The 57,671-nt window shown below is 61.3% G+C and carries 48 protein-coding genes, 3 tRNA genes, 1 other RNA gene and 3 pseudogenes (1 of these 55 running past the window's edge); 47 read left to right on the top strand and 8 right to left on the bottom strand.

From position 1 onward, the window contains the following. From nusA to pnp, 6 genes are all read left to right on the top strand, one after another. Positions 1–1,484, top strand: the 3' portion of a protein-coding gene (gene nusA / locus WJW29_RS09070; protein ID WP_011259737.1) for a transcription termination factor NusA. 28 nt of this gene lie to the left of the window's left edge; 1,484 of the gene's 1,512 nt are visible here — the last part of the coding sequence; its start codon lies beyond the left edge, outside the window; it ends in the stop codon at positions 1,482–1,484. Positions 1,485–1,579: 95 nt separating this feature from the next. Further along, positions 1,580–4,300, top strand: a complete 2,721-nt coding sequence (gene infB, locus WJW29_RS09065; protein ID WP_011409053.1) for a translation initiation factor IF-2 — start codon at positions 1,580–1,582, stop codon at positions 4,298–4,300. A gap of 143 nt (positions 4,301–4,443) precedes the next feature. After that, positions 4,444–4,836, top strand: coding sequence for a 30S ribosome-binding factor RbfA (rbfA, locus tag WJW29_RS09060; protein ID WP_011259735.1), 393 nt, complete (start codon positions 4,444–4,446; stop codon positions 4,834–4,836). Positions 4,837–4,915: 79 nt separating this feature from the next. Then, positions 4,916–5,842 carry a tRNA pseudouridine(55) synthase TruB gene (truB, locus tag WJW29_RS09055; protein WP_011259734.1) on the top strand — a complete coding sequence of 309 codons (927 nt, stop codon included), beginning with the start codon at positions 4,916–4,918 and terminating at the stop codon, positions 5,840–5,842. A 156-nt stretch (positions 5,843–5,998) separates the two neighbouring features. Further along, on the top strand, positions 5,999–6,259 hold the full coding sequence (rpsO, locus tag WJW29_RS09050; protein WP_003485583.1) for a 30S ribosomal protein S15: 261 nt from the start codon (positions 5,999–6,001) through the stop codon (positions 6,257–6,259). A 165-nt stretch (positions 6,260–6,424) separates the two neighbouring features. Next, positions 6,425–8,539: a polyribonucleotide nucleotidyltransferase gene (pnp, locus tag WJW29_RS09045; RefSeq protein WP_011259733.1), complete on the top strand. Its 2,115-nt coding sequence runs from the start codon at positions 6,425–6,427 to the stop codon at positions 8,537–8,539. A 374-nt stretch (positions 8,540–8,913) separates the two neighbouring features. Here pnp and WJW29_RS09040 read toward each other — a convergent pair whose 3' ends face one another. The 3 genes from WJW29_RS09040 to WJW29_RS09030 all read right to left on the bottom strand — a co-directional run bounded on the left by WJW29_RS09040 (position 8,914) and on the right by WJW29_RS09030 (position 11,171). Further along, entirely contained in the window at positions 8,914–9,954 is a 1,041-nt protein-coding gene (locus tag WJW29_RS09040; protein WP_011409052.1) for a DUF2272 domain-containing protein, read from the bottom strand. A gap of 63 nt (positions 9,955–10,017) precedes the next feature. After that, positions 10,018–10,905, bottom strand: a complete 888-nt coding sequence (gene nadC, locus WJW29_RS09035; RefSeq protein ID WP_011259731.1) for a carboxylating nicotinate-nucleotide diphosphorylase — start codon at positions 10,903–10,905, stop codon at positions 10,018–10,020. After that, entirely contained in the window at positions 10,902–11,171 is a 270-nt protein-coding gene (locus WJW29_RS09030) for a Trm112 family protein (RefSeq protein ID WP_011259730.1), read from the bottom strand. Before WJW29_RS09030 ends, nadC begins: the two co-directional genes overlap by 4 nt. Before the next feature lie 58 nt (positions 11,172–11,229). Between WJW29_RS09030 and purE the strand changes: the two genes are divergently transcribed. Both purE and WJW29_RS09020 read left to right on the top strand, forming a co-directional pair. Beyond that, the gene (gene purE / locus WJW29_RS09025) at positions 11,230–11,733 is read left to right on the top strand and encodes a 5-(carboxyamino)imidazole ribonucleotide mutase (RefSeq protein WP_011259729.1); all 504 of its coding nucleotides are present in this window, start codon (positions 11,230–11,232) and stop codon (positions 11,731–11,733) included. Next, the gene (locus tag WJW29_RS09020) at positions 11,730–12,875 is read left to right on the top strand and encodes a 5-(carboxyamino)imidazole ribonucleotide synthase (RefSeq protein ID WP_011259728.1); all 1,146 of its coding nucleotides are present in this window, start codon (positions 11,730–11,732) and stop codon (positions 12,873–12,875) included. Before purE ends, WJW29_RS09020 begins: the two co-directional genes overlap by 4 nt. A gap of 141 nt (positions 12,876–13,016) precedes the next feature. Here the strand turns inward: WJW29_RS09020 and WJW29_RS09015 are convergent, their stop codons facing one another. Next, entirely contained in the window at positions 13,017–13,595 is a 579-nt protein-coding gene (locus tag WJW29_RS09015) for a Fe-Mn family superoxide dismutase (protein WP_011259727.1), read from the bottom strand. A 121-nt stretch (positions 13,596–13,716) separates the two neighbouring features. Here WJW29_RS09015 and grxD point away from each other — a divergent pair, with 121 nt between their 5' ends. The 13 genes from grxD to WJW29_RS08950 all read left to right on the top strand — a co-directional run bounded on the left by grxD (position 13,717) and on the right by WJW29_RS08950 (position 28,179). Beyond that, positions 13,717–14,037 (top strand): Grx4 family monothiol glutaredoxin, encoded by a 321-nt coding sequence (gene grxD, locus WJW29_RS09010; protein WP_011259726.1) that lies wholly within the window; start codon positions 13,717–13,719, stop codon positions 14,035–14,037. Then, positions 14,034–14,777, top strand: coding sequence for an SDR family NAD(P)-dependent oxidoreductase (locus WJW29_RS09005; RefSeq protein ID WP_011259725.1), 744 nt, complete (start codon positions 14,034–14,036; stop codon positions 14,775–14,777). Before grxD ends, WJW29_RS09005 begins: the two co-directional genes overlap by 4 nt. Beyond that, positions 14,774–15,373: a YhgN family NAAT transporter gene (locus tag WJW29_RS09000; RefSeq protein WP_011409048.1), complete on the top strand. Its 600-nt coding sequence runs from the start codon at positions 14,774–14,776 to the stop codon at positions 15,371–15,373. Before WJW29_RS09005 ends, WJW29_RS09000 begins: the two co-directional genes overlap by 4 nt. 68 nt (positions 15,374–15,441) lie before the next feature. Then, positions 15,442–15,518: non-coding RNA, sX9 sRNA (locus tag WJW29_RS08995), on the top strand. 612 nt (positions 15,519–16,130) lie between these two features. Continuing rightward, complete coding sequence (locus WJW29_RS08990) at positions 16,131–19,325, top strand: TonB-dependent receptor (protein WP_011259723.1); 3,195 nt, start codon at positions 16,131–16,133, stop codon at positions 19,323–19,325. Between the two features lie 106 nt (positions 19,326–19,431). Further along, on the top strand, positions 19,432–20,817 hold the full coding sequence (gene ppnN, locus WJW29_RS08985; RefSeq protein WP_011259722.1) for a nucleotide 5'-monophosphate nucleosidase PpnN: 1,386 nt from the start codon (positions 19,432–19,434) through the stop codon (positions 20,815–20,817). 169 nt (positions 20,818–20,986) lie between these two features. Continuing rightward, positions 20,987–21,502, top strand: a complete 516-nt coding sequence (locus tag WJW29_RS08980; RefSeq protein ID WP_011259721.1) for a Tfp pilus assembly protein FimT/FimU — start codon at positions 20,987–20,989, stop codon at positions 21,500–21,502. Beyond that, on the top strand, positions 21,499–21,972 hold the full coding sequence (gene pilV, locus WJW29_RS08975) for a type IV pilus modification protein PilV (RefSeq protein WP_011259720.1): 474 nt from the start codon (positions 21,499–21,501) through the stop codon (positions 21,970–21,972). Before WJW29_RS08980 ends, pilV begins: the two co-directional genes overlap by 4 nt. Continuing rightward, positions 21,969–23,135: a PilW family protein gene (locus WJW29_RS08970; RefSeq protein ID WP_011259719.1), complete on the top strand. Its 1,167-nt coding sequence runs from the start codon at positions 21,969–21,971 to the stop codon at positions 23,133–23,135. The genes pilV and WJW29_RS08970 overlap by 4 nt, the downstream gene beginning before the upstream one ends. Before the next feature lie 3 nt (positions 23,136–23,138). Next, positions 23,139–23,648, top strand: a complete 510-nt coding sequence (locus tag WJW29_RS08965) for a PilX N-terminal domain-containing pilus assembly protein (protein WP_011259718.1) — start codon at positions 23,139–23,141, stop codon at positions 23,646–23,648. A 10-nt stretch (positions 23,649–23,658) separates the two neighbouring features. Continuing rightward, the gene (locus tag WJW29_RS08960; RefSeq protein WP_233282846.1) at positions 23,659–27,588 is read left to right on the top strand and encodes a PilC/PilY family type IV pilus protein; all 3,930 of its coding nucleotides are present in this window, start codon (positions 23,659–23,661) and stop codon (positions 27,586–27,588) included. 12 nt (positions 27,589–27,600) lie between these two features. Next, the gene (locus WJW29_RS08955) at positions 27,601–28,050 is read left to right on the top strand and encodes a type IV pilin protein (RefSeq protein WP_042465105.1); all 450 of its coding nucleotides are present in this window, start codon (positions 27,601–27,603) and stop codon (positions 28,048–28,050) included. A 52-nt stretch (positions 28,051–28,102) separates the two neighbouring features. Further along, positions 28,103–28,179 (top strand) — tRNA-Asn (locus tag WJW29_RS08950). Positions 28,180–28,228: 49 nt separating this feature from the next. Here the strand turns inward: WJW29_RS08950 and WJW29_RS08945 are convergent. Then, the gene (locus WJW29_RS08945) at positions 28,229–28,771 is read right to left on the bottom strand and encodes a GspH/FimT family pseudopilin (protein ID WP_011259713.1); all 543 of its coding nucleotides are present in this window, start codon (positions 28,769–28,771) and stop codon (positions 28,229–28,231) included. A gap of 138 nt (positions 28,772–28,909) precedes the next feature. Here WJW29_RS08945 and uvrB point away from each other — a divergent pair, with 138 nt between their 5' ends. After that, positions 28,910–30,931: an excinuclease ABC subunit UvrB gene (gene uvrB, locus WJW29_RS08940; protein WP_011259712.1), complete on the top strand. Its 2,022-nt coding sequence runs from the start codon at positions 28,910–28,912 to the stop codon at positions 30,929–30,931. A 95-nt stretch (positions 30,932–31,026) separates the two neighbouring features. After that, a tRNA-Val gene (locus WJW29_RS08935) sits at positions 31,027–31,101 on the top strand. Positions 31,102–31,539: 438 nt separating this feature from the next. On the opposite strand, the pseudogene WJW29_RS08930 reads toward WJW29_RS08935, so the two are convergent. Further along, positions 31,540–32,421 (bottom strand): annotated as a pseudogene (locus WJW29_RS08930) (integrase core domain-containing protein). Positions 32,422–32,462: 41 nt separating this feature from the next. Between WJW29_RS08930 and WJW29_RS08925 the strand changes: the two are divergent. Beyond that, entirely contained in the window at positions 32,463–32,693 is a 231-nt protein-coding gene (locus WJW29_RS08925; protein ID WP_258527716.1) for an integrase core domain-containing protein, read from the top strand. Positions 32,694–32,719: 26 nt separating this feature from the next. Here WJW29_RS08925 and WJW29_RS08920 read toward each other — a convergent pair. After that, positions 32,720–32,901, bottom strand: a pseudogene (locus WJW29_RS08920) (LacI family DNA-binding transcriptional regulator); the annotation flags it as partial. A 324-nt stretch (positions 32,902–33,225) separates the two neighbouring features. Between WJW29_RS08920 and thrS the strand changes: the two are divergent. The 23 genes and pseudogenes from thrS to WJW29_RS08805 all read left to right on the top strand — a co-directional run bounded on the left by thrS (position 33,226) and on the right by WJW29_RS08805 (position 57,167). Beyond that, entirely contained in the window at positions 33,226–35,130 is a 1,905-nt protein-coding gene (gene thrS, locus WJW29_RS08915; RefSeq protein WP_011409044.1) for a threonine--tRNA ligase, read from the top strand. Positions 35,131–35,193: 63 nt separating this feature from the next. Beyond that, positions 35,194–35,721 (top strand): translation initiation factor IF-3, encoded by a 528-nt coding sequence (gene infC, locus WJW29_RS08910; protein WP_075239419.1) that lies wholly within the window; start codon positions 35,194–35,196, stop codon positions 35,719–35,721. Between the two features lie 248 nt (positions 35,722–35,969). Beyond that, positions 35,970–36,167: a 50S ribosomal protein L35 gene (gene rpmI / locus WJW29_RS08905; protein WP_002811096.1), complete on the top strand. Its 198-nt coding sequence runs from the start codon at positions 35,970–35,972 to the stop codon at positions 36,165–36,167. A 10-nt stretch (positions 36,168–36,177) separates the two neighbouring features. Then, positions 36,178–36,537, top strand: a complete 360-nt coding sequence (rplT, locus tag WJW29_RS08900; protein WP_003484828.1) for a 50S ribosomal protein L20 — start codon at positions 36,178–36,180, stop codon at positions 36,535–36,537. 254 nt (positions 36,538–36,791) lie between these two features. Next, positions 36,792–37,787 (top strand): phenylalanine--tRNA ligase subunit alpha, encoded by a 996-nt coding sequence (locus tag WJW29_RS08895; protein WP_011259704.1) that lies wholly within the window; start codon positions 36,792–36,794, stop codon positions 37,785–37,787. Between the two features lie 108 nt (positions 37,788–37,895). Next, on the top strand, positions 37,896–40,274 hold the full coding sequence (gene pheT, locus WJW29_RS08890) for a phenylalanine--tRNA ligase subunit beta (protein WP_011259703.1): 2,379 nt from the start codon (positions 37,896–37,898) through the stop codon (positions 40,272–40,274). 21 nt (positions 40,275–40,295) lie between these two features. Further along, positions 40,296–40,595 (top strand): integration host factor subunit alpha, encoded by a 300-nt coding sequence (locus WJW29_RS08885; RefSeq protein ID WP_002811076.1) that lies wholly within the window; start codon positions 40,296–40,298, stop codon positions 40,593–40,595. Continuing rightward, positions 40,576–40,932, top strand: coding sequence for a MerR family transcriptional regulator (locus tag WJW29_RS08880; RefSeq protein WP_005995911.1), 357 nt, complete (start codon positions 40,576–40,578; stop codon positions 40,930–40,932). Before WJW29_RS08885 ends, WJW29_RS08880 begins: the two co-directional genes overlap by 20 nt. A gap of 60 nt (positions 40,933–40,992) precedes the next feature. Continuing rightward, positions 40,993–41,069: transfer RNA gene (locus WJW29_RS08875), tRNA-Pro, on the top strand. Positions 41,070–41,540: 471 nt separating this feature from the next. Then, positions 41,541–42,239: a polysaccharide biosynthesis/export family protein gene (locus tag WJW29_RS08870; RefSeq protein WP_011259702.1), complete on the top strand. Its 699-nt coding sequence runs from the start codon at positions 41,541–41,543 to the stop codon at positions 42,237–42,239. After that, on the top strand, positions 42,221–43,660 hold the full coding sequence (locus WJW29_RS08865; RefSeq protein WP_027704192.1) for a GumC family protein: 1,440 nt from the start codon (positions 42,221–42,223) through the stop codon (positions 43,658–43,660). Before WJW29_RS08870 ends, WJW29_RS08865 begins: the two co-directional genes overlap by 19 nt. Positions 43,661–43,903: 243 nt before the next feature. Then, positions 43,904–45,358, top strand: coding sequence for an undecaprenyl-phosphate glucose phosphotransferase (locus WJW29_RS08860; RefSeq protein ID WP_011409041.1), 1,455 nt, complete (start codon positions 43,904–43,906; stop codon positions 45,356–45,358). Between the two features lie 94 nt (positions 45,359–45,452). Continuing rightward, on the top strand, positions 45,453–46,742 hold the full coding sequence (locus tag WJW29_RS08855) for a hypothetical protein (RefSeq protein WP_049756340.1): 1,290 nt from the start codon (positions 45,453–45,455) through the stop codon (positions 46,740–46,742). Next, on the top strand, positions 46,739–47,830 hold the full coding sequence (locus WJW29_RS08850) for an acyltransferase family protein (protein ID WP_011259698.1): 1,092 nt from the start codon (positions 46,739–46,741) through the stop codon (positions 47,828–47,830). The genes WJW29_RS08855 and WJW29_RS08850 overlap by 4 nt, the downstream gene beginning before the upstream one ends. A 16-nt stretch (positions 47,831–47,846) precedes the next feature. Beyond that, on the top strand, positions 47,847–48,923 hold the full coding sequence (locus tag WJW29_RS08845; RefSeq protein WP_011259697.1) for an acyltransferase family protein: 1,077 nt from the start codon (positions 47,847–47,849) through the stop codon (positions 48,921–48,923). 67 nt (positions 48,924–48,990) lie between these two features. After that, positions 48,991–50,133 carry a GDP-mannose:cellobiosyl-diphosphopolyprenol alpha-mannosyltransferase gene (gumH, locus tag WJW29_RS08840; RefSeq protein WP_011259696.1) on the top strand — a complete coding sequence of 381 codons (1,143 nt, stop codon included), beginning with the start codon at positions 48,991–48,993 and terminating at the stop codon, positions 50,131–50,133. Continuing rightward, positions 50,130–51,179 carry a glycosyltransferase gene (locus WJW29_RS08835; RefSeq protein WP_011259695.1) on the top strand — a complete coding sequence of 350 codons (1,050 nt, stop codon included), beginning with the start codon at positions 50,130–50,132 and terminating at the stop codon, positions 51,177–51,179. Before gumH ends, WJW29_RS08835 begins: the two co-directional genes overlap by 4 nt. A 17-nt stretch (positions 51,180–51,196) precedes the next feature. Then, on the top strand, positions 51,197–52,690 hold the full coding sequence (locus tag WJW29_RS08830; protein ID WP_011409038.1) for a lipopolysaccharide biosynthesis protein: 1,494 nt from the start codon (positions 51,197–51,199) through the stop codon (positions 52,688–52,690). A 64-nt stretch (positions 52,691–52,754) separates the two neighbouring features. After that, entirely contained in the window at positions 52,755–53,951 is a 1,197-nt protein-coding gene (locus WJW29_RS08825; protein WP_011259693.1) for a glycosyltransferase, read from the top strand. Between the two features lie 36 nt (positions 53,952–53,987). Then, positions 53,988–54,782, top strand: a complete 795-nt coding sequence (locus WJW29_RS08820) for a polysaccharide pyruvyl transferase family protein (RefSeq protein ID WP_011259692.1) — start codon at positions 53,988–53,990, stop codon at positions 54,780–54,782. 4 nt (positions 54,783–54,786) lie between these two features. Further along, positions 54,787–55,581 carry a WecB/TagA/CpsF family glycosyltransferase gene (locus WJW29_RS08815; protein ID WP_011259691.1) on the top strand — a complete coding sequence of 265 codons (795 nt, stop codon included), beginning with the start codon at positions 54,787–54,789 and terminating at the stop codon, positions 55,579–55,581. Between the two features lie 34 nt (positions 55,582–55,615). Continuing rightward, positions 55,616–56,077, top strand: coding sequence for a cupin domain-containing protein (locus tag WJW29_RS08810; RefSeq protein WP_011259690.1), 462 nt, complete (start codon positions 55,616–55,618; stop codon positions 56,075–56,077). 89 nt (positions 56,078–56,166) lie between these two features. Further along, positions 56,167–57,167, top strand: a pseudogene (locus WJW29_RS08805) (TraB/GumN family protein). A 117-nt stretch (positions 57,168–57,284) separates the two neighbouring features. On the opposite strand, the gene WJW29_RS08800 reads toward WJW29_RS08805, so the two are convergent. Then, the coding region (locus WJW29_RS08800) for a transposase (RefSeq protein ID WP_181712163.1) at positions 57,285–57,671 on the bottom strand (387 nt) is incomplete at its 5' end.

The raw sequence follows: 57,671 nt of genomic DNA, 5'->3' as shown, positions 1-57,671 counted from the left end.
ATGCGGTCGCCAATGAAAAAGGCGTGCCGCGCGAAGTGATCTTCGATGCGATCGAGGCCGCGCTGGCTTCCGCAGCGAAGAAGCGCTACCCCGACCAGGACGTGCTGGCCCGCGTCACCATCGATCACAAGGACGGTACCTACGAAACCTACCGTCGTTGGGAAGTGGTTGCCGATGACGTGGTGATGGAATCCCCGGACCGCCAGGTGCGTCTGATGGATGCCATCGACGAAGCCGACGGCGTGGATGTGGGCGACTACATCGAAGAACAGATCGAAAACCCAGACTTCGGTCGTATCGCCGCGCAGGCTGCCAAGCAGGTGATCGTGCAGCGTGTGCGCGAAGCCGAGCGTCAGCAGGTGGTCGATGCGTGGAAGGATCGCGTCGGTGAGTTGATCACCGGTGTGGTCAAGCGCGCCGAGCGCGGCAATATCTTTGTCGATCTGGGCGGCAATGCCGAAGCCTTCATTCCGAAGGACAAGGGCATTCCGCGCGACGTGTTGCGTCCCGGCGACCGCGTCCGCGGTTATCTGGCCGAAGTGCGTTCCGAGCCGCGTGGCCCGCAGCTGTTCATCAGCCGCGCCGCGCCGGAATTCATGATCGAACTGTTCAAGCTTGAAGTGCCGGAAGTGGGCCAGGGCCTGGTCGAGATCAATGCCTGCGCACGCGATCCGGGCGACCGCGCCAAGATCGCCGTGATCGCGCACGACGCCCGCACCGATCCGATCGGCGCGTGCATCGGTATGCGTGGTTCGCGCGTCCAGGCGGTCTCCAACGAGCTCAATGGCGAGCGCGTGGACATCGTGTTGTGGAACGAGAATCCGGCCAACTTCGTCATCAACGCGATGGCGCCGGCCGAAGTGCAGTCGATCATCGTCGATGAAGACAAGCACTCGATGGACCTGGCCGTGGCAGAAGACCGCCTGGCGCAGGCGATCGGCAAGGGCGGCCAGAACGTGCGTCTGGCCAGCCGCCTGACCGGCTGGCAGCTCAACGTGATGACCGCTGATCAGGTGGCCGCCAAGTCCGAGGCCGAGCAGGCAGCGGCACGCAAGCTGTTCATGGATCGCCTGGAAGTGGACGAAGAAATCTCCGCGATCCTGGTGTCCGAAGGCTTCAACACGGTCGAAGAAATCGCCTACGTGCCGGTTGGCGAGTTGCTGGCGGTCGAAGGCTTCGACGAAGACATCGTCGAAGAATTGCGCGCCCGTGCCCGCGATGCGCTGCTCAACGCCGCGCTGGCAGAAGAAGAAGGCCTGGAAGGAACTCAGCCCACCGAGGACCTGCTGGCGCTGGAGGGGATGGACGAGGAGACGGCAGTTGCGCTGGCCGAGCACGGCGTGCGCACCAGCGAGGACTTGTCCGACCTGGCTGCGGACGAGATCGTCGACTTCGGCATCGAGGGTTTGACCCAGGAGCGCGCCGCGGCGCTGATCCTGGCGGCCCGCGCCGAGGAGATCGCCCGTTTGGAGCGCGGCGAATGAGCCGGCAATGAACCGCGCCCTGACCCCATCAGGGCTTAGAATCAGCGTTTCCCTTGCTGTGGGCGAGGGGGCGCCAACCAGATCATAGGATCCGAATGTCGCAGCAAACCACCATCCGCAAGCTTGCCGAACTGGTCAATACGCCGGTCGATAAACTGCTGGTTCAACTGGCCGAGGCCGGAATGAAGTTCAGCGGTCCCGACCAGGTCGTGACCAGCACCGAGAAGATGAAACTGCTTGGCTTCCTGCGTCGCACGCATGGCAAGGCCGAAACGCCCGCCGAAGCGGCGAGCGAAGCAGCCAAGAAGATCACGCTCAATCGGCGCAAGCTGCAGGAGGTCACTGTCAGCGCCGGCCGCACCAAGACCACGGTCAACGTGGAAGTGCGGCAGAAGCGTACCTACGTAAAGTCCGAGAACGAAGGCAGTGGCCGTGCCACGCCGATGACGCCGGACGAAGAGCGCGCAGACATCCTGGCCAAGCTCGCCGCTTCGCGTCAGCGCAACCTCGATGAGCAGCAGCGCCTCGCCGAAAGCGACCGCGTGCGCGACGAGGAAATCCAACGCAAGCGCGACGAAGAGCAGGCCGCCAAGGACCGCGCAGAAGCCGAGCGCAAGGCTGCCGAGGAAGCCGCTGCGGCTGCCAGTGCGCCGGCGCCGGCGCCGGTGGCTGCTGCGCCGACACCGTCTGCCGCAGCGCCTGCTGCACGCGCACCGTCGTCGCCGTCTTCCGCACCGCGTCCTTCGCGTCCGGGTGGCGCATCGCCGGCCTCGCGTCCGTCAACGCCGGCACGTCCGGACGACCGCAACAACGCCGCCAAGCACAAGACGCGCGGTTCGCACGTCATGGTGGCCGGTGTCGAAGACGACGATGCGACCAAGCGCTTCGCCGGGCAGTTGCATCTGTCCGCGGCCGATCGTGCGCGTCGTTCCAACGTGCGTGGCAAGCCGACCGGTCGTCCGGGTTCGTCGTCCTCGCGCCGTGGCAACGACAACGGTCGTGGCAGCAACCAGGCCAACAGCGGCCCGCACGGGTTCGAGCGTCCCACCGCGCCGGTGGTGCGTGAAGTGGCGATCGGTGAGACCATCACCGTTGCAGACCTGGCGCAGAAGCTCGCGCTCAAGGGCGGCGACGTGGTCAAGGCGCTGTTCAAGATGGGCGTCATGGCGACCATCACCCAAAGCATCGATCACGACACCGCCGCGCTGGTGACCGAAGAACTCGGCCACAAGGCCGTGCGTGCCGACAATGCCGATTTCGAGGACGCGCTGCTGGCGCACGCCGAAGACGCGCAGGGCGACACCACGACGCGTCCGCCGGTGGTCACCATCATGGGTCACGTCGATCATGGCAAGACCTCGCTGCTGGATTACATCCGTCGCACCAAGATCGCCTCGGGCGAAGCCGGCGGCATCACCCAGCACATCGGTGCGTACCACGTCGAAACCGATCGTGGCGTCATCAGCTTCCTGGATACGCCCGGCCATGCCGCGTTTACCTCGATGCGTGCCCGTGGTGCCAAGATCACCGACATCGTGGTGCTGGTGGTTGCGGCCGACGATGGCGTGATGCCGCAGACCAAGGAAGCGGTCGCGCATGCCAAGGCGGCAGGCGTTCCTTTGATCGTGGCGGTCAACAAGATCGACAAGGCCGGCGCGGATCCGCTGCGGGTCAAGAACGAGCTGTTGGCCGAAAACGTGGTAGCCGAAGACTTCGGTGGCGATACCCAGTTCATCGAAGTGTCGGCCAAGGTCGGTACCGGCGTGGACACGCTGCTGGACGCGATTTCGCTGCAGGCCGAAGTGCTGGAACTCAAGGCGGTGGCCGAAGGCCGCGCCAGCGGTACGGTCATCGAATCCTCGCTGGACAAGGGCCGCGGCCCGGTGGCGACGGTGCTGGTGCAGCAGGGCGCGCTGAAGCGTGGCGACTACCTGGTGTGCGGCATTCAGTACGGCCGCGTGCGTGCGCTGTTCGACGAAACCGGCCATCAGCCGGGCTCGGCGGGCCCATCGATTCCGGTGCAGGTGCTCGGCTTGTCCGGCGTGCCGGAAGCCGGCGATGACTTCGTGGTTGTCGACGACGAGCGTTTGGCCAAGGACGTGGCGCAGCAGCGCGAAACCAAGCGCCGCGAATCGCGTCTGGTGGCCTCGGCCACCAACCGCATGGAAGACATCCTGGCCCAGATGGGCAAGGGTGAAGGTCAGCAGGTGTTGAATCTGGTGATCAAGGCCGACGTGCAGGGTTCGGTGGAAGCACTCAAGCAGTCGCTGGTGGCGTTGTCCAACGAGGACATCCGCATCAACGTGATCCACTCCGGCGTGGGCGGCATCACCGAGTCGGATGCGAATTCGGCCGCGGCTTCCAAGGCCACGATCATCGGCTTCAACGTGCGTGCGGATGCGTCTGCGCGCAAGATCGTCGAGTCCAACGGTGTCGATCTGCGTTACTTCTCGATCATCTATGACGTGATCGACCAGGTGAAGCAGGTGGCATCCGGTCTGCTCGGCGTGGAAATCCGCGAAGAGATCATGGGTATTGCGCAGGTGCGCGACGTGTTCCGCAGCTCGAAGTTCGGCGCGGTTGCAGGCTGCATGATCATCGAAGGCGTGGTGAAGCGCAGCAAGCCGATCCGCGTGCTCCGCGACAGCGTCGTGGTGTTCGAAGGCGAGCTGGAATCGCTGCGTCGTTTCAAGGAAAACGTCGACGAAGTGCGCAACGGTAACGAGTGCGGTATCGGCGTGAAGGCGTACAACGACGTCAAGGCCGGCGACCAGATCGAGTGCTTCGAGCGTATCGAAGTGGCGCGTACGCTGTAATGGCGGACGGGGCCTGTGGGCCCCGGACTCCGCTCTGCGGAGTTGTCCAATGCAGGTTCTGCAAGGCGAGGGCGGCATGACCGCCCGCATTCGTTTTTGGCTTCGGTGCCGACTGGCCCTCCGAATCAACAAGGTCCACGACCATGGCAACCAAATCATTCCATCGCACCGACCGCGTGTCTGCGCAGGTGCGTCGCGACCTCGGCACGATCGTGCACGCGGCCGTGCGCGACCACGGCCTGCCGTCGGTCAGCGTCTCCGACGTCGAAATCAGCCGCGACCTGGCGCACGCCAAGGTCTTCGTGACTGCGTTGCAGCAGGAGCGTTCGGCCGAAGCGGTCAAGGGGCTCAAGGACATCGCCGGGCAGCTGCGCACGCAGTTGGCGCGCGCAATGAAGTTGCGCCATGTGCCCGAGCTGCACTTCCATTACGACGATTCGGTCGATCGCGGCGAACGCATCGACAATCTGTTGCGTGACCTGGACGACGTTGGCCCTGGGGCGACGTCCAGTGACGAAGACGCCGAACAGCGCTGAGCGCTGTTACGGCCTGCCGCCTCTGCTGCGGCCCTGATTTCCGCGGGCGCGCACAGCACCCGATTCGAGCATCGATCTTTTGAAACCCCGCATCGCTTACCGCCCGTTGCACGGCATCCTGTTGCTGGACAAGCCGGCCGGGCTCAGTTCCAACAATGCATTGCAGGCCGCGCGCCGCTTATTGCGTGCAGAGAAAGGTGGCCATACCGGTAGCCTGGACCCGCTGGCCACCGGCCTGCTACCGCTCTGCTTTGGCGAAGCCACCAAGATCGCCGGACTGCTGCTCGGGTCGGCCAAGGCGTACGACGCCGAGATCGTGCTGGGCGTCACCACCGATACCGATGATGCCGACGGCGAGCCGCTGCGCGAACGTGCGGTACCCGACGTGAGCGAGGCCGATCTGCAGGTGGCGCTGGCGGCTTTCATCGGCCGCATCCAGCAGCAGGCGCCGATCTATTCCGCACTCAAGCAAGGCGGTGAGCCGCTGTATGCCAAGGCGCGGCGTGGCGAGGTCATTGACGCGCCGGTACGTGAGGTCGAGGTGCAGGCGATCGAAGTGCTGGGCTACAGCGCGCCGCGTTTGACGCTGCGCGTGACCTGCGGTTCGGGGACGTATATCCGCAGCCTGGCGCGCGATCTCGGCGAGGTGCTGGGCTGCGGCGCGCATATCGCGTCGTTGCGTCGACTCTGGGTGGAGCCGTTTCGTGCTCCGCAAATGATCACGCTGGAGGGGTTGGCGACAGCGCTGGAAGCCGGCGCCGAGGCGCAGACGGTGTTGCTGCCGATCGAGGCCGGCCTGGCCGATTTTGCGCGGATCGTGCTCGATGCGGCTCTCGCGGCGCGTTTCCGCATGGGGCAGCGCTTGCGCGATGCCGCATTCCCGACTGGCCAGGTGGCCGTGTTCGGGCCCGACGGAAGCCCCTCGGGGCTGGGCTTGGTGGATGCGGATGGACGCTTGTCGCCACAGCGATTGTTCAATGGACTGAATGAGATTTCAGTATGTTAAGATTTTGTCAACTTGTTCCCTGGGCCGCCCAACGGTACAATTTCGCGGCTCCGATCGGGGCACCTCAGCGCAAAGCGCGCTCATCCCAAGCAAACGGCGAGTCCGGCGGTGCGTCACGCACGTTCCTGTCGACCACGCATCTATCGAGAACACATCATGTCTGTCGACACCCAGAAAGTTATTGAAGACAACAAGCGCAGCGCTCAGGACACCGGTTCGCCGGAAGTGCAGGTCGCTCTGCTGACCGCGCGTATCGAACTGCTGACCGGTCACTTCAAGACCCATAAGAAGGATCACCACAGCCGTCGTGGTCTGCTGCAGATGGTCAACCGTCGCCGCAGCCTGCTCGACTACCTGAAGAAGAAGGACAACGAGCGTTACAAGTCCTTGATCGAGAAGCTCGGCCTGCGCCGCTAATCGAGTCCTACCGCCGCGGCGCATCGATGCGCCGCGGTTTTGTTTTGGTCAATCGCACTCCGTTTTCGCAACACGCAACCTTGGGCCGGAGCCTCCCGGCCGCCCGTTTTCGGCATGGGTCGACGACGGTCCAACGCAGACAGTGACACCTAAGGAAAAACCTCCGTGGCAAAAATCACCAAAACCTTCCAGTACGGCAAGCACACCGTCACCCTTGAGACGGGCGAAATCGCTCGCCAGGCAGGCGGTGCCGTCATCGTCAAGTTCGACGACACCGTACTGCTGGTCACCGCCGTCGCCGCCAAGAGCGCGCGCGAAGGGCAGGACTTCTTTCCCCTGACGGTCGATTATCAGGAGAAGTTCTACGCCGGCGGCCGCATCCCGGGCGGCTTCTTCAAGCGCGAAGGACGTGCGACCGAGAAGGAAACGTTGATCTCGCGCCTGATCGATCGTCCGATCCGTCCGCTGTTCCCGGAGGACTACAAGAACGAAGTGCAGATCATCGCCACGGTGATGTCGATGAACCCTGACATCGACGGCGATATCGCCGCGCTGATCGGCGCATCGGCCGCGCTGTCGCTGGCCGGCACTCCGTTCAACGGCCCGATCGCTGCGGCGAAGGTCGGTTACAAGAATGGCGAATACATCCTCAACCCGACCGTGACCGATCTGAAGGATTCGCAGCTGGAGTTGGTCGTGGCCGGTACCGCCAATGCGGTGCTGATGGTCGAGTCCGAAGCCGAGTTGCTGTCGGAAGAAGTGATGCTGGGCGCGGTGACGTTCGGCCATCGCGAAATGCAGAAAGTCATCAACATCATCAACGAGCTGGCCGTCGAAGCCGGCACCAAGCCGTCCGATTGGGTGGCTCCGGCGAAGAACGACGGCATGATCGCCGCGCTGAAGGAAGCAGTGGGCGACCAGCTCGCTTCGGCTTTCCAGGTGCGCGACAAGCTGCAGCGCCGCGATGCGATTTCGGCGATCAAGAAGGACGTGCTGGGTGCGCTGGCGCCGCGCGCCACGATCGAAGGCTGGGCTGCCGGTGATCTGGCCAAGGAATTCGGCGAGCTGGAATACCAGACCATGCGTGGCTCGGTGCTCAGCACCAAGGTGCGTATCGACGGCCGTGCACTGGATACCGTGCGTCCGATCAGCGCCAAGGCCGGCGTGCTGCCGCGGACCCATGGCTCGGCGCTGTTCACCCGCGGCGAGACGCAGGCGATCGTGATCACCACGCTCGGCACCGCACGCGACGGTCAGGTCATCGACGCAGTCTCGGGCGAGTACAAGGAAAACTTCCTGTTCCATTACAACTTCCCTCCGTACTCGGTAGGCGAGTGCGGTCGTTTCGGTGCACCGAAGCGTCGCGAAATCGGTCACGGCCGTCTGGCCAAGCGCGGCGTGCTTGCCGTGATGCCGAGCCTGGAAGAATTCCCGTACACCATCCGCGTGGTTTCGGAAATTACCGAGTCCAACGGTTCGTCCTCGATGGCATCGGTGTGCGGTAGCTCGCTGGCGCTGATGGACGCCGGTGTGCCGATCAAGGCGCCGGTTGCCGGTATCGCGATGGGCCTGGTCAAGGAAGGCAACGACTTCGTCGTGCTTTCCGACATCCTGGGCGACGAAGATCACCTGGGCGACATGGACTTCAAGGTGGCCGGTACTGCCGAAGGCGTGTCCGCGCTGCAGATGGACATCAAGATCGAAGGCATCACCGAAGAGATCATGAAGCAGGCATTGCAGCAGGCCAAGGCTGGTCGTCTGCACATTCTGGGCGAGATGGCGCATGCACTGACCACACCGCGTCAGGAACTGAGCGACTACGCGCCGCGCCTGCTGACCATCAAGATTCACCCGGACAAGATCCGTGAAGTGATCGGCAAGGGCGGCTCGACCATCCAGGCGATCACCAAGGAAACCGGTACGCAGATCGACATCCAGGACGACGGCACGATCATCATTGCCTCGGTCAACGCGATTGCCGCGCAGGCTGCGAAGTCACGCATCGAGCAGATCACCTCGGACGTGGAGCCGGGCCGCATCTATGAAGGCAAGGTCGCCAAGATCATGGACTTCGGCGCGTTCGTCACCATCCTGCCGGGCAAGGACGGTCTGGTGCACGTCTCGCAGATTTCCAGCGAGCGCGTGGAGAAGGTCGGCGACAAGTTGAAGGAAGGCGATCTGGTCCGCGTCAAAGTGCTGGAAGTGGACAAGCAGGGCCGCATCCGTCTGTCGATCAAGGCAGTGGAAGAAGGCGAAGGCGTTCCGGCTTCGGCCGAGTAATCGCTGCTGTCTCATGCATCGCGTGTGATGCACGACGGAAAAGCGGGCTTCGGCCTGCTTTTTTGTTGTGTGCTTGACCCCTTCTCCTTCCGGGAGAAGGGGCACCAAAGGGGCGGATGAGGGTACGTGCAAAGCCTCGTGATATTCGGAATGTAAGTGGCTTCGCCCGCACCCTTACCCCAACCCCTCTCCTGCAGGTGAGGGGCTTGGATTGCTTCTCAGCTCGGGAGAAGGTGGCGCGCAGCGCCGGACGGGGGGGGGGCGTGCAAAGCCGCATTGGGTGAGGGCGAACAAGGGCTTCGCACCGTACCTTACCCCAATCCCTCTCCCGCAGGAGAGAGGCTTTGAATCCGTCTTTACTCAGGTTGCTGTTGTTACGTCTGCGCAGGCTGCGTCTCCGGACGCGGCGGCACAACGCGCGGGAAGCCTGGCGGCATTGCCTGATCTGTGGGCACGATGCCGGGTGTCGGCAATGGCGCACTCGGCGGCGGTGCGCTCATTGTCGCGTCAGGCCGCAGTTTCAGCAGTGCGGCCCAGTCGCGGCGATTGAAGTCGCACAGTTCTTCGTGCGCGGGCGTGCACTCGCTGGCGATGCCCACGCTGTCTTCATTCTGCTCCTGACTGCTGTCCGATTGCGGCGTTGGCAACACCACGCGACCGGCGCGATCCAGCGGCATCTTGCGCATCATCACCGTGTTGAACACATTGCCGCCGATCAGGTACAGCGTGCGGTCACCGCCGACATTGGCGGCCACCACCACGTCGCAATGCGACTGCCACGGCATCGGTGCGCTGCCGCCGAGGGCAGCCTTCAGGCCGGCATAGCCCAGTGCGGTGCTGCGCCCGCGCAGCAGGCACAGCAGATCGCCGGGCGCAGGCTTTTCGACCGCCGGATCGGTGAACCGGTACGGTCCGGTGGCGCCGTCGTCATAGGCGCTGCGGATGTAATCCAGATGGCGTACGGAGCGATGAAAACCGCTCAGCCCCGACTGTGTCATTACCCAGGAAATGAAAGCGGCCGACCACGGGTTGTCGATCAAAAACGCGCGGCAGTCGCTGGCGGTGTAGCGCGTACCATCCAGTGCCGCGCAGCTGGAAGCGCCGGGGCGGCCGCCCATCGATGCAAGTGTGCCGCTGTCGCGCCAATAGCCTGCAACGCGTTGCCAGGCGACCAGACCATGGTCGGCGAGATAACCCGACTCGGCTTCGGTGACGCCCAGACTGACCACGCGACCCTTGGCATCGATAAACGGGCGTTGCCAGAGACGATGCTCATTGCAGGCGCTGCGCACGATGGCGATCGCAGCGGGGCTGGTGCCGAACCGTGGCGGGATATCGCACACCTCCGCAGCCGCAGCGCTGCTTCCAACACCTGCCAGCAACAAGCAGAGCCACTGGCAAGGTTTTACGCTCATTGCAGATCCTGCACGAAAACAATCGCGGCAGGCTGCCAGAGCCGGCTGCGCGCACGCGTGAAATCAGCGCGTCGGTGGCGGGCCGAGTTTGAGCGACAGATCCACTGCCTGCACGTGCTTGGTGAGCCCGCCAATCGAAATGCAGTCCACCCCGTCTTCGGCAACGGCGCGAATGCCGGCAAGATCCACGCTGCCGGAGACTTCCAGCGGAATGCGTCGTTCGAGCGGCAATGCGGCAACGATACGCACCGCTTCGCGGCGCATGGCCTGGTCGAAGTCGTCGATCAAGATACGCGTGCAACCAACCTGCAGTGCCTCATGCAGTTGCTCCAGCGTTTCCACTTCGACCACCAGCGGCAGCTGCGGTTGCTGCGCGCGTGCGGCATGCACGGCAGCGCTCAACGACCCGGCGGCACGGATGTGGTTTTCCTTGAGCATCACCGTGTCGAACAGGCCGATGCGGTGATTGCCGCCACCGCCGCAGCGCACGGCGTATTTCTGCGCAGCGCGCAGGCCCGGCAGTGTCTTGCGTGTGTCCAGGATGCGCGCGCGCGTCCCGGCCACCGCAGCCACATACGCCGCGGTGGTGGTGGCCGTGGCCGACAGCGTCTGCATGAAATTGAGCGAGGTGCGTTCGGCACTGAGCAGGCTGCGGCTGCGCCCTTGTAGCAGTGCGAGCACCGTGCCGGCAGCCACGTGCTGGCCTTCGTGCACCAGCCAGTCGATGCGCACCTGCGGGTCGAGCGCGCGGTGGGTGGCATCGAACCAGGGGCGGCCGGTGATGACCGCATCCTGCTTGCACAGCAGATAGGCGCTGTCGGCCCGATCGGGCAACAGCGCAGCGGTCACATCGCCGCTGCCGATGTCTTCGGCCAGGGCGCGTGCCACATCGGCGTCGATCGATTCGGCGGGGGGCGTGACCGGCACGTCGGTGTGCACGGGTAGGCTCACTTTTCGGGGAAGTCGGCGATTTGCGTGGTGGCGATGGCCTCTTCGGCCAGCAGCACCGGGATGCCGTCATCGACGCGGAAGATCTGCTTGCGGTCGCGGGTGATCAGTGCCTCACGCAGCGGCTGGGTCTGGGCGGTGCCGTCGGCGCGTTGCAGGGTTCCGCCGGCAATGGTGGCGTTCAGTACTTCCAGGCCCTTGACGTCGAGCAGCGAAAGCGGCTGGCGGGTGTCGGGCGAGCACAGCAGGTCGAGCAATTTGCGATCCATCGAAGTCTTGTCTTGCGTGGAGATTGGCTAGAATACGTCTTTACCGCAGGGCAGGGCCATGACCTCCAACCACTCCGCGCCGCTGGTCGGCATCGTGATGGGCTCCCGTTCGGATTGGGAGACCATGCAACACGCAGCTTACAAGCTTGACGCGCTGGGCGTGCCGTACGAAGTCAAGGTGGTCTCGGCGCACCGTACCCCCGACGTATTGTTCACCTACGCCGAACAGGCTGGCGAACGCGGCCTGCGCGCGATCATTGCCGGTGCCGGCGGCGCGGCGCATCTGCCGGGCATGCTGGCTGCCAAGACCGCGGTGCCGGTACTTGGTGTGCCGGTGCAGTCCAAGGCGCTCAATGGCATGGATTCGCTGCTATCGATCGTGCAGATGCCAGCCGGCATTCCGGTGGCCACCTTTGCCATCGGCAATGCGGGTGCGGCCAATGCGGCGTTGTTTGCGGCGGCCATGCTGGCGCCCGAGCAGGCGCAGATCGGTCAAGCACTGGGGCAGTTCCGCGCCAAGCAGACCGACGATGTCATGGCCTGCGACGACCCGCGTCAATGACCACGGTCGGTATTCTCGGTGGCGGCCAGCTGGCGCGCATGTTGGTGCTGGCCGGTGCGCCGCTCGGCATACGCTTTGCGGTATTCGATCCGTCGGCCAATGCCTGCGCAGGGCAGGTTGCGCCGCTGCAGGTTGGCGCCTTCGATGACGTGGCGACCCTTGCCGCCTTCGCCGAACAGGTGGATGTGATCACCTTCGACTTCGAGAACGTGCCGGCCACCAGCGCGCAGCAACTTGCCGTCCAGGTGCCGGTGTTTCCGAGTCCGGCTGCGCTGGCGGTTGCGCAGGATCGGCTCAGCGAAAAAACCTTGTTCCGCGAGCTCGGCATTCCGGTGCCGGAGTTTGCCGCGATCGACGACCGCGCCGGCCTGGATGCAGCGCTTGCGCAGATCGGTACGCCGTGCGTGCTGAAGACGCGCCGCTTCGGCTATGACGGCAAGGGCCAGTTCCGCATCAAGACGCTCGCCGATGCCGATGCCGCGTGGGACGCACTGGGCGCACAGGCGGCACACGTTGGGTTGATCGTGGAAGCGTTCGTGCCGTTCCAGCGCGAGGTCAGCGTGGTGGCAGTGCGTGGGCGCGATGGCGCATTCCGTGCCTGGCCCCTGACTGAGAACTGGCACGTAGATGGCGTGTTGTCGGCCAGTATCGCGCCGGCGCGCGTGGATGCGGCGCTGCAGGCATCGGCCGAATCGCACGCGCGTGCCGTGTCGGAAAGGCTCGACTATGTTGGCGTGTTTGCGCTGGAACTGTTCGTGCGCGACGGTGAGTTGCTTGCCAACGAAATGGCGCCACGCGTGCACAACTCCGGGCATTGGACCATCGAAGGCGCCGAAACCTCGCAATTCGAAAATCATGTGCGTGCCGTCCTTGGCTTGCCGCTGGGCAGCACGGCGATGCGCGGCCATGCCTGCATGCTGAACTGGCTGGGTGCGATGCCGGATGCCACCGCGTTTCTGGCGGTGCCGGGTGGGCATTGGCACGATTACGGCAAACAAGCCCGCAATGGCCGCAAGGTAGGGCACGCAACACTGCGCGCGGAGACAACGCAGGCGCTTGCACTGGCAGTGCGCGATGCAGGCGCGGCGTTGCTGCGCGATGCGCAAGTTGGGCCGGTGGTTGCGCGCTTGAACGAAGGCTGATGCGCGTAGCGCATCAGCGGTGATCCAGCGCTGTGCAAATCGTTTTCCGCGACGACGCAGTGGTGCGGGTTCGAAAACGCTCGGTAACTTCGTCAGCAGATGAACCAGTGCCCATCTGCTGACGCAAGCTGAGCGGTCAGGTCAGCCCAGCCGGCTTGCGACAAAATCCCAGTTGACCAGCTTCCAGAACGCATCCAGGTAGCGCGCGCGATCCTGTTGGTAGTCCAGGTAGTACGCATGTTCCCAGATATCGCAAGCGAGGAGCGGAATGTCCGGCCCGGTGAGCGGGGTGGAGGCATTGGGTGTGGCGACCACTGCCAGCGCGCCGTCCGGGCGTTGCACCAGCCACACCCAACCCGAGCCGAAGCTGGTCAAGGCCATGCGATTGAACTCTAGTTTGAAATGCACGAAGTCGCCGAAGGATTTGGCGATGCGCTCGCCGAGCTGTCCAAGCGGCTCGCCGCCAGCACGCGGACGCAGGCACTGCCAATAGAAGTTGTGGTTCCACACCTGCGCGGCGAGATGAAACAGCGTGCCCTGCGCCTGCGCGATGATCTGTTCCAGCGTCAGCTCGGCAAACTCGCTGCCTTCGATGCGCGCGTTGAGCTGCTCCACCTCGCTGCGGTGACAGACGCCGTGGTGCGCCCCCAGTGTTGCAGAGGAAAGATGCGGCTCCAGGGCCGCGCGGGAGTAGGGCAGTGCAACGTGTTCGATCGGCATGATGTCAGTGGCAGCGAAGGGAGTGCGGCGATAGGTCGCGCTGAAGGCTTACAATGCGTGCCTTTGCGGAAGTCTATCCGACCCGGCGGTCGGGCCTGCCGCTCCCAGTCAGGAGAGTCCAATGCTGGTGATGGAACGGATCCAGGCCGAAGTCGAACAACACCCGATCGTGCTGTTCATGAAAGGTACCCCGCAATTCCCGATGTGCGAGTTTTCCAGCCGCGCCGTGCAGGCCCTGGTGGCCGCCGGTGCCGACCAGCTGCGCACCATCAACGTGCTGGAAGAACCCGAGGTGCGTGCGAATCTACCGCGCTATTCCAACTGGCCGACCTTTCCGCAATTGTTCATTCATGGCGAGCTGATTGGCGGCTGCGACATCACCCTGGAGTTGTTTGAAGTCGGCGAGCTCAAGCGCATCGTCAGCGAGGCCTATCAGCCGTGAGTTCGGTGCAGGCCCAGCCTCAAACCGCCGCCTTGGCGGGTCGCGTCGTGCTGATCACCGGCGCTGCCGGTGGCCTTGGCGCCGCCGCGGCACAGGCATGCGCGGCCGCAGGCGCCACGGTGGTCTTGCTTGGCCGCAAGCTGCGCCCGCTGGAACGCCTGTACGACGCAGTTGCAGCGCTGGGTAGCGAGCCGCTGCTGTATCCGCTGGATCTGGCCGGCGCAACACCAGACGACTACGCCACGCTCGCGCAACGGTTGCAGACTGAGCTCGGCGGCCTGCATGGCTTGCTGCAGTGCGCTGCCGACTTTGCCGGCCTGACGCCGGCCGAACTTGCCGCTCCCGCCGATTTCGCGCGCACCTTGCATGTCAACCTGACCGCGCGCGCGTGGCTGACCCAGGCATGCCTGCCTTTATTGCGTCAGCAGCACGACGCAGCCGTGGTGTTTGTGGTGGACGACCCCGCACGCGTCGGCCAGGCCTATTGGGGCGCATATGGCGCCGCTCAGCATGCGCAGCGCGGCCTCATCGCGAGCCTGCATCATGAAACCGCCGCTGGCCCGGTCCGCGTCAGCGGCCTGCAACCCGGCCCGATGCGCACCGCATTGCGCGCACGCGCTTTCACCCATCACGAAGACAGCGACGCGGTCGATGCCGTACGTTACGCGCCTGCATGCGTCAGCGTGTTGTCCGCCGCTGGGGCGACGCATCGCGGTGCGATCTGGAGTCCGTCGGTATGACCATTCTTTCAGCGGCGCTGCTGCTGTTCCTGATTCTCGACCCGCTGGGCAACATCCCGGTATTTCTCAGCGTGCTCAAGCCGCTGCCGCCCATGCGCCAGCGCTTCGTGCTTGCGCGCGAACTGCTGATCGCCCTGTGCGTGTTGATGGCGTTCCTGTGGTGCGGCAAATACGCGCTGGAGCTGATGCATCTGCGCCAGGAATCGGTGGCCATCGCCGGCGGCATCGTGCTGTTCCTGATCGGTATCCGCATGATCTTTCCGCGGCCCGAAGGCCTGATGGGCGAAATCCCCGACGGCGAGCCCTTCATCGTGCCGCTGGCCATCCCGCTGGTAGCCGGCCCATCCGGCATGGCCGCGGTCATGCTCATGGGCAGCAACGAGCCTACGCGGCTTTGGGACTGGAGCCTAGCGCTGATGATCGCCTGGATCGGCGCCTCGTCGATCCTCGCCTCCGCACCGCTGCTGTACAAACTGCTCGGACACCGCGCGCTCACGGCCATCGAGCGCCTGATGGGCATGCTGCTGGTTGCCATCTCCGTACAGATGTTCCTGGACGGCCTGGGGACGTACTTCAAGCTGCCGGCATCGATCTAGCGCGTTAGAGCCGCTAACAAAACGACTGCGTAGCCGCCAGGCGGGCGCGGCCGGCGCTCGGAATCGGCAGGCACCACCCTTGCACTGTGGTTCTGAGCGCGCCGTCCGCGCCCAGCTGACAGCTGCTCGCTCCGTGTTGTTAGCCGCTCTTAGTGGGGAAGAAATCCCTCGGGTCCCATCGCGTGTGTGCAGGAGCATGAGCAGGGGGGGCGCTCCAACCCATTTTCGCCTTGGTTCGTGTGCTCGCTGCCCATGAGCGCAGGCGGCTGACCAGCACGACATATCGCCAGAAAGGTAGCTGAGGCGTCTGTTACCGGATGTTGGTCGCCGCCCGTCACCTTTTGAAGTGCATATGCGCATTTTTGGTGATATCGCAGTTGGGTGTCATATTTCGAAGTGCAGTCGGCATATGACGTCGACATGCGCCGCGCGCAGACGATAGGCGACGGCAGCCATTTGATCGCTCAGATCTCTTCTGGTGCTTCAACGGCTGAAGAGATGAGACGCCCATCTCCATGCCGCTGCGACTTTGCGCAATCTGGCGCTTGCACCTTCACCTACGCAGTGCGTGTTGCAGAACGTGAACTTTGTCACGTCGCCGTCACAGGTAGGTCTTAGCTTGTTAATCTGTTGTTAAAAGTTGCAGAAGTAACCAGCCGCACGGCAAGGGACCCCAGATCATCGGCAGCCCACCCCCGGGAACGGTTGGGCTGACTGCGCCTTTCTGTCACTGCCAACCTGCATCGAGGCTACTGAAATGACCCACCCCCGTTGTCTCCGCATGTCCAAGCTGACGCTTGGCCTTGTCGCCGCGCTCGCCGCCGCTCCCGTGTTTGCGCAAAGTACCTCGGCTGGCGTTGCCGGCTTGGTGACCAGTAGTGGCGGCCAGCCCGTCCCGAATGCCGAAGTCACCATCACGCACGTGGAGTCCGGAACGGTCAGCCGCGCCACCACTGATGCCAGTGGACGCTATAACGCGCGCGGCTTGCGTGTGGGCGGCCCTTACACCATCACCATCACCGCCTCCGGTGCTGGCAACACCACCCGCGAAGGCGTGTATTTGAACCTGGACAAGGTCAATCAGGTCGATGCCGCCCTGGGTAGCGATCTGGCCACGCTGGGCACCGTGCAGGCGATCGCCGGCAACTACGGCTCGGACATTTTCAGCGCCAACAAGATGGGTACCGGCACCAACGTGACCCGCGAAGAAATCGAGTCGCTGCCGTCGATCAACCGTAACCTGCAGGACTATGTGCGCCTGGATCCGCGCGTTGCGCAAACCGACAAGGCCCGCAACGAAATCTCCATCGCCGGCCAAAATCCGCGCTACAACGCGATCCGCGTCGACGGCATCAGCACCAACGACGCCTTCGGTCTGGAATCCAACAGCCTGCCGACACCGCGCCAGCCGTTTTCGATGGACGTCATCGATGAAATCTCGGTAGACGTGGCGAACTACGACGTCACCATTAACGGTGGCACCGGCGGCGTGATTAATGCGGTCACCAAGTCCGGCACCAACGAGTTTCACGGGTCGGTCTATGGCACCTATCGTGACAACGATTGGTCAGGCAAGAATCAGAACGGTATTCGCCCGCAGCTGTTCGACAACGAAGCGACGTATGGTTTGACCCTGGGCGGCCCGATCGTCAAAGACAAATTGTTCTTCTTCGCGAATTACGAGAAGTACAAGGGCAAGGGCGTGTTCAACGGTAACAGCGGCTTTGGTCCAACTGGTTCTGGAGCTAGCAATACCGTGAACATCTCGCAGGCGCAGGTTGACGAGATCGTTGATATTTCGCGCAATGTGTATGGGTTCGACCCAGGGACGCTCGCGCTTCCTGCACTGGATTCTGACTCTGAGGAAAAGGGCTTCAAGCTGGATTGGAACATCAGCGATAAGCACCGTGGCTCGTTCCGCTATGGCAAGTCCGAGCAAAGCACTGCGAACCTCAATGGATTCAGCACCAGCTCGTTGGCATTGAATTCGTACCACTACGTGCGCGATTTCGAATTGGAGACCTACACCGCGCAATTGTTCAGCGATTGGACCGAGGACTTCTCTACTGAGGCCAAGGTGTCTTATCGCGACTATTCGGCGATACGTACCGCTGCCTCGCAGCTGCCGGCCATCAATGTCCGTGTCGGCGCTAACTCGGTCAACCTGGGTACCGAGGCGAATACCCAAGCCAATGAGTTGCGTACCAAAACTTGGAACGCCTTCTTCGCAGGCAACCTGTTTCTCAACGATCACACGGTGAAATTCGGGTTCGACTACGAAGATAACGATATTTTCAACCTGTATGGTCCGCGCGTGTTCGGCTCCTACAGCTTCGAATCGATCGCCGCTTACCGCGCCAACAGGCCTGTGTCTTACCGCTATTCGTCCTCGAATACCAGGAACATCGATGACATCGCAGCGAATTGGGGCTTGCGTAATCTTGGACTGTTTGTGCAGGACACTTGGGCGGTCAACAGTAATCTGACGTTGACCTTCGGTCTGCGTTATGAAAAACAGCTGGTTCCGAACAGCCCGCAGTTCAATCAGACCGCATTCGACGCATTCGGCGTGCGTAATGACGCTACGATCGATGGTAACGATCTGTGGCAGCCACGCTTCGGCTTCAACTACACATTCGATGCGGACCGTCCGACCCAGTTGCGTGGTGGCGTTGGTCTGTTCCAGGGTGCTGCTGCTTCTGTGTGGTTGTCCAATCCATTCTCCAATACCGGCTTGGCTTACACGGATTACAATTTCCGTAACGCATCCCAAATCACCCGTGGCAATATCCGTTTCACCCCGGATGTCAATAATCAGCCGACTGGGACCGGCGGCGCGACCCAGTCAGTCGACTTTGTCGACAAGGATCTCGGGCAGCCATCGGTTTGGAAAGCCAATTTGGCGTTTGATGCAGAGCTTCCGTGGCACGGCATCATTGGCTCTCTGGAAGGTGTGGTTACCAGGGTCAACGAGGCGATCTATTACCAGCAGCTCAATCTGGGTGCGCCGACTGCGGTTGGTCAGGATGGTCGCCAGATCTACTGGAACGCAGTTGGTCGCAACCGCGCTAACTGGGACAACCAGGGGCGTGTGTCCGGCAATGCGCTGGCGCGTGCAAATAGCGATCAGCGCTTCAATGACGCCATCATTGCGCGTCCGACCAGTGAGGGTGCGACGCAAAGCTTCACTGTTGGTTTGAACAAGCCCTTCAATGATAGCGACTGGTCATGGAGCTTGGCCTACACCTACTCAAACGCGAAGGAAGTCAGCGGTCTGACTAGCTCCACGTCGGGTTCGCAGCTGCTCAACACCGCAGCGTTCCAGGCGAATGAAGAAGTCAACGCGACTTCTGCGTATGAGATCAAGGATAGTTTCCTCGGCACCTTGCAGTGGAAGCACAACTTCTTTGGTGACTATGCCACCAAGTTAGGCCTGGTCTATCAGGGGCGAAGCGGCCGTCCGTACAGCTACACGTTCGACAACGATGCAAATGGCGATGGTCGAGCCAACGATCTGCTCTACATTCCAAAGGGGCGCGGCGATGTTCTGTTCGGAAGTGCGGCTGAAGAGAATGCATTCTGGAATTACGTGAACAACGACCAGTATCTCTCCACTCATCAGGGACAACTTGCCGGTCGTAACGCGGTGCGTAATTCGTGGGTGAATCAGTTCGACCTGCACATCGAGCAGGAACTTCCAGGTTTTTTCGATGGCAACAAAGCGCAGATCTGGCTTGACGTCATGAACGTGGGCAACTTTCTCAACAAGAACTGGGGCCGCGTGGACGAATATGCTTTCCCAGGCTTCAAGCGCGTTGTTGAATACGGCGGTATTGATGCTGCAACCGGCAAGTATGTGTACCGTTTCAACGAGCCGGCTCAGTCCACTGTCTACGACGACAAGGGCATCTCGCGCTGGGCGCTGCAGCTGGGCTTCCGCTACCAGTTCTAAAGCTGGCTAGCGTGTCGAAGTTTGCACAAACGGCCGGGGTCTCCCGGCCGTTTTCTTTTGTGCGGGTGAGTACGCTAAAGTTCTGTGTCGACGACAGGAGCATGCTATGGAACTCAGCAGTACAGCAGCGCGGGCGCTGCCGGTGGTGGATGCGCGGGTCTACCCGCGTGGTGGCCTGGATGTGTTGTCCAAGGCCGAAGTGGCCAGGCTGCGTGATGCATCCAGCGGTGGCATGCATGAGCTGCTGCGCCGTTGCGCGCTGGCCGTGCTGACCAGCGGCAGCGCATCGGACGACCCGCACGCCGCGCGCGATCTCTACCCGGATTTCGACATCCAGGTGAACCAGCAGGATCGCGGCATCCGCATCGATCTGAGCAACGCGCCGGCGATGGCGTTCGTCGATGGCGACATCATCCGCGGTGTGGCCGAGCTGCTGTTCGCCGTGGTGCGCGATCTTGCCTACATGGCCATCGAACTCGAAGCGCAACGCGCCGATCTCGATACCAGCGAAGGCATCACCAATGCCGTGTTCGGTCAGTTGCGCAATGCGCGCATCCTGCAGCCGTTGGACCCGAATCTGGTCGTGTGCTGGGGAGGGCATTCCATTTCGCGCGACGAATACCTGTACACCAAGCAGGTCGGCTATGAACTCGGCCTGCGCGGGCTGGATATCTGCACCGGCTGTGGCCCGGGCGCGATGAAGGGCCCCATGAAAGGTGCCACCATCGCGCATGCCAAGCAGCGCAAACACAGCACCCGCTACATCGGCGTTACCGAGCCAGGCATCATCGCCGCCGAATCGCCGAACCCGATCGTCAACCATCTGGTGATCATGCCGGACATCGAGAAGCGCCTCGAAGCCTTCGTTCGCATCGGTCATGGCATTCTGGTGTTCCCGGGCGGCGTCGGCACTGCAGAAGAAATTCTCTACCTGCTCGGCATCCTGTTGCGCGAAGAAAATGCGGACCTGCCATTCCCGCTGATCCTTACAGGCCCGACCATCGCCGCGCAGTACTTCGAGCAGATCGACCGCTTCATCCGCCTGACCCTTGGCGATGCAGCTGCCTCGCGCTACGAGATCGTCGTTGGCGACCCGGTCGCCGTGGCGCGCCGCATGGCCGAAGGGGTCCACGAGGTGCGCGCGCACCGCAAGGACCAAAAGGACTCGTACTACTTCAACTGGTCGGTGCACATTCCGCTGGAGTACCAGAAGCCGTTCGAGCCCAGCCACGCGGCGATGGCCGCGCTGGACCTGCATCACGGTCGCCCGGCAGCAGCCCTGGCCGCCGACCTGCGTCGCGCCTTCTCCGGCATTGTCGCCGGCAACGTGAAGGAAGACGGCATGCGCCGCATCGAGCAATTCGGCCCCTTCGAACTCCACGGCGATCCCGAGATCATGCAGGCCCTGGACGACCTTCTGCGTGGCTTCGTCGAGCAACGGCGGATGAAGATCTCGGGGGACTACCGGCCTTGTTATCGGGTGGCGACCTAGGGCTTGAGAATCTCCAAGCTATGGCCGAAAAGTGGTAGGGGAACGTAATTCGCCGGAAAGATCGTCTGCCGCATGCGTCGGTGACCCTGAAACAACCGTTCGTCCCCCTTGTGCTTGTTGCTAGGGGGCGGGCGTAGCATCTTGCACACGTCACGCTGGGGAGCGTTCAATGTCTTTTCGCCGATCTGCCGGCTTTACACTCGTGGAACTCATGATCACGATCGTCGTCCTGGCGATCTTGCTCACCATCGCTTTTCCCAGCTTCCGCGGAACGCTTCGCTCCAATCGAGTCGCGAGCAGCGCCAACGAGACCCTCGGTCTGCTGTCGGTGGCGCGCAGTGAGGCCATTCGCAATCGCCGTGGTGGCGGTGTCTGCGGCAGCGCATCCGGGACCGAATGCGACAACAATTGGGGGGCAGGAATGCTGGCCTGGGCCGATACGGATGGCGATGGGGCATTCAAAACTGGCGATACGGTCCTGCGCTTCGTCGCGATCGACACCTCACTGTCCAGCACCGGTCCTTCTGGCGCCGTGATTGCCTTCGATGGGCGTGGGCGCAGGGTCGCGTCCACCAACCAACAGATCACGCTGCAGCCGGTGACCTGCGATGGGCAGGCGCTGCGTCGCACCCTGTTCGTTAATGCCGCCGGCCAGATCACGTCTCAGAAGAGCTCCTGCCAATGATGCTCCGTCCCTTCGTTTCGCCCTCTCTCACCAGGGGATTCAGTCTGCTTGAGGTGTTGATAGCTATCGTCGTTCTCGCATTTGGCCTGCTCGGCTTTGCGCTGTTGCAGACGGCGAATGTGCGGTTCGTGCAGAGTTCCAACTACCGCACCCAGGCGACCAACCTGGCGTATGACTTGATGGACCAGATGCGAAGCAACCGCTTCCAGTCTGCCTGGTATACCGATGCCACCTTTTCCGCAAACACTGTGACTGCAGCCAGCTGCAGTCGGCCTCTCGGGAGCGTGGCCATCGCTGACAATATCTCGCGTTGGAAATGCCAGGTCGTGCGCGCATTGGGCGAAGGCGCCAGTGCAACCGTTCTCAATAATAACGGCCAGGTCACCGTTGGCATCAGTTGGGGGGATCAGCGTTGGGATGCCAATAATCCCAACGCCCAGACTACCTTCACCCTGGTATCGCAGCTATGACGCGGCGTTTTTCTAACCAACGCACTGCTGCCGGCATCAGCTTGGTGGAGATGATGATCGCGATGGTCATCGGCCTGGTGCTGATGCTGGGAGTCATCCAGGTCTTTTCTGCGTCGCGTACCGCGTCGATGTTGGCCGAAGGTAGTGCGCGTGCGCAGGAAAACGGACGTTTCGCGATGGATTTCCTCCAGCGCGACATTCGCATGGCCGGGCATTTCGGGTGCGTCAACGACCAGGCTCATTTTGTGCGCGGGGAAGGGGATCCGGCCATCAATACCGGTGCGGTCAGTGGTTCAGGTCATCCGCTGGATTTCAGCATTAGCGTGCAAGGCTACGAGGCGCCTAACACCAAGCCGCCCGGCACGCTGACCCTCGGAGATACCTGGGCAGTGCCGGTGAATCTGCCCGCTGCGATTACCAAACTCAATCCTCGCGGTGGCAGCGATATCTTGGTGTTGCGTTACCTGGCCCCGGAAGGCGTGCCGATCAAGGCGTTGACCACAGGCAGCGATAGCGTCGTGGGCTTTGATGCCACCGCCGGACTGCGTTTGACAGAAGGGGGGCAAGCGGCACCGAACGTGTTCGGAGTTGCGGACTGCGATCATGCCACGGTGTTCAAAGGCACCTATGTCAGCGGCAAGGTCACTGCCACCGGGACCAATTTGTCCAATTACTCCACACGCCCAAGCGGACAGACCATGCTCTACCGCGCCGAGTCGCTGGTGTATTACGTCGGCACATCTGCGACTTCAGGCGAGCCTGCACTGATGCGCGCACGGTCCAATGGCGTTGACGATTACGGCACGCCGGAAGAGCTGGTCGAAGGGATCGAGAACATGCAGTTGTTGTTCGGGCTCGATCAGACTGCAAACATATCCAATACCTCGCCACCGTTGGGAAACATCAGCACCCAGGCGATCGCGAGCGACGTCTCTATTAACACCGATTCCACCGCGGCGGGGCAGTGGAGACGGGTCGGGCAAGTTCAGGTTGGCATCCTGGCACGCAGTCCCGCACGTTCTACCGCCGAAGGCCCGGCAACTGCGTTGAGTTATCCCAGTGCGTTGGGCGTCTCGTTTGCGCCGCCCACCCAGACGGATGGCCGTTACCGAATGACGTACGAATCCACGATCGCCTTACGCAATCGCCTGTTCGGGAATTGACCAATGAATGCAGTCGCTCGCCGCCGCCCAATGCCCTCCCGCCCCCGTGGGGCAGTGCTCTATGTTGCCTTGATCATGTTGATCCTATTGGCGTTGATCGGGATCGCCGGCATGCAGGTGGCAGGGATGCAGGAGAAAATGGCGTCCAATTATCTGGTGACCAACATCGCCTTCCAGAATGCCGAGGGCGTGACGCGTAGGAGCGAGCGGGCGATTGAAGCCATCGCCAATCGCAAGAGCGCTCCCAGCGACGCAACGGTTGCGGATACTGATATCCAGCAAAACTGTGATACCGCATTCGATCCGGTGGCCTGGGCACGTAATAAGGCTGTGTCGGTGCATGAGGCGGTCAATGTGCGGCGCATCGAATCATGCATCATCGGGGGAGGCTCGCTCGCGATGGGCAATACGGTAGATCCGGTAACTCCCGTATATCAAATCACCACCTTCGCCAACGATGCGACGACGGATGCATCTTCGTCGGCGTCGATTGACTCCATCTTCAAGCTCTGAGGCCGTCTGCATGTCTCGTCGCATTCTCAAAACGGCTATTGCCTCCGTCGTCGTCCTGATTACGATGGGCGGTTACTTTGTCTACAACTTGATCGCGGCGCAGGGCCAAGAAAAGTTGGTGCAGGCCCCACTTAATAATGGCACTCCGGTCCCGCCGGCATTCATCGTGGTGGTGGATGATTCGAACTCGATGACTTTCGAGCGTATTTTCAAGGGCGGCGATGGGCGGCTTCAATGGAATACTAGTAACTCAAGTTTTTTTAAGGCTGACGGAAGTTTCTTTAATAGTGAGGATAACTGTCTTCGTGATTCTCAGGATTGTTATGTTTACTTATTTCCTTTTCCGGATTATAACTCGGCTTTTCCTATTGGCGTTGCTCTCCCTCCGCTGGATCAATTTGGTTTCGCAAGATCGCCCACATATAATGCAAATTATTTTGATCCTGCGATCCAGTACGATCCGTGGACCAAGGCTGATCGGACCTTGTGGAAGCAGGCTGATTTTACTGCCGCACGGGCGGATTCGCGCGATCCCGCTGTTTATGGCGACGCTAATGGCCAAATAAGAATGAGTAAGTATGGCACGATCGTCGGGCTTGGTCAGCCGAGGGAGGTGACTAGCGATAATTCATTCCGGTTCGTGATTGGTATGACGATTCCCTCTGGGACGCGATATCGGACGACAGAACCTTCCACTGCCAGGATTTGTAATTCCAATGGTTTCGATGGAGTGCGGGGTACTGGTGGGGCGTGGTCAACGATTACCTCCAATGCCCATGTTGGTGCCAATTGTTCTGTGCAAATCTCCTATATTCCTGCGACATTTTACTTGCCTGTTGCTGCTCCGGCACCGACAGGATACAATTCAAATGATGTTAATAGGCCGATTATTGCAAATGCTTGCGGGCCTGGTTGCAATATGCGGCGATATCAGATTTTGAAGTCAAATTACTTGACCACTACGGATTTTAATAACGCATCAAATAACTTTGCCAATTGGTTCCAATATCATCGTAATCGTATTCTTTCCATTATTGGTTCCGAGTCACGGACATTGGCCAATGTCGATAATATGCGGGTTGGTTACTTTACGATCAATAATCGTAAGCAGCCGATCATGTATGACATCGGCGACGATACTTCGCGTAAAACGTTGTTCGAGCAGATCTATCACCTCATACCACTTGGCGGTACGCCCAATCGTGTGGCTATCGAGTATTTGGGCCAGCAGTTCAGGCGAACCGATTTCGGAGCGCCGGTGTTGCGTGCATGTCAAAAAAACGGCGGCATGCTATTTACCGATGGTTATACGAATCCCAATGCCCAAGCCTCTCCCAATGTTCCTAGTGCGACGTATGGAAATGCCGACTCGACAGGGACTGTGAATTTTCCTGCGTTGCCATTTGCCGACGGCTATAGCGAAACGATCGCTGACATCGCTGCCAGCTATTATTCTGGTGTAAACACGCCTTTGGTGACTGGGCAGGGTTTCACCGGCGGCTTGGTGCCTGTTGACGAAAAGTGCGCAACCCTCGACAAGACATCCGCCGACTGGAAGCGTTTGGATTGTCAGAAAGATCTGCATATGAACTTCTATGCGATCACCTTGGGCGCACAGGGAAGTATTTACGAAGTCAATCAGGCGGCCACCAGGGACCCTTATGCCAATGCTCCCAACTGGAACGCTGATGGCGATCCACTGGTGAATGATGATGGCCGCGTGATCGATGAGCTCTGGCATGCCACCATCAATAGCCGTGGTCAGTTCATCAATGCCAAGAGCCCTAATGAAGTGACCGCTGCGATGCGTCGAGTGCTGTCGGCCGCCAGTGCTGCCAACTCGCCGTCTGGCACGCTGGCGTTGACGGGTGCGCGCATCGGTGCAGGCTCGTTGACCGTGACTCCTGAGTACCAGATCAGCAACAACGGCACGGATTGGTCCAGCAAGCTGAAGGCCAATCAGGTCTCGGTTGATCCGGATACGCGCGAAGCGCGCTTTACTCCGCTCTGGGAGGCATCTGCACAGATGCCTGCAGCCAGTGCACGCAATGTTTACTTCAACGATGGCAGTAATGTGCGAAAATTCGATGGCACGAGCATCAGCTTAAGCGGTCTATGTGGTTTGTCCGCGACGTTGTATCCCAGTCAATCGCTCTGCTCGCAGTCGGACCTGACCAGTCTTGGTGCAACCGCCGCGACTGCCGCCAATTATCTACTGGGTGACCGTAGTGGCGAAGTTCAGCAGGGTGGCAAGTTCCGCGACCGGAGCACCGTTCTCGGCGATATCGTCAATTCCACCCCGGTGATCAGTGCACCGGTCGACGACTATGGATATCGTGGCTTGGGCGGTACGCTGGGGACTAGCTATACCGACTATCTCAATAGCAAGCGCAATAAGGCCTATATGGTGTACGCAGGGGCCAATGACGGCATGCTGCATGCCGTCGATGGCGGCATCGACAGCACTGGTGCCGTCACCGGAGGTGGTGGCCGTGAGCGCTTTGCGTATGTGCCCGCGACGTCATATGGCCACATGGGAAATCTGTTGCTGCCCTACCAAGTCAATAAGTCATCTACGTTGCCCAATTTTGATCATCGTTACTTCGTCGATGGTCCGATTGCGGTAGGAGATACGTACTACAACAACGCCTGGCAGACGACGCTGGTCGGCACCACGGGTGCGGGTGGTCGCGGTGTCTTCGCATTGGACGTCACCAATCCGGCAAGCTTCGGCGCCAGTAGCCGTCTCTGGGAGATCAATGATCTCAGTGGCGATGCCACTGTGCGCGCGAACATCGGGCATGTGCTCGGCAAGCCCGTCATCGTTCCGGTGCGCGCGGCCAATGGAACGGTCAGCTGGAAGGCGATCTTCGGCAACGGCTATGCTAGCGCCAGCGGCAAGGCGGTGTTGTTCGTGGTCGATATCGGGACCAGTTCCACGCCGACGATTCATATGATCGAGGCAACGGAGCCGGCAGGCACAACAGCGGCAACCAAAATCAGTGGTAACAACGGACTCGGCAATCTCATTGTGTTGGACCGTATCGATAATCTGACGATCGACCCGACCACCAACAAGCCGGCTCGCACGCGCGATGGATATGCTGACACGGTCTATGCGGCCGATCTTCGTGGAGCGATTTGGAAGTTCGATCTCACATCAACCGCAACATCAGTGACCGTTCCCGCGTTCACGACAGGGACTTATTCCGAAGGTGGTTTGAACTACCGTCAGCCAATCACCGGTGGACTGCAGGCCGCTTCCGGAGAGAACGGTGGAGTTCTGGTCTTGTTCGGCACCGGTAGTTTTTCGTTTGATAAAGATAACCAGGCGAGTTCCGCGCTGCAGACGCAAAGCCTGTATGGTTTCACGGATAAGGTGGATGGGGTGATCTCCACAACCCTAACCAGGGCGAACCTGACGCCATTTTCTGTCAGCAGTGGTACTTCTGGTACTACTCGATCCCTGCAGCAAGGCAATGCCCCCTCGACGTCGCTTGGTTGGTACGTGGATCTGCCCGCCGGTGAACGATTTGTGGGTTATCCGGAACTCGTATCGGGAATCTTGTTCATGCCCACCTATGCGCCGCTCGCGATCAGCAGCGGGTGCAGTACCGATGGTGTGAACTGGTTGTTCGGGCTGAATCCGAGAACGGGCGTGGGCGCCCTATCTGGTGTGCGAATGGGCGGCATCGGAGGGTCTACGCTCGCTAACGGTTCAGCGGGCATCTCTCTCAACACCGGTGGCAATGCTCCGGTCAAGGACGTGGGCGTGTCGGTCGTGCCCAGGCTCGAGCCTAAGGTCAATCCCAAGGATGGTTCTGCGGCGCCCACTGTTCCTCCAGGTTCGGGCTGCTGGATGATCGTCAGCGTAGCCGGTGCCGCACCCATGTATGTTCCTTATCCTTGCGGCCGCCAGTCCTGGCGCCAGCTTCAGTAACGGAGATTGTCAATGCCCTTAGACCTCTCGCGCTCCCTGTCTAGGCAATTTCGCCAGCGTGCTGGCGCCGGTGGCTTTACCTTGATCGAGTTGATGATCGTCGTCGCGATCATCGGCATCCTGGCGGCTGTCGCCTACCCGTCTTACGCCGACCATGTTCGCAAGTCTCGCCGAGCGCAGGCCAAGGCCGACCTGGTCGAATACTCGCAGTTGTTGGAACGCTCGCATACGACTAACAACACCTATGCCAGTTTCAAGTTTGGAAACGGGTCGACGACCATCCAGTCGCCGCGCGAAGGTGGTACAGCGCAATACAACATCACGCTCGCGACCACGCAGTCGACCTTTACCTTGACCGCTGCCCCTCAGGGCAGCCAAGCCAACGACAAGTGCGGCACGCTGACGTTGAACCAGGCAGGGGTGAAGACGCCGAGCGCGACTGCCACTCCAGGCTGCTGGTAGCTTGTGCTAGGTGTTGCGCTGCTGCGAAGTTGCGTCTAGAATGCGCCTCCACGCCCGAATAGCTCAGCCGGTTAGAGCACTTGACTGTTAATCAGGGGGTCGTTGGTTCGAGTCCAACTTCGGGCGCCAAGATGAAACAAAAAAGCCGCGACGTGTCGCGGCTTTTTTGTTCGCCTGCTTATCGGGCCATGCAGCTCACAGAACTGGTGTAGCGGACGGTACGTGCTCTTCCCGAGTTGTTGACCACTACGTCAGCGAGTCGCCGAGCGTTGCTGCATAAGCTGATGGTGATGTTCGTGCCGCTGCTGCGGCCGTTCGGCAGGAAACGAACGATGGATCTTCCGACGGTGCTGGTGATGTCGAGGCCGCCGGTGGAGGAGGCATGCTCCACTCTGATGACGGATGCGGCGCTTTGCGGCTGTACGCCGCGCTCTGGATCCTTGAAGAGGATCCATCCGTGGCTCCAGTCGCGATCTGTTCGGCAACGAACCCCGTCCGTAGAGGGGCAAATGCTGACAGGCGCGCCTTGTGTCACGGCAAAACTTCTGGCCATCGCAAGATGTGCGGTCAGCACGTGCACGCGGGTGGTCGCTCGCTGCCACTCGATGAGGCTTTTGAAGCTAGGTATACCGATGGCTGCACCGATTCCGACGATCGCCATCACGATGAGCAACTGGACTGCGGTGTACCCTTTCGCGTTCGAATAGCTTGCTGCATCCATTGCGCCTCTCCTTGAAGTTGAGCAAGCAGTCTCAACATTGGTTGTCTGCCAAGTAACGCTGCCTCCACTTGCACGGCTGTCAGGGTTCTACCGATGTTGGCCTCCGTAAATTCGTGCAGCCTCCCCCGAGATCGTTCCATGACCGACCGTTTTCAGCTCGTATCCCCATACTCGCCAGCGGGCGACCAGCCTGCCGCCATCGACAAGTTGGTGGCCAACTTTGAGGCTGGGCTGGCCAAACAGACGCTGTTGGGGGTGACCGGTTCGGGCAAGACCTACACCATTGCTAACGTCGTCCAGCAGGTGCAGAAGCCGACCCTGGTAATGGCGCCGAACAAGACGCTGGCGGCGCAGTTGTATGGCGAGTTCAAGTCGTTCTTCCCGCACAACGCGGTGGAGTACTTCGTCAGCTACTACGACTATTACCAGCCAGAGGCTTACGTGCCGTCGTCGGACACCTTCATCGAGAAGGACAGTTCGATCAACGAACACATCGAGCAGATGCGTTTGTCGGCGACCAAGACCTTGCTGTCGCGGCGCGATTCGCTGGTGGTGGCGACGGTGTCGGCAATCTATGGCCTCGGCGCGCCGGAAGACTATTTGTCGCTGCGCCTGATCCTGTCGATTGGCGAACACATCGATCAGCGTCAGTTGATCCGTCATCTCACCGACCTGCAGTACACCCGTAACGAGTTCGAGCTCACGCGCGGCGCTTTTCGCGTGCGCGGCGAGGTGCTGGATGTGTTCCCTGCCGAGTCGGATACCGAGGCCCTGCGCATCGAGTTGTTCGATGGCGACATCGAGCAGCTGACGCTGTTCGATCCGCTCACCGGCGAGACCTTGCGCAAGCTGCAGCGCTATACCGTGTACCCGAAAACGCATTACGCCACGACGCGTGAGCGCACGTTGAGTGCGGTAGACACCATCAAAGAAGAGTTGAAAGAGCGGCTTGAGCAGCTCTACTCGCAGAACAAGTTGGTCGAGGCGCAGCGTCTGGCGCAGCGCACGCAGTTCGATCTGGAAATGATGGCCGAAGTGGGTTTCTGCAACGGTATCGAAAACTACTCGCGGCATCTCACCGGCAAGGCACCCGGCGAGCCGCCGCCGACCTTGTTCGATTACCTGCCGCCGGACGCGCTACTGGTCATCGACGAATCGCACGTGACCATTCCGCAGATCGGCGCGATGTACAAAGGCGACCGCTCGCGCAAGGAAACGCTGGTGGAGTTCGGCTTCCGCTTGCCGTCTGCGCTGGATAACCGGCCGCTGCGGTTCGAAGAGTGGGAAGCGCGTTCGCCGCGCAGCATTTACGTGTCAGCGACACCGGGTCCTTACGAGTTGCGCGAGTCGGCTGGCGAGGTTACGGAGTTGGTGGTGCGCCCGACTGGCTTGATCGACCCGGTAGTGGAGATCCGTCCGGTGGGCACGCAGGTCGATGACCTCATGTCGGAGATTCACGAACGCATCAAGCTCGGCGACCGCGTGCTGGTGACCACATTGACCAAGCGCATGGCCGAAAACCTCACCGAGTACCTGGGCGAGCATGGCATTCGGGTGCGCTATCTGCACTCGGATATCGACACCGTAGAGCGTGTGGAAATCATTCGCGACCTGCGTCTGGGCAAATTCGATGTGCTCGTCGGCATCAATCTGCTGCGCGAGGGCTTGGACATGCCGGAAGTGTCGCTGGTGGCGATCCTGGATGCCGACAAGGAAGGCTTCCTGCGGTCGACCGGTTCGCTGATCCAGACCATTGGGCGCGCCGCACGCAATTTGCGCGGCAAGGCCATTTTGTATGCCGACAAGATGACCCGTTCGATGCAGGCAGCGATCGACGAGAGCGATCGCCGCCGTGAAAAGCAGGTCGAGTACAACCTGGAACATGGCATCACGCCTGAATCTGTCGAGAGGCCGATCTCCGACATCATGGAAGGTGCGCGCGAAGATGCAGCCGAGAAGAAGTCGGGCAAGGGGCGTTCGAAGTCGCGTCAGGTCGCTGAGGAGACACCCGATTACCGCGCCATGAAACCCGCGGAAATCGCCGGCAAGCTCAAGAGCCTGGAGCAGAAGATGTATCAGCACGCAAAGGATCTTGAGTTCGAGGCCGCAGCGCAAATACGCGACCAGATCCAGAAGCTCAAAACGGCAAGCCTGGCCTAGGGCAGTGGAGTATTCGGGTGCGGGTGGGGCTTGTGGTCGATGAATCCCTGCGCTAGAATGCGCGCCCTGCACAGCGCAATGCTAGCGAGGGATTCGGGCGGTTAGCTCAGCGGTAGAGCACTACCTTGACATGGTAGGGGTCACAGGTTCGAACCCTGTACCGCCCACCACTCCAAGTCCAGATGGTACTGCGGCTTGAGTGGATTCAACATCGGCAGCGATGTCTGCCACTGACCCCAACGTGACCCAACGCAGAAGTTGCTGCAGCTTTGGCATGCGTTAGGTCAGGTTTTCTGCATGCGAATCCGAGTTGTTCTGCGCTTACGCATGCCTCGTAGCGCTGCACGTTGCGTATTGAGTCGACCCTGAAAAACCCCCAGACCACATCCATTGCAAGGCTTCATCTGCGTTTTCGGTGTACTGGAATTGCCAGTTTTCGTTACGCTACGTCCTGGTTTCTGGAAGTTTTCGCCCATGCGGACACGCCGTCCTGCCGCCGAGCAGTTGCCTGCCGATGAGCTGTTTGGTTCGCATCTGGAGAACCAGATCGACTTGCGCCATCCACTGGTCCAGCTGCGACGTTCCCCCGCCTTGAGTAGCGCCCGGGTTTAGAGTCCTGGGTTGACGATATCGGTGTTTGCCAGATATTGGGCATACGCAGCTGGTGTCATGCCGCCGATTGCGTTCTTGGGTCGGTCCTCGTTGTATTCGCGTCGCCAGCGTTCTATTTCCGTGCCTGCATGCAGTAGCGTTGGGAGCCAGTGTTCGTTGAGGCATTCGTCGCGCAGCCGGCCGTTGAACGATTCGACGTAGCCGTTCTGGTTCGGTTTGCCCGGCGGGATGAGCTTGGCTGCACACCCCGGTCATGCGCCCAGGCGACCATCGCTTTGCCGCAACACTCCTTGCCGTTGTCAGTGCGGATCATCTTCGACAGACCGCGACTGTGTGGCAACCGATCCAGCACGCGCACAATGCCGTGTCCCGAGATCGCACCCTCCACGTCGATGGCGACCGCTTCGTGGGTTGCGTCGTCCACGATCACCAGACGCCATAGCGGCGATGGCGATGCGCCAACGCACAGATGCGTTCGCGCAGTTCGCCATTGCGGTCTTCGCGCGAGCAATAGCGCAGCGCACTGGCGCTCATGCCGATCGCTGCCAACGCACGACGCTCGCTGTCACCACGCCCGATCCACTCGCGCACCAGCGTACGACGTGCCGGTGCGCTCACCACTTTTTTCGCAGCGCATCCTTGATCAGGTCGTTCTCGAACAGTTACTCGGCCAGCAACTTCTTCAGCCGCGCGTTCTCGGACTCGAGGTCCTTGAGCCGCTTGGCATCGGGCACGCTCATGCCGCCGAACTTGCTGCGCCACACATAGTACGAGGCCTCGCTGAAGCCATGCCGCCGGCACCGGTCCCTGATCGCTATGCCCGCATCGGCTTCCCGCAGGAAGCCGATGATCTGTTCTTCGGAAAAACGCTTCTTCACGTCTAATCTCCTCGGGGTAGGGAATTGGACTCCACACTGGTGTGCTACTCAAAATCGGGGGGGGGGCGTCGCTCCCACAGCAGAACGGAATGGTGGAACAGGTGATCCGGACGCTGAAGGAGCAGTGCGTGCACCGGCATCGCTTGGAGAGCCAAACTCACGCACTGCGCGTGATTGCTGACTGGATCGCCTTCTACAACCCACAGCGCCCTCATCAAGCGCTGAAGATGATGACCCCAAACGCGGCCTACGCCGCTACATTAACCGCATGACCTGTGCAGAAACCGGTGGGTCATTACAGCCGCAGCGGCGAGGGGTTCTTGTCCACCTTGTAGTTCAGCTCGTGCGCGATGCGCAGGATGCGCTTGCGGGTTTCCTCGTTGACCATTGGGGTGCCGCCAGCGCGCGCGATACCTTCGGCTGCGACACGCCGGCCAGGTAGGCGATATCCAGCGAGGTGGCTTTACCCTTGATGGCCATGGTCGGCAACGGCAGGACAAGTGGCCGGCATCATGCCATGCACCCGCCGGCGCCGTGCAGCCGTACGCAGCGGCCGGCTGATTGGTTTACCATTCACGCCCAAGACCCCTTGCGAGAAGGTGGCCCGCGCCCAGCGCCGGCCCAGCGTGCGACATGAGCACTACCACCGCCCACCGCTGATCCTTCAGTCTGCGCCAGCGCGCAGAGCGCTGCATGGCGCTGTCTCGACTCACTTCCCGCATTCCCCTCCGAGCCTGTCCAGCAATGGCCAGATCTCCCATGGCAGCCGACCGCTGCAGCCAGACCAGACCTCAATTCTTGCCCATGATCAACATCACGCTCCCCGACGGCAGCCGCCGTGAATTCGAATCCCCCGTCTCGGTGATGCAGGTCGCCCAGTCGATCGGCGCCGGTCTGGCCAAGGCCACCATCGCCGGCCGGGTCGACGGCCAGCTGGTCGATGCCAGCGACGTCATCGACCATGACGCCAGCCTGCGCATCATCACCGCCAAGGACGCCGAAGGCGTCGAAATCATTCGCCACTCCTGCGCACATCTGGTCGGGCATGCGGTCAAGCAGCTGTATCCCGAGGTCAAGATGGTGATCGGCCCGGTCATCGCCGAAGGCTTCTATTACGACATCTATAGCGAGCGCCCGTTCACGCCGGAAGACATGGCCGCGATCGAGCAGCGCATGCAGGCGCTGATCGCGCAGGACTACGACGTGATCAAGAAGGTTACTCCGCGCGCCGAGGTGATCGAAGTCTTCGCCCAGCGCGGCGAAGAGTACAAGCTGCGCCTGATCGACGACATGTCCGACGACATCACCGCGATGGGCCTGTACTACCACCAGGAATACGTGGACATGTGCCGCGGCCCGCACGTGCCCAATACGCGCTTCCTCAAGGCGTTCAAGCTGACCCGCATTTCCGGCGCCTACTGGCGCGGCGATGCCAAGAACGAGCAGTTGCAGCGCATCTATGGCACCGCCTGGGCCGACAAGAAGCAGCTGGATGCCTACATCCTGCGCATGGAAGAAGCCGACAAGCGCGACCATCGCCGCATCGGCAAGGCACAGGACCTGTTCCACCTGCAGGAAGAGGCGCCCGGCCTGGTGTTCTGGCACCCCAAGGGCTGGTCGCTGTGGCAGGTGGTCGAGCAGTACATGCGCAAGGTCTACCGCGACAGCGGCTATGGCGAAGTGCGCTGCCCGCAGATCCTGGACGTGTCGCTGTGGCAGAAATCCGGCCACTGGGACAACTACCAGGACGCGATGTTCTTCACCGAATCGGAGAAGCGCACCTACGCGGTCAAGCCGATGAATTGCCCTGGCCACGTGCAGGTATTCAACCAGGGCCTGCACAGCTATCGTGACCTGCCGATCCGCTACGGTGAATTCGGCGCCTGCCACCGCAACGAGCCGTCCGGCGCGCTGCACGGCATCCTGCGCGTGCGCGGTTTCACCCAGGACGACGGACATGTCTTCTGTCTTGAATCGCAGATCGAGTCCGAAGTCACCGCCTTCCATCAGCAGGCGCTGGCGGTCTACACCGCGTTCGGGTTCGACGACATCCAGATCAAGATCGCGCTGCGTCCGGAAAAGCGGCTGGGCGACGATGCCACCTGGGACAAGGCCGAAGCCGCGCTACGCAGCGCGCTGGGCGTGTGCGGGGTGGAATGGCAGGAACTGCCGGGCGAGGGCGCCTTCTATGGCCCGAAGATCGAATACCACCTCAAGGACGCCATCGGCCGCACCTGGCAGCTGGGCACCATGCAGGTCGACTTCATGATGCCGGGCCGCCTTGGCGCCGAGTACGTGGATGAGAACAGCCAGAAGAAGCATCCGGTCATGCTGCACCGGGCCATCGTGGGTTCGATGGAGCGTTTCATCGGCATCTTGATCGAACACCACGCAGGCGCGTTCCCGTCCTGGCTGGCGCCGGTCCAGGTCGTTGTCGCAAATATCACCGATGCGCAGGCAGACTATGTCGATGCGGTACGGAAAACCCTTGCAAATCAAGGCTTCCGTGTCAGCGCCGATTTGCGTAACGAGAAGATCGGTTATAAGATTCGCGAGCATACGCTGCAACGGGTGCCATATCTGCTCGTGGTCGGTGACCGTGAGAAGGAAAATGGCGCGGTCGCCGTGCGGACGCGTTCGGGGGAGGACCTCGGGACCATGACGGTCTCAGCCTTCATCGAACGCCTGCAGGCAGAGCAGGCAGCGTGAGCCAACCCCGGCCGGTCTGGATGATCCGGATGCGCCGGTTCGATTCCCCTGGGAGATTGCAATATCAGTACCCCTGACAACAAACAGAACCGCAAGAACCAAGAAATCCGTGTGCCGCGCGTTCGCGTGATCGGTAGCGACGGTGAGATGGTCGGCGTGTTGTCGCGCGACGAAGCGCTCGCCAAGGCCGAAGAAGAAGGCCTGGATCTGGTCGAAATCCAGCCGCAGGCCGATCCGCCGGTCTGCAAGATCATGGATTTCGGCAAGTTCAAGTTCGAGCAGCAGAAAAAGGCCAACGAGGCCAAGAAGAAGACCAAGCAGGTCGAGATCAAGGAACTCAAGTTCCGTCCGGTCACCGACGAGGGCGACTACCAGATCAAGTTGCGCAACATGCGCCGCTTCCTTGAAGAGGGCGACAAGGTCAAGGTCAACATCCGCTTCCGTGGCCGTGAAATGAGCCATCAGGAGCTGGGCCGCGAGATGGCGGCGCGGATCGAGGCCGATCTGGGCGATGAGATCGTCATAGAATCCCGTCCGCGCCTGGAAGGGCGTCAGATGGTGATGATGATCGCGCCCAAGAAGAAGATCTGAGGATTTGCTTCTGCGCTCCGACGGGCCCCGACGGGGTCCGTTGTGTTTGCAAGATCAATCAGTTGCAACAATTCCCGGCAACGGGTAGACTGCGCGGCCGGGTTTTATCGGGCGCCGTGCAAGCGGCATCAGGACCTGTCCGGATCGTGTTCGATCAAGGGCTTACAAGCAGGCAAGGGCAAGGATGGAAAGCGTAGTCGCAAGACTGCCGCCCGTGTCAGTGACAAAACACTATCAAGGACATTGCAATGCCCAAGATCAAGACCAACCGGGCGGCGGCCAAGCGTTTCCGCAAGACCGCCTCCGGCAAGTACAAGTGCGGCCACGCCAACCGTAGCCACATCCTCACGAAGAAAGCGACCAAGCGGAAGCGCAACCTGCGGCAGACGAATCACGTCCGTGCCGAGGATGCTGGCCGTCTCGATCGTATGCTTCCCTACCTCTGAGGACTGACCCATGGCACGAGTAAAGCGTGGCGTACAGGCGCGTCGCCGCCACAAGAAAATTCTGACCCTGGCGAAGGGCTACTACAACGCTCGCCGCAAGGTCTTCCGCGTTGCCAAGCAGGCAGTCATCAAGGCACAGCAGTACGCCTACATTGGCCGCAAGCAGAAGAAGCGTAATTTCCGTTCGCTGTGGATCACCCGCATCAATGCGGCTGCCCGCATCAACGGCTTGAGTTACAGCCGTTTCATGAATGGCCTGCTCAAGGCGGGTATCACCCTGGACCGTAAGGTGCTGGCCGATATCGCCGTGCACGACGCCGCCGGTTTTGCCGCGCTGGCCGAGAAGGCAAAGGGCGCGCTGGCTGCGTAAGTGCGAGTCCCTCGCAGGAGCCTGCACACCCATGTGCGGACTGCTGAAAGAAGCGAGTCATCGCGAGCGGTCGCACTGAGGTGTTACATGCTTTCGGTGAGGTGAAACGCAGAGATGCAGGGGGAAGGGCGCGAGTCCTTCCCCTTTTGCGTTTTTGCGAAGTCGCCAAGTGGGCGATGACAGAGTAATGCAGTGACAATGCGTTCCGGTGTATCCGGAAACACCGTTCGGCTAGCAGTTGAGGCGCAAGTGCAATGAGTGAGATTCAATCCCTGACCGAGCGCGCGCTGGCCGATGTTGCCGCGGCGCAGACGCCGGACCAACTGGAAGCCTTGCGTGTCGCGTTGCTGGGCAAGAGCGGCAGCATTACCGCTCAGCTGAAGCAGCTCGGTACGTTGCCGGCCGATCAACGCAAGGCTGCTGGCGAGGCGATCAATCTGTTGCGCGACGCGCTGACTGCGGCGTTGGCCGAACGCAAGAACACGCTGGAAACCGCCGCGCTGGATGCACGCCTGGCTGGCGAACGCATCGATGTCACCTTGCCCGGCCGCCGCAGCGAGCGCGGTGGTCTGCACCCGGTGACGCGCACGCTCGAGCGCATCGTCGAAATCTTCGCGCGGCTCGGCTACGAGCTGTCGGACGGCCCGGAAATCGAGGACGACTGGCACAACTTCGAAGCGCTGAATTTCCCGCCGCACCACCCGGCGCGCGCGATGCACGACACGTTCTATTTCGGCGACGGTCGCCTGTTGCGCACCCACACTTCAGGTGTGCAGGTGCGTTACATGGATGCGCACAAACCGCCGCTGCACATGATCGCGGCCGGCAAGGTGTACCGCTCCGATTCGGATCAGACCCACTCGCCGATGTTCCATCAGCTCGAAGGTCTGTTGGTGGATGAGCATTCCACTTTCGCCGATCTCAAGGGCACCTTGTCCGAGTTCGTGCGCGCGTTTTTCGAGCGCGACTTCGAAATGCGTTTCCGCCCCAGCTATTTCCCGTTCGTGGAGCCGGGTGCGGAAGTGGATATCGCCTGGCAGCAGCCCGACGGCAGCACGCGCTGGCTGGAAGTGCTGGGCTGCGGCATGGTGCACCCGAACGTGCTGCGCAACGTCGGTATCGACCCCGAGCGCTACACCGGCTTCGCCTTCGGCCTGGGCGTGGAGCGCTTTGCGATGCTGCGCTACGGCGTCAACGATCTGCGCGCGTTCTTCGAGAACGATGTGCGTTTTCTTCGGCAGTTTGCTTGACGGCGGGGATTCGGGATTGGGGATTCGCAACCGTGCCCCGGTCCGCCCCGGACTCCGTCGACGCGTTCTAGCTAATCCCCAATCCCGAATCCCGAATCCCGGCTCTCCATGAAATTCTCTGAAAATTGGCTGCGCAGCCACGTTCCGATCCAGGCCACGCGCGACGAACTGGCCGCGACGCTGACGGCTATTGGTCTGGAAGTCGAAGAAGTCATACCGTTGGGTGAGTCGCTGGGCCAGGTGGTGGTGGCACGTATCGTCGAGGCGATGCGTCATCCGGAAGCTGATCGTCTGCAGGTCTGCAGCGTCGATGCAGGGCAGGGTGAGTTGCTGCAGATCGTGTGTGGCGCGCCGAACGCGCGTCCGGGTCTGGTGGCGCCGCTGGCGCTGGTCGGTGCGAAGATCGGTGAGCTGACCATTACCGCTGCCAAGCTGCGTGGTGTGGCGTCCAATGGCATGTTGTGTTCGGCCAAGGAGCTTGGTCTGGATAGCGACGCTGCCGGCCTGTTCGAGTTGCCGGACGATGCGCCGGTGGGGCAGGCGCTTGCCGAGTATCTTGGGCTGCCCGATGCCAGCATCGAGATCAAGCTCACCCCGAACCGCGCCGATTGCTTCAGCGTGCGCGGCATCGCCTTCGACGTGGCCGCCGCGTGCGCCAGCGAAGTGGTGGCATTCGACGCCGGTGCCGTGGCGCCGGTGTCCACGCGTACGCTGGCAGTGGAACTGGATGCCGGCAAGGATGCGCCGCGGTATTGCGGCCGTGTCATCGAGGGGATCGACCCCGCTGCGAAAACGCCGGTATGGCTTGCCGAACGCCTGCGCCGCAGTGGCGTGCGCCCGGTGTCGTTGCTGGTGGATATCACCCAGTACGTGATGCTGGAACTGGGGCAGCCGATGCATGCGTTCGATCTGGATACCTTGCACGGCCCGATCGGCGTGCGCCGTTCGTGTGCCGGCGAGCAGCTGGCCTTGCTGGATGGGCGCCAGGTCACGCTGGACGACAGCTTCCTGACCATTGCCGATGCCGGGCGGCCTGTGGCGCTGGCCGGCTTGATGGGCGGGCTGGACACGCGCGTCACCGAGACCACACGCAATGTGTTTTTAGAGTCGGCATATTTCGACCCGGCCGCCATCATGGGCCGTGGCCGCAAACTCGGTCTGCATACCGATGCCGGGCATCGCTTCGAGCGGGGCGTGGATCCGGCATTGCCGCCACAAGCGATCGAAGTGGCGACACGCCTGGTGCTGGAACTGGCCGGCGGGACGCCTGGTCCGGTGGTGCATGCGCAACTGCCGCAGCATCTGCCGCAGCCGGCGCGCATTCTGTTGCGTCGCGCGCGTATTGCACGCGTGCTCGGCATCCAGATCGACGACGTCGACGTCGTGCGCATGTTGCGCGCGCTTGGCATGCAACTCGACGCCGTTGCCGAAGGCTGGGAAGTGATGGCGCCGAGCCGTCGCTTCGACATCGCCATCGAAGAAGATCTCATTGAAGATCTGGCGCGTATCCACGGTTACGACCGGGTGCCGACCACGCTGCCCGGTGGCGCCAGTCGCATCGCGATGCCGAGCGAAACCCAACTGGACGAGCTCAGCGTGCGCCGCCAGCTGGTGGCACGCGAACTGCAGGAAACCATCAACTACGCCTTCGTCGATGCTGCCTTGCTGGAGCGCTGGCAGCTCACCAATGGCCTGGTGCCGTTGGCCAATCCGCTCAGTGCCGAGCTGGCGATCATGCGTCCATGCCTGTTGCCGGGCCTGGTGGCCACATTGGGCCGCAACGCTGCCCGTCAGGCCGGGCGGGTGCGCCTGTTCGAACTGGGCAAGGTGTTCGCCGCGGCCGCCGATGCCGGCGCAGCACCGCAGGAGTCGCAGCACGTTGCCGCAGCGGTGTGCGGCGATGCGCTGGCGCTGCAATGGGGCGAGGCCGCGCGCAAGGTGGATTTCCACGATGTGAAGGGCGACCTGATGGCACTGGCTGCGGCCAGCGGCGCGCAGCTGGAGTTTCAGCCGTCGACGCAGCCGTTCGGGCATCCGGGCCGGTCGGCCGATATCTATCGCGACGGCGTCTGCATCGGCTGGATCGGGCAGGTGCATCCGCGCCTGGCCAAGGCACTGGATATCGACGTAGACGTGATCGCATTCGAGCTGCAGCTGGGGCCATTGGTGCAGCGGACGCTGCCGTGTGCCGGCGAGCTGTCGCGCTTCCCCTCGGTGCGCCGCGATCTGGCCTTCCTGGTGCCGGACGAGGTGAGCTGGGCGGCAGTGTCGGCCAGTGTGCGAACCACGGTCGGGCCGTTGTTGCGCGAGGTGCAGTTGTTCGACCGCTATGTCGGGCAGGGGGTCGCGCCAGGTTTCAAGAGTCTGGCTATGGGCTTGATTTTGCAGGATAACTCGCGCACTCTCACCGACCGGGACGTCGATGCAGTCGTCACCGATGTGGTGGCCGTGATCGAGCGTGAGCATCGCGCCCGGATCCGGAGTTGAGGCGGTAACCAGGGGATTGGTATGGCATTGACGAAAGCGGAGATGGCCGAACGTCTGTTCGATGAGGTCGGTTTGAACAAGCGTGAGGCAAAGGAATTTGTCGACGCGTTCTTCGATGTGCTGCGCGATGCGCTGGAGCAGGGGCGTCAGGTGAAGTTGTCCGGTTTCGGTAACTTCGATCTGCGGCGCAAGAACCAACGACCCGGTCGCAATCCCAAAACCGGCGAAGAAATTCCGATCTCGGCACGGACGGTGGTGACGTTCCGCCCCGGGCAGAAACTCAAGGAACGGGTGGAGGCTTATGCTGGATCCGGGCAGTAATCGCGAGCTACCGCCGATTCCGGCCAAGCGCTACTTCACCATCGGTGAGGTGAGCGAGCTATGCGACGTCAAACCGCATGTGCTGCGCTACTGGGAAACCGAATTCCCCAGCCTGGAGCCGGTCAAACGGCGCGGCAACCGGCGCTACTACCAGCGCCACGATGTGCTGATGGTGCGTCAGATCCGCGGGCTGTTGTACGAGCAGGGCTACACCATCGGCGGTGCGCGCTTGCGTCTGGAAGGCGATGGTGCCAAAAGCGAGTCGGCGCTGAGCAATCAGATCATCAAGCAAGTGCGGATGGAGCTGGAAGAAGTCCTGCAACTGCTGCGCCGCTAGGAAAAAGTTTCACAAAGCCGCTATAATCGCAGGACTCCCTACGGCGGAGCGCAGCATCTTCGGGGTATAGCGCAGCCTGGTAGCGCACTAGTCTGGGGGACTAGTGGTCGTCGGTTCGAATCCGGCTACCCCGACCAAAACATCAAGCCCATGACGGTCTGTCATGGGCTTTTTTGTTGCGGCGCAATATTGCATCTTCGTGACTACGTCTGCTGCCCGGCAGATGTAGATCGGCATATCGCGCCGCAGCATGAACGCTAGGCTGGCGCTCGGTCGTTGCGGCCCAGCTCGCTATGGACTTGGGTTGCGGAATGATGCCAAGTGTCCGAAAACGCTCCAAAACCTAAAAGCCAGACCATAACGTGGATCACGGTTCGTTAACGCGTGATAGACGAACTTGAATCAATAGGCCAACGCCGTCAAAAAAATGGCGTGTGGTGTCTTGCAGCGCAATCGTTCTGTGCCATAGTGCAGTGCAACACGCATTACCTGTCGTGATCCCAATGTCTTGAGATGAACTCTGTGTCGTGCGTTCGTGCTGGCGTGTTTGGCCCGTTGAATGCTGCGCGATCTCCTGTCCCACCCAACCGAGGCAGCCAGCCACACGCATGAAGAAACTGATCGGACGATTTTGCCAAGCGCTGAGCCTGGCCTTGATCTGCTCGATGACACTGGGCGCTTGCAGCACCGGGAAAGACATGGCGACGTCGTTGCCGCTTCCCGATCCGCTCGCAATGTCTGCGGTGCAACCCGAGTATCGACTCTCTCCAGGCGATCTGCTGCTGTTCAAGGTGTTCCAGATCGACGATCTGGAACGACAGGTACGTATCGATCAGAACGGCCATATTTCGTTGCCGCTTATCGGCGATGTCAACGCAGCTGGCATGAGCGTTGGTGAGCTGGAGAAAATGGTGGCCGACCGGTATCGCAACGGCTATTTGCAAAATCCGCAGGTGTCGGTGTTCGTGCAGGAATCCAACGGTCGCCGCGTCACCGTGACCGGCGCGGTGACAGAGCCCGGCATCTATCCGGTCGTCGGCGCCAATCTGACCCTCCAGCAGGCCGTGGCGCAGGCGAAGGGCGTCAGCACCGTGGCCAGCCGCGGCAATGTCATCGTGTTCCGCATGGTCAATGGGCAAAAGATGATTGCGCGGTTCGACCTGGCCGAGATTGAGAAGGGCACCAATCCGGATCCTGAGATTTACGGCGGCGATATCGTCGTTGTGTACCGCTCGGATGCGCGCGTTTGGTTGCGCACCATGCTGGAAATGACTCCTCTTGTGATGGTGTGGCGCGCATACCGATGAGTATGAATTCCGACAATCGTCCCTCTTCGTCTCATCGTCACTGGCATCTCGAACTTGCCGATGTGGGCTTGCTCGATTACTGGCGCGCCCTGGTGTCGCAGCGCTGGTTGATCTTCGGCATCGCGCTGGCGGGACTGTTGCTGGCGCTGGTCATCACGCTGCTGATGCCGGAGAAGTACCGCGCGACCAGCACGCTGCAGATCGAGCGCGATTCGCTCAACGTGGTGAATGTCGACAATCTGATGCCGGTGGAATCACCGCAGGATCGCGACTTCTATCAAACGCAGTATCAATTGCTGCAGAGCCGTTCGCTGGCGCGCGCGGTGATCCGCGAAGCAAAGCTCGACAAGGAGCCGGCGTTCAAGGATCAGGTCGACGAGGCGTTGGAGAAAGCCGCCGCGAAGAATCCCGAGGCCGGTAAATCGGTGGATTCGCGTCAGGCGATCATCGAGCGCAGCCTCACCGATACGTTGCTGGACGGTCTGGTGGTCGAGCCGATCCTCAATTCGCGCCTGGTCTACGTCCATTACGATTCGCAGGATCCGGTGCTGTCGGCAAAGATCGCCAACACGTACGCAAAGATGTTCATCATCAGCACGCAGGAGCGGCGCATGAAAGCGTCCTCTTTTGCGACCACGTTCCTCGCTGAGCGATTGGAGCAGTTGCGCGGCAAGGTGGAGGACTCGGAAAAGTCGCTGGTTGCGTACTCGACCGATGAGCAGATCGTTTCGGTGGGCGACGACAAACCTTCTTTGCCTGCCCAGAACTTGACCGATCTCAATGCGTTGCTGGCTTCAGCGCAAGATGTCCGAATCAAGGCCGAGGCTGCCTGGCGCCAAGCAGAAAGCGGCGATGTTATGTCGCTGCCGCAGGTGCTCAGCAGCCCGCTGATCCAGAGCCTGCGCGCCCAGCAAGTGCAGCTGACCAGCGAATACCAGCAGAAGCTGTCGACCTTCAAGCCGGACTACCCGGAGATGCAGCGCCTGAATGCGCAGATCGAAGAGTCGCGTCGGCAGATCAATGGCGAGGTCATCAATGTTCGCCAGTCGTTGAAGGCGACCTACGACGCATCGGTGCATCAGGAGCAGTTGCTCAACGAACGCATCGCCGGTTTGCGGAACAACGAGCTTGATCTGCAGGGCCGCAGCATTCGTTACAACATGCTCAAGCGCGACGTCGACACGAACCGTCAGCTCTACGATGCGCTTCTTCAACGCTATAAAGAAATCGGTGTTGCAGGCAATATCGGCGCCAACAACGTGACCATCGTCGATACCGCAGATGTGCCTACGTCGAAGACTTCGCCGAAACTGAAATTGAACCTCGCGTTGGGACTCATCTTTGGCGTATTCCTAGGTTTGGCTGTGGCTCTGGTGCGGTACTTCCTGCGCGTCAATGGGCAGGAAACGCGGTTCAACTGACATCGTGATGTTGCAAAACGATGGTTAATTAAAGTGACAACTGATTCAGCGTGGAAAAGGTGGGATCCCGTATGTTTCGGGCTCCCGAGTTTGAAAGTTTGTCTCTGTTAAAACAAAGGGCTGTCGAGTGATCTGGGGTCGGTAGGTTTTACCGCGGTGATTGCTTGACGGAGATGATTGAAAGCTCGCGTGCGATTCGTATGTTTCCCCGCATGCGTCGTATCGAGTTTGGAGGACATCCCCATGCTTTTGGCAGACTTGAGTAGCGAGACTTACACAGCTTCCTCGCCGCGATTGTTGTCCAAATATTCGGCTGCGGCCGATCTGGTTCTGCGCGTCTTCGACCTGACCATGGTTGTGGTGTGCGGTCTGGTCGCTTACCGAATCGTGTTCGGTTCCTGGGTGCCGGCAGCGCCGTATCGGCTGGCGATTGCCACCACGCTGCTGTATTCGGTGATCTGCTTTGCGCTGTTCCCGTTGTACCGCAGCTGGCGCGGCCGTTGCCTGTTGAGCGAACTGATGGTGCTGGGCGGTGCGTTCGGCGGTGTCTTCGCGCTGTTTGCGGTCCATGCGTTGATCGTGAAGGTAGGCGAGCAGGTGTCGCGCGGTTGGATCGGTCTGTGGTTCGTCGGTGGCCTGGCATCGCTGGTCGCCGCGCGCACGGCGCTGCGTGGCTTTTTGAACCATCTGCGTACTCAGGGTGTGGACGTCCAGCGTGTGGTGGTGGTGGGTCTGCGTCACCCGGTGATGAAGATCAACCACTACCTGAGCCGCAACTCGTGGGTTGGTATGAATCTGGTCGGTTATTTCCGCACCCCCTACGACATCGCCGTGACCGAACAGCGCCAGTCGCTGCCGTGCCTGGGCGAGCCGGACGCGTTGATCGACTATCTGAAGGAAAACCAGGTCGAGCAGGTGTGGATCTCGCTGCCGCTGGGTGAGCGCGACCATATCAAGCAGCTGCTGCAGCGCCTGGATCGTTACCCGATCAACGTCAAGCTGGTGCCGGACCTGTTCGATTTCGGTCTGTTGAATCAGTCTGGCGAGCAGATCGGCAACGTGCCGGTGATCAACCTGCGCCAGGGCGGCGTGGACCGCGACAATTACTTCGTGGTGGCCAAGGCGTTGCAGGACAAGATTCTGGCTGTCATCGCGCTGCTGGGCCTGTGGCCGCTGATGGCCGCCATTGCAGTCGGCGTCAAGTTGAGCTCGCCTGGCCCGGTGTTCTTCCGCCAGCGCCGTCATGGCTTGGGCGGCCGCGAGTTCTACATGTTCAAGTTCCGCTCGATGCGGGTGCATGACGACCATGGCACCACGATCCAGCAGGCGACCAAGAACGACGCACGCATCACGCGTTTCGGTGCATTCCTGCGCCGCAGCAGCCTGGACGAGTTGCCGCAGATCTTCAACGTGCTGGGCGGCAGCATGTCGATTGTTGGCCCGCGTCCGCACGCCGCGCAGCACAACACGCACTATGAAAAGCTGATCAACCACTACATGCAGCGTCACTACGTCAAGCCGGGTATCACCGGTTGGGCGCAGGTGAACGGCTTCCGTGGCGAAACTCCGGAACTGCGCACCATGAAGAAGCGTATCCAGTACGATCTCGATTACATCCGTCGTTGGTCGCTGTGGCTGGATATCCGCATCATCGTGCTGACCGCAGTGCGCGTGCTCGGACAGAAGACCGCGTACTGATGATGGTGGGGAGCGTGCGACCTGGCGCGTTCGGCGCCACGGGCGGCTGCATCGCAGCCGCCTCTTTCAAGCAGGCGGCTGCATGCTGATTCGAATGAGAGAGGAAACTCGCGTCCGCTGGCACAACCTGCTGATTGAGCTGACGTTGCTGGTAGGCGTGGGTTACAACCTGGTACTGGCGTTCGTCAACGCGAACGTGTTCACCGTGCGACCGGTGATCACCTACGCTGTCGAGGTCATGGTTTACGCGGCCTGCTTTTTGCTTGGTCTGGGCTCGCTGAGCCGTAAACGCATTGCCTTGATCGTCAGTGGACTCGGCTTCATCGTCGCGCTGATGTTCGTGCGTTTTTTGGTGAACTGGCAGATCGACCCCAAGTTTTTCCGCGACGCGCTGGTGGTTTTCGCCTTCGTCGTGCTTGGCTCGGCTTACACCGGTTCGGTGCCCAAGCTCTTCATCCGCATGACCATCATTGTCTCGCTGGTTGCCGCCTTCGAATTGGCGATGCCAGTGAAATACGGCGATCTGATCAACCCCAAGAGCTTCTTCGTCAATGCGCGTGGCATGAGCGCCGAAGGTTTCTGGAACGAAGACAGCAACCTGTTCGTCAGCGCCACGCGGCCGGGCGAGCGCAACTTCCTGCCGGGTTCCAATCTGCCGCGTGCCTCCTCGATGTTCATCGAGCCTGTGACGATGGGCAACTACATCTGCTTCTTTACCGCAATCGTGCTGGTGTTCTGGCGTTGGATGCGGCCGGCGGCGCTGATTCTGTCTGTGGGGTTGATCGGCTTCATGATCGTGGCCTCCGACGGACGATTGGCGGCGGGCACCTGTGTCTTGATGGTGTTGCTGTCGCCGCTGTTGAAACGGCTGGATCAACGACTGGCCTTTTTGGTGTTCCTGTTGGTGATCATGAGCGCGTGGTTGCTGGTCTGGGTCACGGGCATCACTGCCTACCAGGACACCACGATGGGGCGGGTATTCTTCACCGTGTATTCGATGAATAACCTGTCGTTCGAGTCCTGGATGGGCCTGGATTTTGACCAGGCGTACCGTTACTTCGATAGCGGAATCTCGTATTTCATTGCGTCGCAGTCGATCGTCGGCGTGCTGGCGTTCCTGCTGTCGTATTCCTTCCTGCTGTTGATGCCCAGTAAGGAAGGGCAGCTGTTCAAGAATCTGGCGATCTTCGCGTTCGCCTTGAGCCTGTTGGTCTCCAACGGCTACTTCTCGATCAAGACCTCGGCGTTGTGGTGGTTTGTCTGCGGTTGCATGTGGCATATGTTGCCGCCCTGGTCTGCGTCCGGCACGCAGACTGCCTTGATCAAGGATGATCCAACGGCAGATGGCGCGCAGTTGCTATTGCCTGCGGGAGCGGCACGATGAGTGTGTCGGCAACGCCGGCATCCCCGTCGTCTTTGCCGGCCGCCGGGTCGCAGGTTGCATCCACTGGTCGCGCCCGCGATCCGCGCATCGATGCCACCAAGGCCATTGCGATCCTGTTGGTGGTGTTCTGCCATGCCAAGGGCGTCCCACATGGCATGACTTTGTTTGCCTATAGCTTCCACGTGCCGCTGTTTTTCCTGGTGTCGGGTTGGTTGGCAGCGGGCTATGCCTCGCGCGATACCGGCCTGACGCAGACGATCGCCAAGCAGGCACGTAGCTTGCTGCTGCCATACGTCACCTTTTATCTCCTGGGCTACGCATACTGGTTGCTGACCCGTAATGTCGGTGAGAAGGCTGCGCGCTGGGGAAGTCACCCCTGGTGGGAGCCGATGGTGGCGATGTTTACCGGTATTGGTCCGGACCTGTATGTGCAGCCACCGCTGTGGTTTTTGCCCGTCATGTTGGTGACCTTGGTGAGCTACATGGTCTTGCGCCGCCGGATGTCGCCGATATTGATCGCAGTGCTGGCATTGATCGTGGCGTGGTTGTGGATGAACTGGTTCCCAGTCCAGCACGTGCGGATTTTTTTCGGCCTGGACGTGCTACCGGTGTCGCTGTGTTTCTACGCATTGGGCGCCTTGCTGATCTACGTGTCGCCACGCCTGCCGACATCCTTGGCTGGCAGCGCCCTGGCGACGGTCGTGTTGGCATTAGCGGTAGCCTGGCTGGCCGAAGCAAACGGGCGAATCGACGTCAACATGCTCGAATTCGGACACAATCACGCGCTGTTCCTGGTGAGCGCATTGCTCGGTGCGTTGATGGTGATCTGCGCGGCGCGGCTGGTACAAAGCTGGGCGTGGCTGCAGTGGATCGGCCGTAATACCTTGCTGATTCTTTGCACGCATATGTTGGTGTTCTTTGTATTGTCCGGTGTTGCGGCATTGGCTGGTGGTTTCGGCAGTGCGCGTCCGGGGCTCGGTTGGGCAGTGTTCGTCACGTTGTTTGCATTGGCCGCCTGCGTGCCGCTGCGTTGGATCTTGATGCGCTTCGCGCCATGGACGCTGGGTGCGCGCCGGGTGGTGGCATGAACGGCGTTTTTTTGGCATGACAAGCGAACTCTCTCCAACGCATGGTGCGCGTGTGCACAGTTCGGCAGACGCCAGGCCGACGCGCGATTGGCAGATCGATGCTGCGAAGGCGGTGGCCATCGCGTTGGTGGTGCTGGGCCATGCCAGCGGCATGCCGCCCGCATACAAGCTGTTCGCGTACAGCTTCCATGTGCCGCTGTTTTTCGTGTTGTCGGGCTGGGTCGGCGAACGGTTTGGGCAGCGCGCATTGACGGGCGCAACGGTTGCGAAGCTGGGGCGAACCTTGCTGGTTCCGTATCTTGCATTTTTTATGGTGGCCTATGCGCTGTGGTTGCTGAGCGCTGCGATGGATGGGCATGCGGGGCATCCACAGACGCGACCGTTGTGGCACCCGCTCACCGGATTGCTGTGGGCCAATGGTTCACGTCTGTATGTGCTTCCGGCGCTGTGGTTTCTCCCCGCCTTGTTTGTCACAATGCTTGCTTACATTGCCTTGCGTGCGCGATTGAGTGCGGCCGCGGTAGCGGCGATCAGCTTGACACTGGCGCTGGCATGGGCAGGCTGGTTCCCGTCGCTGCAATTGCGTTTACCGCTCGCACTGGATGTGCTGCCGGTCGCGTTGTTCTTCATCGCCATAGGCGGCTGGCTGTCGCGCTTTGCCGAAGCGCTGCGATCGCTGGGCGCGCAGGTGTGGGCGCTGGCGTTGTTGCCGTTGGCCGCAGTGTGGTGGTGGCTGGCCGGGTGGAACGGGCAGGTGGACGTGAACAATTTGCAGTGCGGGCAGTCGGCGGCCGTGTTTATGCTGGTCAGCCTGCTAGGAACGGCGATGACGTTTTGCGTCGCCTATTTCATTCGGGGAATGCGCTGGGTGCAGTGGATCGGTACCAATACGCTGCTGATTTTATGCACGCATACGTTGGTCTTCCTGGTGGCCACCAGCGTGGTGGCACGGACGGGCCTGATCGCACGCAGCGCAATCGGTACGCTCGCCTGGGCGTTGGGGCTAAGCGCCTTCGCGATCACGATGAGCGTGCCGATGCGCGCGGTGCTGGTGCGTGGGGCGCCATGGATGTTGGGATTGAAACGTAAATGACGAGTTTTCAGAATCATCAGCCGTCGCAGCAACTCGATGCGCGTCGCTGGCAAAGGAGATTGGCGTAATGAAAGTGGTGCATGTCGTTCGCCAATTCCATCCTTCGATCGGAGGCATGGAAGAGGTCGTTCTCAATGTTGCCCGCCAACATCAAGCCACTAGCGCCGATACGGTTGAGGTCGTGACGCTGGACCGTGTGTTCACCGATCCCAGTGGGCGGCTGTCGGCGCACGACACGCATCAAGGGCTGCCGATCCGGCGGATTGGCTATCGCGGATCGTCGCGCTATCCGTTGGCGCCGTCGGTACTCGATGCGATTCGTTCGGCCGATGTTGTCCATCTGCACGGTATCGACTTTTTTTACGACTATCTGGCATTGACCAAGCCGCTGCACGGCAAGCCGATGGTGGTGTCCACGCATGGCGGGTTTTTCCACACCGCTTACGCATCGTGCATGAAGCAGCTGTGGTTCCAGACGCTGACGCGCATCTCGGCCTTGGCCTATGCGCGCGTGATCGCGACCAGCGAAAACGATGGCGATCTGTTTGCCGAGGTGGTGGCGCCATCGCGACTACGCGTGATCGAAAACGGTGTGGATGTGCAGAAATATGCAGGGCAGGGTGCGACCACACCCGGCCGAACGATGCTGTATTTCGGGCGTTGGTCGGTCAACAAGGGGCTGATCGAAACGCTGGCGTTGCTGCAAGCCGCGCTCAAGCGCGACCCGCAATGGCGGCTGATCATCGCCGGTCGCGAGTACGATCTGAACGAGTCCGATTTGCGCAAGGCGATTGCCGAGCGTGGGCTGCAGGACAAGGTGCAGCTGAGCATGTCGCCCTCGCAGGAGCAACTGCGTGCACTGATGCAGCAAGCGCAGTTTTTCGTTTGCTTGTCGCGGCATGAGGGTTTCGGTATTGCAGCGGTTGAGGCGATGAGTGCGGGCTTGATTCCGATCCTCAGCGATATTCCGCCGTTCGTGCGGCTTGCCAGCGAATCGGGCCAGGGCGTGATCGTCAATCGCGACAAGATCGAGGCGGCAGCCGATCAAGTGCAGGCGCTTGCGCTGCATGCCGACAACGATTTCGACACGCGCCGTACCGCGTCCATGGCTTATGTCAGTCGCTACGACTGGAAGCACGTGGTCGGGCGCTACATCGACGAATATCACGACGCGTTGGGCATCCCGCGCGTGCAGGAGGCGGTGCGATGAGCGCGCTGGCCTCTCCGTCGATGACCCGTGCGGCAACCCAGCCGCAGGTCACGGTGCTGTTTTCCACCGAAAAACCCACCGCCAACACCAACCCGTACCTGACCCAGCTCTACGACGCGTTGCCCGCCGCAGTGCATCCGCGTTTTTTTTCGATGCGCGATGCTTTGTTGTCGCGCTACGACGTGTTGCACCTGCATTGGCCCGAATACTTGCTGCGCCATCCAACTGCTGCAGGCACCTTGGCCAAGCAGGTCTGTGCTGCATTGTTGTTGCTCAAGCTGCAGCTGACCGGCACGCCGGTGGTGCGCACCCTGCACAATCTTGCACCGCATGAAGACCGCGGTTGGCGCGAACGGAGCCTGCTGCGCGGGATCGACCGGCTGACACGTCGCTGGATCCGCATCAATGCGACTACGCCGCCGCGTCCGCCGTTCACCGATACGATTCTGCACGGCCACTATCGCGACTGGTTCGCAACGATGGAGCAGAGCAGCACGGTGCCGGGGCGGTTGCTGCACTTCGGCCTGATTCGCCCGTATAAAGGCGTCGAAACGCTGCTGGAGGTCATGCACAAGGTCGACGATGCGCGCGTGACTCTACGCATCGTCGGCAACCCGGCCACGCCGCAGATGCGCAGCTTGGTGGAGGACGCCTGCACGCAGGATCCGCGCATCAGCGCTTTGCTGGCCTATGTGGAAGAGCCGGTGCTGGCACGCGAAGTCAGCGAGGCTGAGCTGGTGGTGTTGCCGTATCGGCAGATGCATAACTCCGGCACCTTGCTGCTGGCGTTGTCGCTGGCGCGCCCGGTGCTGGCGCCGTGGAGCGAATCGAATGCATCCATCGCCGAGGAAGTCGGACCTGGGTGGGTGTTCCTGTATGAAGGCGAGTTCGATGCGCCGCTGCTGACCGGCATGCTCGACAAGGTGCGCGCCGCACCGCGCGGGCCGGTACCGGATCTTTCGCAGCGCGACTGGCCACGGATCGGGCAGTTGCATTACCGCACCTATCTGGAAGCGCTGGGCAAGGACGGAGACGCCGCGCTGTGACCGCAGAGACACCTACGATGACATCTCCCACACCACCACCGCCGCCTCCGCAACGCAGCCTGGGCTCGCGCGCTGCTGGCGGCGCAGCATTGACCATGCTTGGCCAGTCGGTCAAGATGGTGGTGCAGTTCGGCGGCATCATTCTGTTGGCGCGATTGCTGAGGCCTTACGACTACGGACTGATGGCGATGGTCACCGCGATTGTGGGGGCTGCCGAGATCCTGCGCGATTTCGGCCTGTCGGCAGCGGCGGTGCAAGCCAAACATGTCAGCCGCGAGCAACGCGATAACCTGTTCTGGATCAACAGCGGCATCGGTTTGCTGCTATCGCTGGTGGTGTTCGCGTCGGCGCATCTGATTGCGAACTTCTACAAAGAGCCGGCCCTGGTGACGATTTCCCAGGCACTGGCGGTCACCTTCCTGATCAATGGCATGACCACGCAGTATCGCGCGCACCTGAGCCGTGGGTTGCGCTTTGGGCAGGTAGCGCTCAGTGATGCGGGCTCGCAGGTGCTTGGCTTGGGCGCCGCGGTTGCTGCTGCGTTGCTCGGCTGGGGCTACTGGGCGTTGGTGGTCCAGCAGGTGGTGCAGGCCATCGTCAATTTCGTCATCGCCGCGAGCTGCGCGCGCTGGTTGCCGGGTGGCTACCAGCGTTCGGCCCCGATGCGCGATTTCATCAATTTCGGCTGGAACCTGATGGCTGCCCAGTTGCTGGGCTATGCCAGTCGCAATGTGGGGCAGGTGATCATCGGGTGGCGGACCGGGCCGGACGCGCTCGGCTTGTACAACCGCGCATTCCAATTGTTGATGATGCCGTTGAACCAGATCAATGCGCCGGCCACCAGCGTGGCATTGCCGGTGTTGTCTCAGCTGCAGGACGACCGCGAACGCTTCAGTGCGTTCCTGTTGCGCGGACAGACCGTGATGGTGCATCTGATCTTCGCGCTGTTCTCGTTCGCTTGCGCATTGGCGATGCCGTTGATCGTGCTGGTACTGGGCGAGCAATGGCGCGAGGCCGTACCGCTGTTCCAGGCACTGACACTGGGCGGTATCTTCCAGACGGCCGCCTATGCGACGTATTGGGTGTTTCTTGCGCGGGGATTGATGCGCGCGCAGCTGGTGTATTCGCTGGTCACCCGCATCCTGCTGATCGCCTGCATCTTCGTCGGCTCGCGTTGGGGCGCGATGGGCGTGGCGATCGGCTATTCGTTCGGTTTGTTGCTGACTTGGCCGCTGTCGCTGATATGGATCGGCAAGATTTCCGATGCGCCGGTCGGAGCGCTCTTCACCGATGCGCTGCGTACCATGGCCGCTTATGGCATTGCGGGCGGATGCGCGTATTACGCATCCATCACGGTTGGCGGCTCGCTCTGGGAGCAGCTGGCCGTCGGCGCAGCGGCGATGCTTGCGGTTTGCCTGCTTGCGCTGGCGATCTGGCCTGCATTCCGTCGCGATGTGATTGCCATCATCAGCATTCGCAAGTTGCTGACGCAGGCCAAGGCGCGTCGATGAGTCGACATCGTCTTCGCCTGCAATCAGTCATGCTTTCACTCACGCATTCATTAGGACACGGCCCATGAGCGACACACCCGCCGCCGCTTCCGGCATCCGCCGGCCTTGCTATCTGGTCTTGTCCGCCCACGATTACCGCACGCCGCGGCGCGCCAATATCCATTTCATCACCGATCAACTGGCGCTGCGTGGAACCACGCGGTTTTTCTCGCTGCGCTATAGCCGGTTGTCGCGCATGAAGGGGGATATGCGGTTGCCGCTCGACGAGACTGCCAACACGGTTGTCTCGCATAAGGGCGTCGACTGCTACCTGTGGCGTACGACGGTGCATCCGTTCAATACGCGCCGTCCGTGGCTGCGTGCGCTCGAGGATGCGATGTTCCGCTGGTACGCTGCGCACCCGCCACGCCAACTGCTCGACTGGATGCGCGAGTCGGATGTGATCGTCTTCGAAAGTGGCATCGCGATTGCTTTCATCGAGCTGGCAAAACGCGTCAATCCGGCGGCGAAGCTGGTCTATCGCGCCTCTGACGGGCTGAGCACGATCAATGTGGCGTCCTACATCGAACGCGAGTTCGACCGCGTCGCGCCCACGCTCGATGTGATCGCACTGGTGTCGCCGGCAATGGCAGAAGAGATCGCCAGCCGCGACAACGTCTACCACGTCGGGCATGGCGTGGATCACAACCTGGACCAACTTGGCGATCCCTCGCCGTACGGCGAGGGAATCCATGCAGTCGCGGTCGGTTCGATGCTGTTCGACCCGGAGTTCTTCGTGGTTGCCAGCAAGGCTTTTCCGCAGGTGACGTTTCACGTGATCGGCTCGGGCATGGGCCGGCATCCCCGCTATGGCGATAACGTCGTGGTCTATGGCGAAATGAAGCACGCCGAGACGATTGGTTACATCAAACACGCACGTTTCGGAATTGCGCCGTACGCGTCCGAGCAGGTGCCGGTGTACTTGGCTGATAGTTCGATGAAGTTGTTGCAATACGATTTCTTCGGATTGCCTGCGGTATGTCCGAATGCGGTGGTCGGGCCGTATCAATCGCGTTTCGGCTACACCCCAGGCAACGCTGATTCCGTTATTGCGGCAATTGGCCGCGCATTGGAAGCACCGCGCGTACGTTATCGCCAGTGCCTGAATTGGTCCGACACCACCGATCGCGTGCTGACTCCCAGCGCGTATCCGGAAACCCGTCTGTATCCACAGCAAGGCGCAGCAGTGCACGCCTCGTCAGAGGCTGTGCTCTCGCATTGATGCGGCGCACATTTTTCTTTAAGAGACTCCAACCTTATGGCCAACGCCTTGCTGCAGAAATGGATAGAACATGCAGAACGTCGTGCACTGTTCTGGTGGCAGCCCAAAAACGCTGGCGTGAATATGGGAGATCACCTGTCAAAGGTGATCGTCTCCTGCGTGTTGTCTTTGCAGGACAAGACGCTGATCGAGAAGCAGGATCTGAGCAAGAAGCTGATCGCGATCGGCTCGGTGCTGCATTTCGCCAAAGATGGTGACACCGTCTGGGGCAGTGGCATCAACGGCAAGATTCCTGCCGAACGCAACACCTTCAGTACGCTCGATGTGCGTGCAGTGCGTGGTCCGAAGACGCGCAAGTTTCTGCTCGATCGCGGTATCGCGGTGCCGGAGGTGTATGGCGATCCCGGGCTGCTGACGCCGATGTTCTTCCCGGCCGACGCGCTGGGCCCGATCAACAAGCGGCCGTTCGCCATCGTGCCGCACTTCAATGAGCCGGTCGAAAAGTACAGTGCGTATAAGGAACATTTGGTGTTCCCCAACGTGAAGCCTGCGACCTTCATGAGCGCGTTGCTTGGCGTCGAGTTGGTGGTCAGCAGCTCATTGCATGGCTTGATTCTCGCCGAAGCCTATGGGATACCCGCGGTGTATCTGGATTGGGGCAACGGCGAAGATCGCTTCAAGTACGACGACTACTACAACGGTACCGGACGCATGCAGTGGCATTCCGGTAACAGCGTGGAAGAGTGTCTTCAGTTGGGCGGCAACGGCGATTTCGATTTGGAAAAACTGCAGGCCGGACTGTTGTCTGTATTCCCTTACGACCTTTGGTGATTCGATGATGCAGGGCCAGCGCGTTGATGTTGAGACGACGGGAATTGCCAGCGGGAACACGCCGCCCGGTGTGGTGATTGCGTTAGGTGGCTTTCCGGTGTTGTCCACAACCCAGGAAGCCTTCGCGCTGGATCTATTCCATGCGTTGGCAGCACGTCAGCCGCGTCGGGTGTTCTTCGCCAATACCAATTTCATCGTGCAATGCCAAGCGCTGCGCATGCGTATGCGCGAGCCCAGCGTGCGCATCGTCAATGACGGGATCGGCATGGATCTGGCCGCGCGGCTGATCCACGGCCGCCGCTTCGCCGGCAACCTCAATGGCACCGACCTGATTCCGTATCTGTGTCGTGAGAGTGCGCAGCCGCTCAAATTCTTCCTGCTGGGCGGTCGTCCTGGCGTCGGCAAGACCGCTGCAGCCACGCTGACCGGGACGTTGGGTCAGCAGGTGGTCGGTATGTGCGATGGCTACGGCGAATTCGCGGCGGCCGGCGAGGGTCTGACCGAGCGCATCAATCGCTCCGGTGCCGATGTGTTGCTGGTGGCGTTCGGCAACCCGCTGCAGGAGCGCTGGATCCTGGATCACAGCCATGCGCTGGGCGTGCCGCTGGTCTTCGGCGTGGGCGCGTTGCTCGATTTCTTGTCGGGTACCGCCAAGCGTGCGCCCGAGTGGGTGCGGCGCCTGCATCTGGAATGGATGTATCGGCTGCTCAACGAGCCGCGCCGTTTGCTCAAGCGCTATAGCTGGGATCTGCTGGTGTTCTTCCGCGCCTGTTTGCGCGCGGGCAAACAGCTGCCCTGATGCAGCGGTGGCGCGTCTGGCCTAGCATGCACGCATGCATCCGACCGCCGCCGCCCTGATCCACGCGCTGGACCTCGCTCCGCACCCGGAAGGCGGGCACTACCGCCGCGTCTATGCCTCCGCACGCCAGGTGACCGACAACGGTAAGGCCTGCCAGGCATTGACCGCTATTCGTTTTCTGCTGAGCGCAGGCCAATGCAGTGCGTGGCACTGTGTGGATGCCGAAGAGACGTGGCATTGGCAGCAAGGCGATGCGCTGGAACTACTGATCTACGACGCCTCCAGCGCGCGATTGCAGCGTGTGGTTGTGGATGCCGCCGAGCGCGGCGAACCGATGCATGTGGTGCCGGCAGGCTGCTGGCAAGCGGCACGTTCGCTCGGTGACTTCAGCCTGGTGGGCTGCACGGTGTCGCCGGGATTCGTCTGGGAAGGCTTTGCGCTGCTCGACGAGGCCTCACCGCTAGCTGCGCACCTGGCGACGTTGCTCCCAGGCTAGGCATCGACGACGAGGACGGCCGAACCCTTCCCTGACGCGGCCGCTGCCGGCTTCGCGTATTGTCCGTCTCAAACAGGGGGCCACATCCGATGCAACGCAAGGTAGAGGGATGGGGAGCGGGCTTGATGCTGAGTCGCTATTGGCGACCGCCAGCGAGACGGTGCCGCCACCGCCGCCGGTGGTGGATCTGGAGGCCATGGTCGTGCGCGGCGTGCAGCCCGGACCGGGCTTGTGGAAGGTCAGCAAGGGCGAGCACGTGTTGTGGATACTGGGCACGCAGTCGCCGCTGCGCAAACGCCTGCAATGGCAATCGACCGAAGTGGAAACCAGCATCGGCCAGTCCCAGCAGGTATTGATGGCGCCGAGCATAGCGCTCGATGTCGGCATGGGGGTCTTCGGCAGGCTGACCTTGTTGCCATCGGCGATGAAGGCGATGAAGAACGAAGATGGCCGCGAACTGCGCGAGGTGCTGCCGCCCGATCTGTATGCGCGCTGGAGCGTGGCCAAAGCCCGCTATCTCGGCAGCGACCAAGGCGTCGAGCGCAAGCGTCCGATGCTGGCAGCCGGCGAGTTGTATCAGGCGGCGCTGAAGCGCGCGGGCCTGACCCGCGCGCCGGTGATCTGGTCGGTCGTGGAGCGCGCCGCCAAGCGCGCAGGCATCAAGCCGACGCCCACGGTGCTGGACCACAAGATCGCGGACCCGCGACAGGCGCTCAAGGAATTCCGTGCCGGTGGCATGAACGATATCGAATGTTTTCGCCGCATTCTGGTGACGGTGGAACGCGATTTGCCTACGATGGTGGAGCGTGCCAATGCCTGGTCGGTAGGCGATCTAGAGGTCTTGCGTCAGCTACCGCACCAAGATCGGCAGGCCGCCTGCATGAGTGCGGTGGCTAGCTCCGGTGCTGCGAAGACGCGTGGCATCGACGATCTGGAACGGCGCATGCGTGACCATTGGTTGAGCATCGCCACCGCCGCCTTGCAGCGTAATCGCAGCACCTTCGCTGTGCTGTCGATCAGCCGGCTGACGGCGCCGGATGGCTATCTGGCGCGCCTGCAGGTGCCAGGCTATGAGGTGGAAGCGCCTTGACCGGTTTCGGTAGCTGCGTGTGCCGCGTCATGCTGAGCGCGAGCACAGAGGCAGGTACGGGTCGGTCGCTGCATCATGCGGCCGCTGCGCGTCCGGCACGCGTCGGTGGCATGCATTCTAGTGTGGCGTTCCGTTGATAACTTTGCAGAGCCGTTCGATCTTGGCGAGGATCGAGTCAGCGGTCGCAGTCCATTTGAACGGTCGCGGATTTTGATTGTAGTGCTCCACGAAGGCGTTGATCTTGCGCTTTAGATCGGCCACCGAGTCGAAGGAGCTGCGCCTGATCGCCCGTTGGGTGATCAGGCCGAACCAGCGCTCGACCTGATTGAGCCAGGAGCTGTAGGTCGGCGTGTAATGCATGTGGTAGCGTGGCCGTTTGGCCAGCCATGCCTTGATCCTGGCGTGCTTGTGGGTGGCGTCGTTTTCGCAGATCAGATGCACGTCCAGATCCTGCGGCACCTGCGCGTCTACATGTCGCAGGAATGAGAGAAACTCCTGATGTCG

Source organism: Xanthomonas sp. JL1, assembly GCF_038405005.1.
This window is presented reverse-complemented; position numbering and strand designations above follow the sequence as displayed.

Coding starts and splice junctions, on each gene's coding strand:
- infB (WP_011409053.1), top strand. CDS start 1,580: ATGTCGCAGCAAACCACCATCCGCAAGCTTGCCGAACTGGTCAATACG.
- rbfA (WP_011259735.1), top strand. CDS start 4,444: ATGGCAACCAAATCATTCCATCGCACCGACCGCGTGTCTGCGCAGGTG.
- rpsO (WP_003485583.1), top strand. CDS start 5,999: ATGTCTGTCGACACCCAGAAAGTTATTGAAGACAACAAGCGCAGCGCT.
- WJW29_RS09040 (WP_011409052.1), bottom strand. CDS start 9,954: ATGAGCGTAAAACCTTGCCAGTGGCTCTGCTTGTTGCTGGCAGGTGTT.
- WJW29_RS09030 (WP_011259730.1), bottom strand. CDS start 11,171: ATGGATCGCAAATTGCTCGACCTGCTGTGCTCGCCCGACACCCGCCAG.
- purE (WP_011259729.1), top strand. CDS start 11,230: ATGACCTCCAACCACTCCGCGCCGCTGGTCGGCATCGTGATGGGCTCC.
- WJW29_RS09020 (WP_011259728.1), top strand. CDS start 11,730: ATGACCACGGTCGGTATTCTCGGTGGCGGCCAGCTGGCGCGCATGTTG.
- WJW29_RS09015 (WP_011259727.1), bottom strand. CDS start 13,595: ATGCCGATCGAACACGTTGCACTGCCCTACTCCCGCGCGGCCCTGGAG.
- grxD (WP_011259726.1), top strand. CDS start 13,717: ATGCTGGTGATGGAACGGATCCAGGCCGAAGTCGAACAACACCCGATC.
- WJW29_RS09000 (WP_011409048.1), top strand. CDS start 14,774: ATGACCATTCTTTCAGCGGCGCTGCTGCTGTTCCTGATTCTCGACCCG.
- WJW29_RS08990 (WP_011259723.1), top strand. CDS start 16,131: ATGACCCACCCCCGTTGTCTCCGCATGTCCAAGCTGACGCTTGGCCTT.
- ppnN (WP_011259722.1), top strand. CDS start 19,432: ATGGAACTCAGCAGTACAGCAGCGCGGGCGCTGCCGGTGGTGGATGCG.
- WJW29_RS08980 (WP_011259721.1), top strand. CDS start 20,987: ATGTCTTTTCGCCGATCTGCCGGCTTTACACTCGTGGAACTCATGATC.
- pilV (WP_011259720.1), top strand. CDS start 21,499: ATGATGCTCCGTCCCTTCGTTTCGCCCTCTCTCACCAGGGGATTCAGT.
- WJW29_RS08970 (WP_011259719.1), top strand. CDS start 21,969: ATGACGCGGCGTTTTTCTAACCAACGCACTGCTGCCGGCATCAGCTTG.
- WJW29_RS08965 (WP_011259718.1), top strand. CDS start 23,139: ATGAATGCAGTCGCTCGCCGCCGCCCAATGCCCTCCCGCCCCCGTGGG.
- WJW29_RS08960 (WP_233282846.1), top strand. CDS start 23,659: ATGTCTCGTCGCATTCTCAAAACGGCTATTGCCTCCGTCGTCGTCCTG.
- WJW29_RS08955 (WP_042465105.1), top strand. CDS start 27,601: ATGCCCTTAGACCTCTCGCGCTCCCTGTCTAGGCAATTTCGCCAGCGT.
- WJW29_RS08945 (WP_011259713.1), bottom strand. CDS start 28,771: ATGGATGCAGCAAGCTATTCGAACGCGAAAGGGTACACCGCAGTCCAG.
- uvrB (WP_011259712.1), top strand. CDS start 28,910: ATGACCGACCGTTTTCAGCTCGTATCCCCATACTCGCCAGCGGGCGAC.
- thrS (WP_011409044.1), top strand. CDS start 33,226: ATGATCAACATCACGCTCCCCGACGGCAGCCGCCGTGAATTCGAATCC.
- rpmI (WP_002811096.1), top strand. CDS start 35,970: ATGCCCAAGATCAAGACCAACCGGGCGGCGGCCAAGCGTTTCCGCAAG.
- rplT (WP_003484828.1), top strand. CDS start 36,178: ATGGCACGAGTAAAGCGTGGCGTACAGGCGCGTCGCCGCCACAAGAAA.
- WJW29_RS08895 (WP_011259704.1), top strand. CDS start 36,792: ATGAGTGAGATTCAATCCCTGACCGAGCGCGCGCTGGCCGATGTTGCC.
- pheT (WP_011259703.1), top strand. CDS start 37,896: ATGAAATTCTCTGAAAATTGGCTGCGCAGCCACGTTCCGATCCAGGCC.
- WJW29_RS08885 (WP_002811076.1), top strand. CDS start 40,296: ATGGCATTGACGAAAGCGGAGATGGCCGAACGTCTGTTCGATGAGGTC.
- WJW29_RS08880 (WP_005995911.1), top strand. CDS start 40,576: ATGCTGGATCCGGGCAGTAATCGCGAGCTACCGCCGATTCCGGCCAAG.
- WJW29_RS08870 (WP_011259702.1), top strand. CDS start 41,541: ATGAAGAAACTGATCGGACGATTTTGCCAAGCGCTGAGCCTGGCCTTG.
- WJW29_RS08860 (WP_011409041.1), top strand. CDS start 43,904: ATGCTTTTGGCAGACTTGAGTAGCGAGACTTACACAGCTTCCTCGCCG.
- WJW29_RS08855 (WP_049756340.1), top strand. CDS start 45,453: ATGAGAGAGGAAACTCGCGTCCGCTGGCACAACCTGCTGATTGAGCTG.
- WJW29_RS08850 (WP_011259698.1), top strand. CDS start 46,739: ATGAGTGTGTCGGCAACGCCGGCATCCCCGTCGTCTTTGCCGGCCGCC.
- WJW29_RS08845 (WP_011259697.1), top strand. CDS start 47,847: ATGACAAGCGAACTCTCTCCAACGCATGGTGCGCGTGTGCACAGTTCG.
- gumH (WP_011259696.1), top strand. CDS start 48,991: ATGAAAGTGGTGCATGTCGTTCGCCAATTCCATCCTTCGATCGGAGGC.
- WJW29_RS08835 (WP_011259695.1), top strand. CDS start 50,130: ATGAGCGCGCTGGCCTCTCCGTCGATGACCCGTGCGGCAACCCAGCCG.
- WJW29_RS08830 (WP_011409038.1), top strand. CDS start 51,197: ATGACATCTCCCACACCACCACCGCCGCCTCCGCAACGCAGCCTGGGC.
- WJW29_RS08825 (WP_011259693.1), top strand. CDS start 52,755: ATGAGCGACACACCCGCCGCCGCTTCCGGCATCCGCCGGCCTTGCTAT.
- WJW29_RS08820 (WP_011259692.1), top strand. CDS start 53,988: ATGGCCAACGCCTTGCTGCAGAAATGGATAGAACATGCAGAACGTCGT.
- WJW29_RS08815 (WP_011259691.1), top strand. CDS start 54,787: ATGATGCAGGGCCAGCGCGTTGATGTTGAGACGACGGGAATTGCCAGC.
- WJW29_RS08810 (WP_011259690.1), top strand. CDS start 55,616: ATGCATCCGACCGCCGCCGCCCTGATCCACGCGCTGGACCTCGCTCCG.